The organism is Paenibacillus etheri, assembly GCF_001012825.1.
GTDB classification, from domain to species: Bacteria; Bacillota; Bacilli; order Paenibacillales; family Paenibacillaceae; genus Paenibacillus_AQ; species Paenibacillus_AQ etheri.
The window spans coordinates 1-57,671 of the sequence record NZ_LCZJ02000017.1; the positions used below are offsets into that span (position 1 = coordinate 1).

The 57,671-nt window shown below is 42.2% G+C and carries 46 protein-coding genes, 1 pseudogene and 1 riboswitch (1 of these 48 running past the window's edge); of the genes and pseudogenes, 31 read left to right on the forward strand and 16 right to left on the reverse strand.

Features of this window, described 5'->3' with window-relative positions; genetic code table 11:
- The coding region (locus UQ64_RS04960) for a YheC/YheD family protein (protein WP_209445715.1) at positions 1–468 on the reverse strand (468 nt) is incomplete at its 3' end.
- Between the two features lie 163 nt (positions 469–631).
- On the opposite strand from UQ64_RS04960, the gene sbnA reads away from it, so the two are divergent.
- Both sbnA and UQ64_RS04975 read left to right on the forward strand, forming a co-directional pair.
- A complete protein-coding gene (sbnA, locus tag UQ64_RS32645) occupies positions 632–2,845 on the forward strand; it encodes a 2,3-diaminopropionate biosynthesis protein SbnA (protein ID WP_342447573.1) in 2,214 nt (737 codons plus the stop codon).
- 31 nt (positions 2,846–2,876) lie between these two features.
- Positions 2,877–3,842, forward strand: a complete 966-nt coding sequence (locus tag UQ64_RS04975) for a 2,3-diaminopropionate biosynthesis protein SbnB (protein ID WP_060622401.1) — start codon at positions 2,877–2,879, stop codon at positions 3,840–3,842.
- 78 nt (positions 3,843–3,920) lie between these two features.
- Here the strand turns inward: UQ64_RS04975 and UQ64_RS04980 are convergent, their stop codons facing one another.
- From UQ64_RS04980 to UQ64_RS04990, 3 genes are all read right to left on the reverse strand, one after another.
- Positions 3,921–4,556 (reverse strand): TetR/AcrR family transcriptional regulator, encoded by a 636-nt coding sequence (locus UQ64_RS04980; protein WP_060622402.1) that lies wholly within the window; start codon positions 4,554–4,556, stop codon positions 3,921–3,923.
- 44 nt (positions 4,557–4,600) lie between these two features.
- The gene (locus tag UQ64_RS04985; protein ID WP_167348457.1) at positions 4,601–5,791 is read right to left on the reverse strand and encodes a pectin acetylesterase-family hydrolase; all 1,191 of its coding nucleotides are present in this window, start codon (positions 5,789–5,791) and stop codon (positions 4,601–4,603) included.
- A gap of 171 nt (positions 5,792–5,962) precedes the next feature.
- A complete protein-coding gene (locus tag UQ64_RS04990; protein ID WP_060622403.1) occupies positions 5,963–9,094 on the reverse strand; it encodes an alpha-mannosidase in 3,132 nt (1,043 codons plus the stop codon).
- 247 nt (positions 9,095–9,341) lie between these two features.
- Here UQ64_RS04990 and UQ64_RS04995 point away from each other — a divergent pair, with 247 nt between their 5' ends.
- The 8 genes from UQ64_RS04995 to UQ64_RS05030 all read left to right on the forward strand — a co-directional run bounded on the left by UQ64_RS04995 (position 9,342) and on the right by UQ64_RS05030 (position 23,877).
- Complete coding sequence (locus UQ64_RS04995) at positions 9,342–11,156, forward strand: sensor histidine kinase (protein ID WP_060622404.1); 1,815 nt, start codon at positions 9,342–9,344, stop codon at positions 11,154–11,156.
- Positions 11,156–12,730, forward strand: a complete 1,575-nt coding sequence (locus UQ64_RS05000; protein ID WP_060622405.1) for a response regulator transcription factor — start codon at positions 11,156–11,158, stop codon at positions 12,728–12,730. The genes UQ64_RS04995 and UQ64_RS05000 overlap by 1 nt, the downstream gene beginning before the upstream one ends.
- Before the next feature lie 280 nt (positions 12,731–13,010).
- A complete protein-coding gene (locus tag UQ64_RS05005) occupies positions 13,011–13,940 on the forward strand; it encodes an ABC transporter permease (RefSeq protein ID WP_245237856.1) in 930 nt (309 codons plus the stop codon).
- Between the two features lie 19 nt (positions 13,941–13,959).
- Positions 13,960–14,883 (forward strand): carbohydrate ABC transporter permease, encoded by a 924-nt coding sequence (locus tag UQ64_RS05010; RefSeq protein WP_060622406.1) that lies wholly within the window; start codon positions 13,960–13,962, stop codon positions 14,881–14,883.
- 85 nt (positions 14,884–14,968) lie between these two features.
- The gene (locus tag UQ64_RS05015; RefSeq protein ID WP_060622407.1) at positions 14,969–16,492 is read left to right on the forward strand and encodes an ABC transporter substrate-binding protein; all 1,524 of its coding nucleotides are present in this window, start codon (positions 14,969–14,971) and stop codon (positions 16,490–16,492) included.
- Between the two features lie 120 nt (positions 16,493–16,612).
- Complete coding sequence (locus tag UQ64_RS05020) at positions 16,613–17,932, forward strand: glycoside hydrolase family 125 protein (protein WP_060622408.1); 1,320 nt, start codon at positions 16,613–16,615, stop codon at positions 17,930–17,932.
- Positions 17,929–21,078 carry a beta-galactosidase gene (locus UQ64_RS05025; protein ID WP_060622409.1) on the forward strand — a complete coding sequence of 1,050 codons (3,150 nt, stop codon included), beginning with the start codon at positions 17,929–17,931 and terminating at the stop codon, positions 21,076–21,078. Before UQ64_RS05020 ends, UQ64_RS05025 begins: the two co-directional genes overlap by 4 nt.
- Before the next feature lie 45 nt (positions 21,079–21,123).
- Positions 21,124–23,877 carry an alpha-mannosidase gene (locus UQ64_RS05030; RefSeq protein WP_245237857.1) on the forward strand — a complete coding sequence of 918 codons (2,754 nt, stop codon included), beginning with the start codon at positions 21,124–21,126 and terminating at the stop codon, positions 23,875–23,877.
- 98 nt (positions 23,878–23,975) lie between these two features.
- Here UQ64_RS05030 and UQ64_RS05035 read toward each other — a convergent pair whose 3' ends face one another.
- The 4 genes from UQ64_RS05035 to UQ64_RS05050 form a co-directional block, all read right to left on the reverse strand.
- The gene (locus tag UQ64_RS05035; protein ID WP_060622486.1) at positions 23,976–24,413 is read right to left on the reverse strand and encodes a MarR family transcriptional regulator; all 438 of its coding nucleotides are present in this window, start codon (positions 24,411–24,413) and stop codon (positions 23,976–23,978) included.
- 609 nt (positions 24,414–25,022) lie between these two features.
- A complete protein-coding gene (locus UQ64_RS05040; RefSeq protein ID WP_060622410.1) occupies positions 25,023–25,592 on the reverse strand; it encodes a YdeI/OmpD-associated family protein in 570 nt (189 codons plus the stop codon).
- Positions 25,593–25,648: 56 nt separating this feature from the next.
- Positions 25,649–26,164, reverse strand: coding sequence for a DinB family protein (locus UQ64_RS05045; protein ID WP_060622411.1), 516 nt, complete (start codon positions 26,162–26,164; stop codon positions 25,649–25,651).
- 82 nt (positions 26,165–26,246) lie between these two features.
- Positions 26,247–27,158, reverse strand: a complete 912-nt coding sequence (locus tag UQ64_RS05050) for a helix-turn-helix transcriptional regulator (RefSeq protein WP_060622412.1) — start codon at positions 27,156–27,158, stop codon at positions 26,247–26,249.
- Between the two features lie 210 nt (positions 27,159–27,368).
- Between UQ64_RS05050 and UQ64_RS05055 the strand changes: the two genes are divergently transcribed.
- From UQ64_RS05055 to UQ64_RS05070, 4 genes are read left to right on the forward strand one after another with little or no spacing between them, the layout of a single operon-like run.
- Positions 27,369–27,995 (forward strand): TetR/AcrR family transcriptional regulator, encoded by a 627-nt coding sequence (locus UQ64_RS05055; protein ID WP_060622413.1) that lies wholly within the window; start codon positions 27,369–27,371, stop codon positions 27,993–27,995.
- 1 nt (position 27,996) lies between these two features.
- A complete protein-coding gene (locus tag UQ64_RS05060; protein WP_060622414.1) occupies positions 27,997–28,851 on the forward strand; it encodes an ABC transporter ATP-binding protein in 855 nt (284 codons plus the stop codon).
- Positions 28,848–29,561 carry a fluoroquinolone export ABC transporter permease subunit gene (locus UQ64_RS05065; RefSeq protein ID WP_060622415.1) on the forward strand — a complete coding sequence of 238 codons (714 nt, stop codon included), beginning with the start codon at positions 28,848–28,850 and terminating at the stop codon, positions 29,559–29,561. Before UQ64_RS05060 ends, UQ64_RS05065 begins: the two co-directional genes overlap by 4 nt.
- Positions 29,558–30,283 (forward strand): hypothetical protein, encoded by a 726-nt coding sequence (locus UQ64_RS05070; RefSeq protein WP_060622416.1) that lies wholly within the window; start codon positions 29,558–29,560, stop codon positions 30,281–30,283. Before UQ64_RS05065 ends, UQ64_RS05070 begins: the two co-directional genes overlap by 4 nt.
- Position 30,284: 1 nt before the next feature.
- On the opposite strand, the gene UQ64_RS05075 is transcribed toward UQ64_RS05070, so the two are convergent.
- From UQ64_RS05075 to UQ64_RS05085, 3 genes are all read right to left on the reverse strand, one after another.
- Positions 30,285–31,454 (reverse strand): KamA family radical SAM protein, encoded by a 1,170-nt coding sequence (locus UQ64_RS05075; RefSeq protein WP_060622417.1) that lies wholly within the window; start codon positions 31,452–31,454, stop codon positions 30,285–30,287.
- A 136-nt stretch (positions 31,455–31,590) separates the two neighbouring features.
- A riboswitch (cyclic di-AMP (ydaO/yuaA leader) is annotated at positions 31,591–31,732 on the reverse strand.
- Between the two features lie 49 nt (positions 31,733–31,781).
- The gene (locus UQ64_RS05080; RefSeq protein WP_060622418.1) at positions 31,782–33,443 is read right to left on the reverse strand and encodes an AraC family transcriptional regulator; all 1,662 of its coding nucleotides are present in this window, start codon (positions 33,441–33,443) and stop codon (positions 31,782–31,784) included.
- Between the two features lie 139 nt (positions 33,444–33,582).
- Positions 33,583–34,608 (reverse strand): ABC transporter substrate-binding protein, encoded by a 1,026-nt coding sequence (locus UQ64_RS05085; protein WP_060622419.1) that lies wholly within the window; start codon positions 34,606–34,608, stop codon positions 33,583–33,585.
- Between the two features lie 203 nt (positions 34,609–34,811).
- On the opposite strand from UQ64_RS05085, the gene UQ64_RS31985 reads away from it, so the two are divergent.
- Genes UQ64_RS31985 through UQ64_RS30675 form a run of 4 tightly spaced genes read left to right on the forward strand, consistent with a single transcriptional unit; the run spans position 34,812 to position 35,865 of the window.
- A complete protein-coding gene (locus tag UQ64_RS31985; RefSeq protein WP_245237858.1) occupies positions 34,812–35,024 on the forward strand; it encodes a hypothetical protein in 213 nt (70 codons plus the stop codon).
- A gap of 2 nt (positions 35,025–35,026) precedes the next feature.
- Positions 35,027–35,380: an HAD-IA family hydrolase gene (locus UQ64_RS31990; RefSeq protein WP_245237864.1), complete on the forward strand. Its 354-nt coding sequence runs from the start codon at positions 35,027–35,029 to the stop codon at positions 35,378–35,380.
- Between the two features lie 16 nt (positions 35,381–35,396).
- Complete coding sequence (locus UQ64_RS05095; protein ID WP_342447574.1) at positions 35,397–35,669, forward strand: mannitol dehydrogenase family protein; 273 nt, start codon at positions 35,397–35,399, stop codon at positions 35,667–35,669.
- Positions 35,650–35,865: a mannitol dehydrogenase family protein gene (locus UQ64_RS30675; protein WP_209445716.1), complete on the forward strand. Its 216-nt coding sequence runs from the start codon at positions 35,650–35,652 to the stop codon at positions 35,863–35,865. The genes UQ64_RS05095 and UQ64_RS30675 overlap by 20 nt, the downstream gene beginning before the upstream one ends.
- Before the next feature lie 163 nt (positions 35,866–36,028).
- Here the strand turns inward: UQ64_RS30675 and lacZ are convergent, their stop codons facing one another.
- Positions 36,029–39,142 (reverse strand): beta-galactosidase, LacZ type, encoded by a 3,114-nt coding sequence (gene lacZ / locus UQ64_RS05100; protein ID WP_060622421.1) that lies wholly within the window; start codon positions 39,140–39,142, stop codon positions 36,029–36,031.
- Positions 39,143–39,258: 116 nt separating this feature from the next.
- Here lacZ and UQ64_RS05105 point away from each other — a divergent pair, with 116 nt between their 5' ends.
- Positions 39,259–40,080 carry an AraC family transcriptional regulator gene (locus UQ64_RS05105; protein WP_060622487.1) on the forward strand — a complete coding sequence of 274 codons (822 nt, stop codon included), beginning with the start codon at positions 39,259–39,261 and terminating at the stop codon, positions 40,078–40,080.
- Between the two features lie 205 nt (positions 40,081–40,285).
- A complete protein-coding gene (locus UQ64_RS05110) occupies positions 40,286–41,191 on the forward strand; it encodes a hypothetical protein (RefSeq protein ID WP_060622422.1) in 906 nt (301 codons plus the stop codon).
- Between the two features lie 168 nt (positions 41,192–41,359).
- Here the strand turns inward: UQ64_RS05110 and UQ64_RS05115 are convergent.
- A pseudogene (locus UQ64_RS05115) lies at positions 41,360–42,024 on the reverse strand (alpha-L-arabinofuranosidase C-terminal domain-containing protein); the annotation flags it as partial.
- Between the two features lie 114 nt (positions 42,025–42,138).
- Between UQ64_RS05115 and UQ64_RS05120 the strand changes: the two are divergent.
- The 9 genes from UQ64_RS05120 to UQ64_RS32000 all read left to right on the forward strand — a co-directional run bounded on the left by UQ64_RS05120 (position 42,139) and on the right by UQ64_RS32000 (position 50,674).
- Positions 42,139–43,041: an ArsR/SmtB family transcription factor gene (locus UQ64_RS05120; RefSeq protein ID WP_060622424.1), complete on the forward strand. Its 903-nt coding sequence runs from the start codon at positions 42,139–42,141 to the stop codon at positions 43,039–43,041.
- Positions 43,042–43,152: 111 nt separating this feature from the next.
- Positions 43,153–44,163, forward strand: a complete 1,011-nt coding sequence (locus tag UQ64_RS05125) for a LacI family DNA-binding transcriptional regulator (protein WP_060622425.1) — start codon at positions 43,153–43,155, stop codon at positions 44,161–44,163.
- Positions 44,164–44,440: 277 nt separating this feature from the next.
- Positions 44,441–45,382: an ABC transporter permease gene (locus UQ64_RS05130; RefSeq protein ID WP_060622488.1), complete on the forward strand. Its 942-nt coding sequence runs from the start codon at positions 44,441–44,443 to the stop codon at positions 45,380–45,382.
- A gap of 14 nt (positions 45,383–45,396) precedes the next feature.
- Complete coding sequence (locus tag UQ64_RS05135; protein WP_060622426.1) at positions 45,397–46,284, forward strand: carbohydrate ABC transporter permease; 888 nt, start codon at positions 45,397–45,399, stop codon at positions 46,282–46,284.
- Between the two features lie 118 nt (positions 46,285–46,402).
- The gene (locus tag UQ64_RS05140) at positions 46,403–48,040 is read left to right on the forward strand and encodes a type 2 periplasmic-binding domain-containing protein (RefSeq protein WP_060622427.1); all 1,638 of its coding nucleotides are present in this window, start codon (positions 46,403–46,405) and stop codon (positions 48,038–48,040) included.
- A gap of 93 nt (positions 48,041–48,133) precedes the next feature.
- On the forward strand, positions 48,134–49,477 hold the full coding sequence (locus UQ64_RS05145; protein ID WP_060622428.1) for a glycoside hydrolase family 30 protein: 1,344 nt from the start codon (positions 48,134–48,136) through the stop codon (positions 49,475–49,477).
- 114 nt (positions 49,478–49,591) lie between these two features.
- Positions 49,592–50,020 (forward strand): hypothetical protein, encoded by a 429-nt coding sequence (locus tag UQ64_RS05150; RefSeq protein ID WP_060622429.1) that lies wholly within the window; start codon positions 49,592–49,594, stop codon positions 50,018–50,020.
- A 149-nt stretch (positions 50,021–50,169) separates the two neighbouring features.
- Complete coding sequence (locus UQ64_RS31995) at positions 50,170–50,382, forward strand: Rrf2 family transcriptional regulator (protein WP_245237859.1); 213 nt, start codon at positions 50,170–50,172, stop codon at positions 50,380–50,382.
- A 7-nt stretch (positions 50,383–50,389) separates the two neighbouring features.
- On the forward strand, positions 50,390–50,674 hold the full coding sequence (locus tag UQ64_RS32000) for a hypothetical protein (RefSeq protein WP_245237860.1): 285 nt from the start codon (positions 50,390–50,392) through the stop codon (positions 50,672–50,674).
- A 95-nt stretch (positions 50,675–50,769) separates the two neighbouring features.
- Here the strand turns inward: UQ64_RS32000 and thiD are convergent, their stop codons facing one another.
- Entirely contained in the window at positions 50,770–51,582 is an 813-nt protein-coding gene (thiD, locus tag UQ64_RS05160) for a bifunctional hydroxymethylpyrimidine kinase/phosphomethylpyrimidine kinase (protein ID WP_042126537.1), read from the reverse strand.
- A gap of 167 nt (positions 51,583–51,749) precedes the next feature.
- On the opposite strand from thiD, the gene UQ64_RS05165 reads away from it, so the two are divergent.
- The gene (locus UQ64_RS05165) at positions 51,750–52,844 is read left to right on the forward strand and encodes a glycosyltransferase family 2 protein (RefSeq protein ID WP_060622430.1); all 1,095 of its coding nucleotides are present in this window, start codon (positions 51,750–51,752) and stop codon (positions 52,842–52,844) included.
- Positions 52,845–52,918: 74 nt separating this feature from the next.
- Here the strand turns inward: UQ64_RS05165 and UQ64_RS05170 are convergent, their stop codons facing one another.
- A complete protein-coding gene (locus tag UQ64_RS05170; RefSeq protein WP_060622431.1) occupies positions 52,919–54,529 on the reverse strand; it encodes a response regulator transcription factor in 1,611 nt (536 codons plus the stop codon).
- A 14-nt stretch (positions 54,530–54,543) separates the two neighbouring features.
- A complete protein-coding gene (locus UQ64_RS05175; protein WP_060622432.1) occupies positions 54,544–56,265 on the reverse strand; it encodes a sensor histidine kinase in 1,722 nt (573 codons plus the stop codon).
- 246 nt (positions 56,266–56,511) lie between these two features.
- Between UQ64_RS05175 and UQ64_RS05180 the strand changes: the two genes are divergently transcribed.
- Positions 56,512–57,671, forward strand: partial view of an extracellular solute-binding protein gene (locus tag UQ64_RS05180; protein ID WP_060622433.1) — the 5' portion only. Its footprint extends 445 nt past the window's final position; 1,160 of the gene's 1,605 nt are visible here — the first part of the coding sequence; the start codon lies at positions 56,512–56,514; its stop codon lies off the right edge, out of view.

Here is a 57,671-nt window from a genome sequence, read left to right on the forward strand (position 1 = left end):
CGTTCCTCCTTGACTCCCGTTTGTAACTACTTTGCGAGGATGCGCCACGCGTCCTGCAACCCCTGTGGCTTCCCACCCACCCTTAGAATTTCGCTGCACCATCACCCGGATATCGAAGGGGCGGCCATCGTACACCAACAGCCTGATCCCCTTTTGTACTAAATAGGATTTCCCTTGGGCCTCTCGTAAGATGGCTCGATATGCCATGTCGTAATTAGAAAATTTGTGTACGTGGGTACCAGATTGATAGCTGTATTGTGCACGAGCGAGTTTAACCCGTATCACGCCCTGTCCTAAAGATCCGCAGCAAGGTTTAATGTACACCATCTTATATTTTTGTAGCATCTCATTGAGTATATTCTTATCCATCTTTCTTGTAAGCGGGATATGTTTATTTAACTCTTGATTTCTAACCAGCACCCTTGTCTTCGTCAGCTTATTGGATATACGACTTATCTGCATCATCATTTGTTCCCTCCGTCTCAATAGGTCCATAGGCTATATTACGAAAATGCCTCAGCTTTTGACTGGGCAACCATCGAATCGTAGAACACACTGAAAGAAATCTACATATGATTATGGTAGGTATTTATCATGGGCTGCAGCTTGCGGTCAACAGGAGGCGGCCAGAATGCTGCTCGGCAAAGACAAATTGCAGGATAAGTTGCATGAAGTAATCGAGGTGTTTCCTTGGTATAAGGAGCTGATCGGCGGCGAAAGAACGGATTTTAGCTTAGAGACCCTTCCGCTTATAACGTCGACAACTCTTGAAGCCTATTATTATCATCAACCCATTGATCCTTCTTGGACCGTATACAGGACATCGGGTACAAGCTCAGGCCTTCGAAAAGCCATACTTTACTCTAAGGAAGACGATAAGCACTATATAGATATTAAAACGAAGCTGTTCGGTGAGCTTATTGCGGGAAGCGGATGCGTTAGAGCTTTGGCGGATATGGGTACTGGGCATGCAGCGAACACTGCGTTGTCCATTTTTGAGGAGTTAGGATTGGAACATCGTTCAATTCCCTTCGAATTGCCGATCGAACAACATATTGATCAGCTTCAAACCTTCAAGCCTGACCTACTCTACACAATGCCGTCCATCCTAGATCATATCGTACATGCTACTAGAGATCCGCGGGCTTTTGGAATCCGCAAGATTATTTTGGTTGGGGAAATCGCCTCATTAGGTTGGCAGCGGAATATGGCCCGTCTGTTCGGTCTTGAACCGCGCGACATCATTGATACTTATGGCTCTATTGAAATCGGTACGATTGCTTATTATTCACATGATCTTGGCAGGTATATTTTTGCCGATGGAATATTTGCGGAAGGGATCGGGGCACAGGAGATTGGCGAAGAACTAAGTCCGCTAAGTAATGATGAAAGTGTTCTTGTTCTTACCTCAACGGTTCGCAAAATGCTGCCAGCTATTCGTTTCGTTACCTATGACGTTGTAAGGGACTTTAGATCTGTGATGATAGAAGGTGTTGAGAGGCAGAGCTTTAGTTCCATCGTCAAACGGGTGGGCCGGGAACTGAAGCACGGAGAGAAAATCAGCCTGTACGATATTGAGCAGGTTGTATACCGTCATATAGAAGATGCTATCATCCGGGTTAAAGTAAAGCATAATGCGCTGACCGTTTATCTCAAAAGTAAATCTGCGGATAACACGATTATTCCAAAGATCAGAGAGGAAATTAGGGAATGTATTCCGGAAATCGGCATGATGATTCGCAACCATCTATTGGATGATATTGAGGTCATTATAGTAGGCAAAGATGAGCCAATGGACAGTGGAAAGGTTAAGAACAAAAAGCTATATTACCAGAAAGATAAAGATCGAGTAGACGTAGACTTCAATGACGGCATTTTGTTGACCATCGGAAATACGCCTTTAATCAAGCTGAAGAGCTTGTTCTATAAAAGTGAGTTTGACGTCTATGCAAAAATGGAGCTGATGAACCCGGGGGGGAGCGCCAAAGATCGTCCAGCCCTGCGTATGATCCATGAGGCTTGGAAGGAAGGAACAATAGGCCCGGGGACTACTATCATTGAATCGAGCTCTGGAAATATGGCGATCAGCTTGGCAATGATTTGTAAGTATTTAGGGATGCGTTTTATTAGCGTTATTGATCCTAGAACCACGGAAACGAATCTGCAAATTCTGAAGGCATTGGATGCCAAGATTGACTATGTCGCCCTTCCCGATCCCGAAACAGGTGAGTTTCTCCCTGCCAGGCTGAAACGAGTGCAGCAGTTATTGGCGAAAATACCGGGCAGCTACTGGCCGAATCAGTATGCGAACGCAAATAATTATTTAGCTCATTATCATACGACCATGAAAGAAATCGTGACTGAACTTGAACGGGTGGATTATTTATTTTGCAGCGTTAGTACATGCGGCACGATTCGGGGCCTCGCGGAATACGCAAGAGATCACGGACTTCGGACTAAGATCGTGGCTGTCGATGCTGAGGGAAGCGCGATTTTTGGGGGGAATAAGGGAATACGCCGGTTCCCAGGACTGGGTGCTGGCATCGTGCCACCCTTCTGTAGATCAGATCTAATCGATCGTATCGTACATGTCTCAGATTCCGATATCGTAAAAGGTTGCCGGATGTTGGCACAAAAAGAATCTATCCTAGCCGGCGCATCCTCTGGTGGAATCATTGCCGCCGTTAAGCAGATGGAGCCGGATTTGACTCCGGGAGCTGTCTGCGCAGTCATTCTGCATGATAAGGGAGAGCGCTACCTCGATACCGTATACTCAGACTCATGGGTTCAGGGCCAGTTCGGACGGGAGCTTTGGACTGAAGGTGGCGATGTCCTTGAGCTGTAAGATAGGATATATTTCGCAAGGAGGCGACGGTATGCTGTACTTAAATGATCGAGATATACAATCAGTAGGTGTAGATTGGCCTACTCTTGTGGAGTCGATAGAAACTGCTGTGAATATCATTGATTCAGGCGATTACGTGCAGCCAGTAAAGCCTTACCTAAGGTATAAGAACCCACAAAACCGAATTATTGCAATGCCCGCCTACGTAGGGGGAGAGGTCAACGCAGCGGGGATCAAGTGGATTTCTAGCTTTCCGGATAATATTCAGGCCGGTCTTCCCCGCGCACACAGCATCATTGTATTGAATGACCCAAGTACAGGCCAGCCCTCAGCCGTCTTGAACTCTCCGCTCCCCAGTATCGTAAGAACTGCTTCCCTCAGCGGAGTGATGATCCGTTACTTTATGCAGGCGCGTTCAGTGGAACGGATTCATCTCGGTATTATCGGTTGGGGTCCTATTGGGCAGTATCATACTCAAATGGTTACGGCTCTGTACGGAGATCGAATCGAACGTATCCGAATTTTCGATATCAAGGGCGTAGATTTATCAGGGGTCTCATCTCTTTACAGCGATAGGATGGAAGTGGCAGAGACGTGGGCGGACGTTTACCAGCATTCGAATATCTTCATTACTTGCACCGTCTCAGAACATCGGTATATCGATCTTCCTCCTGAAAAAGGGAGTCTTCTGCTGAATGTTTCATTGCGTGACTATAAACCGAAGGCCTTAGCTTCGGTAAAAGCCATTATCGTCGACGATTGGGATGAGGTGTGCCGAGAGAATACAGATATCGAACAGCTTCATTTGGAGCAGGGGCTAACTCGTACCGACACCCGGATGATTACCGATGTCGTCATGCGCCACAGCCTAGCTGAATTCGGCGAAGATGAACCGATCTTCTTCTGCCCGATGGGGATGGCCGTATTCGATATCGCTATAGCGGTGTATTACGTGAACAAAGCGAGAGACAGCGGGATAGGGACCGAGCTAGAGTAAGCTTGAGAGCAATTCTGTCCTGCATCAGTATAGGTAGTAGTGCAGTAGAAATATCCGTCAGTGCCCCTTAAGTGAAATTTAAGGGGCTTTGTAATCCTGTGAATGCCGTACGCCATGCATGATGAAATCCTTGAATTGTCGGTCCGTTGCCCGATCCTCCTCCGTAACCACACCGCCCCGCTGATGAGTAATAATAACGGCTTTTTGTAAATACATGAAATACAGGTGGGTGGACTTCTGCAGAATGTTCAGCCACTTATTTTTTTCCTCCGGAGCCACTGGTATTGTCTCAAGCAGTATAAGCCGCGAATACCAGCCTTCCATGGCCTTCTTAAAATCAGACAGTTCTGCAGGATTTTTAGAAAGGGTGCTGTAGTAAACTCCAAAAATAGCATCATAGTAAATCAGTGACTCCTGATGATCTCTTAGCGCCAAATATTTATCCAGAATGTTCTCCAGTGACTGTACCGGCTGTTCAAAATCAAAATCAAACAGCAGCTGTCCAAACATCCGCTCCAGGTTAAGGGCATAGATTTGAGCGGCTAATTCTTCTTTGTCCTTATAATGATGATACAAAGTGCGCCGGGAGACACCGGCTTGTTCCGCAATCTGAGCCATATCCGTGCGCTCAATACCTTGAGCACAGAACAAGCTCAGCGCTGTATTCTTAATAATCTCCCTTGTCATTTGCATCTGCTTTTCACGCAAATTCATTGATTTTCTCTCCTGCCTTGTGCGAGTATTTCGCTAATTCTTCTTTATTTCTGAGCTGGCTTCGACGTCATGAGGAACTTGCTGCCCACTGAATAGGGTTTCTGATGGTTGACCGCATCACTGAGCCATTTCAGAAGCTTCACACCATCTTGTTCAGCCTGAAAAAAGGTCTCTCTGGTTGCAAAAGTGTGCGGAGTTGTACCCGTCTTAGCATTTAGCCCATAGTCGGTCAGATAATAATAGTAATTAGGTAAAGTGGCAACCAAAGAAGATACAGAATGCCGCATTTCCTGTGACCATTCATTAATGATACTTTGATCTCTGGGTCCCTTGTAATCGTTGATGTTGTTCTGAAAATGGATCAGTATCTCGTCAAATACCGAGTAGGATTGCAATATTACTGTACGCGCAGGAAGTAGATGACCGTTCGCTTTAAAAGCTGCTCCGATGATATCCGCTTCAGGAGTATATCCGAAGTTCCTCACGAAGTCTGCATTCCATTCCTGATTCACAACATTTGGCCACTTGTCTGATTTCAGGAAGGAACTGTCTGAATATTGGAAGATCTCGGAGTCTTTGTAATGAGAGGCGATCTCGGGAGCCCAGAAAGCGGAACCGAATCCGCCAGCACTTTCGCCTGCAATCAGTAGTTTGCCGGGCTTATCCACGTTGGCATATATCCAATCGAGACTGCTTCGCACATTATTGCTGCCGTTATAACGCATAGTAAAGGTACTGCCGTCATCTTTTATATATTCAACTGTGCGGTTGCCGATATGGAAATCACCGGTCGAATAGGGAAGGTAGACCACATTCCAGCCATGAAAAGGATTGGCAGGGTTATCCGTATCCATCATGCCTCTTAGCAATGTCAGCATATAGAAGGGGATGTTTGGGAAATAGTTGCCTGTATCTCCACCTTTAATGAAGTTCATGAGCTTGATTGGGTGCGCGGCGCTTTGGGCATCCCAACTGGCCCCTCCCCCGGAAAAGAAGATGATCCAGTTATTAGATTCACCCTTTTTATTCCACAGAAAATAATCTGATCCATCACTTGAAATGACATTTCCGTCCAGCTTGACTTTATTCCACTCGTAAGGCTCCACTTCCGTGATTACGGGGGTGGTGGTCGCCGGTCTCTTGATCACAAAAGCGCTAATCGCAAGAATAGCAATTAAAGCAAGGCTCAATAATCCAATGCCTGTGAAAATCGTGATTTTCCCCATTCTTCTCATATACATCTCTCCCTTACTTGGAGTATACGCTACGTTAACTCATTGCGCAATGTGTATACTTAAATGCGAAAGAAACAATTATAATCGAACATAAATCGGGGTGTCCTCGCAGCCTTTATACATGGCTACAGGGACACCCCGATTTTGTATGTTACTTCATTTAATTAGGTTCTACACTTCGATTTCAAATGTTCTAATTTCGTAAGGTTCGAGTACAAAGGTAATGACAGGTTCAGTGTGAACCTCACCTTCAGGACGTTCCATTAGATTACACTCTTGCCATGAAATAATGTTCAAGTCGCTCGTCATATCCATCTGCTGGCGGCTTCCGGAATAGTCGTGAACACGTACGATTAATTTGTGTCCATCCTCAGATTTCTTAAGGGCAGATACCATAACCGTATTCGTAGAAAGACGAATCATGGACTTTGTTTCTACTTCAGCTTGCCCCTTGGTGCTCCGCAGTGGATTGTTGATGGACCAAGCTTGATGGACGGTATCACCTTGTAGCCAATCCCCAGTATGAGGCAGGATAGAATAGGTGAATGTATGCTCGCCTTGATCCGCTTCAGGGTCAGGGTGTGTTGCCGATTTGATTAGAGATAGACGCATCACATTATCCTTGATGTCATAGCCATATTTGCAGTCGTTCAGCAAGCTAACGCCATAACCACGATCTGATAAATCTGCCCACTGATGACCCACGGTCTCAAACCTAGCGTAATCCCAGCTAGTGTTCCAGTGTGTTGGACGCTTAACATTACCGAACTGGATATCATAAGTGGCTTCGGTAGCTCGTATCGCAACAGGGAAGGCTACTTTCATTAGCTGTTTTTTCTCATGCCAGTCTACGTTTGTCACGAAGTCGATACGTCGATGCCCAGCGTGTAAGATCATTTGCTGTTTAATCGTGGAATCCATATAGTTCCATGTGAATTGCACAATACAACGCAATGAACCATTTTCTATGACTTCAATGCTACGGCAGTCGATCACTTCGCGCATTTTTTGCTGATAGTAGATGTCAATGTCCCAAGCTTCATGTGCTAATGGTTTATCCTCAAACACTTGGAACACGTTACCGTGACTTCCGTTAGCTAATACTTGACGCTGTTCGTGTTTATCATAGATAGATGACAATTGACCTTGCTCGTTCCACGCTATTTCGAGGTGAGGCGTTGAAATTCCTGATTCATTCAGCACGAATGGAGTGCTTAGTGGCTCAGAATTCACATCTTCTATGAAGGAGATGGTGGTATATCCGAGAGAAGGAATGTCGGACACTTCAACGATCCAACGGTCACCTTCACGCTGAGCTTGTAATGGTGTACCTTCTGAGTTTATCCACTGTCCTGTTTCCATGCCAGGCTCTATAGTAATTTCTACGAGCTCAGTCAACGTCCAAGAAGCATTGTTCCAGATCGTATATTTACCAGCTTCACTTTCGTTCACCAGTGCTTTCGTAGATTGCTCCCATACAGAATGACCAATAGCTTCCGCTTGTGCATATTCAATGGTACTGTCTTCATACACTTCACGAATCGAAGAGCCCGGAATAATATCATGGAATTGGTTACGCAAAATAATTCTCCAGCCCTCGTCTAGATCGGTCTGACGATAGTTTGACCAATCTTCAGACACTACACTTTGCAGTGCGTTTAGCCATTCCGCTTCACGGTATAGCAGTTCAAGCTTACGGTTCATCCGTTTATTGTAGGCTTGGCTTGTATACGTGCCTCGGTGATATTCTAAGTAAAGCTCGCCATCCCATACATGGACATAACGATCTGTATTTGCAACGGTCTCTTGCAGGTTACGGAAGTAATCTCCCGCTGTTCCTGTTTCAATCTTCGGTAGTCCTGGGAGATCGTTGAGCCTGCGGCGCATCTCTAGCATTTCACGGTTAACCCCGCCGCCGCCATCTCCATATCCGTAAGAAAGTAATAAATTCCGATTCACTTCTTTATCCCGGTACGTATCCCAAATTCCTTTTACAGTCTTAGGAATGATGCGGCCATTATAGGTGTAGAACCAAGAATCTTCTTCAGACCAAGGCTCTGGTGTTGTAATGAAGTGTGTTAATACTTCAGTGCCATCAATACCACGCCATTGGAAGGTATCATGTGGCATGCGGTTGTATTGATTCCAGCTAATCTTCGTGGTCATGAATGTATTAATTCCTGATTTTTTTAGAATTTGTGGCAAGGACCAGCTGTAGCCAAATACGTCTGGCAGCCATAAATAGTCACATTCGACACCAAATTCGTTACGTAAGAAGCGAGTTCCATAGAGTAATTGACGGACAAGTGACTCTCCTGAGGTCAAATTGCAATCTGCCTCGAGCCACATGCCGCCGCCAGCTTCCCAGCGTCCTTCAGCTACACGTTCACGAATCTTCTCATAGATTTCTGGATAATCGTTTTTGATGTATTCATAGAGCTGAGGTTGAGTCTGTAAAAAAGTATAGTCAGGAAACATTTCCATCAGACGGAGTACGGTCGAGAAGGAACGCGCACATTTCTCACGGGTATGTTTCAATTGCCATAACCAAGCGACATCAATATGGGTATGACCAATACAGGTAACTGTAACTGGCGAAGACTTCTCCATTTTATTAATTTCATCACGCAAATAATTACGAGCTTCCTCGATGGAAGCGTAGAAGACCTCTGAACCTGGACGAGACCAGTCGATCAGAAGAAACGAGCGGTCTACTGTACTCAGTAACTGTGTATACTCCGGAGTTTTAGAATCAAGTACATTCAACGTCTCAACTACAGCAAGCGCGGTAAAGTAGAAATCATCCGTTGCTTCGTCCAGCCAACAAATTTCAGCCATACGAATGCCATGGGTTTGATCTTTTTTAGGACCGCCACCTTCTAATCCCGACCATAAACGGAATGTAAGTGGAAGCTGCGTACCTACCGTTTCATCCGGCAAGAACACTTCTGTATGATTGGAATCTACACCTTGATAGGGCTTGCCGTTGTAAAAGAATAAAGATTCAAAGCCGGAGTTGTTTCCGGCACCCGTCTCGCCAAAATCAAATCGACCCAGTACTCTTCGTCCTGCCCAAGAGGCGGGTACGTCTATCTGTGTCGTTAGCCATAAATACAAATCGCGGCCTTTCCAGGTATCGCCAACTTGTAACTTAGACCATTCTCCATCCACCGGTGGTTCAGCTGCAATTTTACCTTGTTCGTCAATCATAGAATTGAAAAAAGGAATGTGTATACGATCCCGGTAACGATATTCGGAAATCTCGTTTAGTTGGGAGTTGAGTTTACGTTTGGTTAGAAACATGAGTAATAGCCCTCCATTATCTTAATGGGGGACGAGGAATATAAGACTTATAGGGTGATTACAGGTTTGTTTGGGGGTAGAAACCAACTATAGACGATTTTAAGCAAGATGTAAACTCATGATAAAGAAAAAATATGTGAGGAGGAAAGATTTACATCTAGAAATGTATGCGCTCCCATTGCACAAAAAGAAAGGTGGTGTTAAGCTTCTAATCCTAAAGGCTTGATTTTGAAGGAAGGTGAGTTTGTTGAATATAAAGAAATTTTATCAAAATCATTTACAAAAAAAACTGTTCAATAAAATTTTAGCTATATATTCTTCCATCATCATAATTACGCTTATTGCCTCTTCCATTACCGTATATAAATATTATGAACAGACGATCACGCGTCAACATGTAGATGCCAATCGAGAGGTATTGGATTACGTCAGTTTATACATGAATCAGCAGTACGAAGGAATCCAATTGGCCATCCAGCAAATTTATAGTGATGCTTCTGTAAGTGAGGATTTGTCCTACTTTTTGCAACATGATTATGGCGATTATCTTAAATATCGGTTAGATCAGTTTGCTGAAATTGGGAGCTTTGTACCCCATACATTCGATACTTATTTCAAAACATATTTAAATCAGAAAAGTGGTATCTCTGACGTTATCTTATACAGCTCAGAGAAAGAATTTTATTATTTATATAAAAATAATACACGACAGCTCTACAAAAGAGATATAGATATTTCGGAGCAAAAATCACCCATACCCAAGAATGGCTGGGTCTCGCATGAGAAAAAATTATTACTTAAGGAAATAAGGGAAGACAATAACAATTTGTATACGATAACTAGGGAGCTAAAAGATCCGATTTCATTGAAAACGATCGGTATGCTCATTATAGATTTTGATGCTGAACTTATTTCAAAATGGCTGGGTTCGAAAGGTACAGAGAATAATGGTCAAGTGTTGGTTCTAACACCAAGCGGTGACGTCATATATGATTCCTTAGGAAGGTATATGGGACAACAGTATCCGCATATCGCCGGTCTTTATTCAGACAGCTGGACTGCACTGGATGGATTATCCAAAATTAACTTAAATACAACGAATAGCTCAGGTCTTATTGTGGCAGGAATCATTCAGAAGTCGCAGGTCAATAAAGAAATGGTGGTTGTACGAAATTGGATTATTGGGATTACGGCAGCACTTATTGTTGCGGCAATGTCCATAACATACGGAATAATTTTACGTTTCTCTAAAAAAGTGAAGATCATTGTCAAATCTATGAAGCGCTTACAGGAAGGCGACTTAAGCACGCGTATTCACCTTAATCGTGAGGATGAATTGCAGCTCATTGCCAACAATTTTAACTATATGTGTGAAAGACTAGAGCTTTATATTAATAAAGTTTACATCTCAGAAATTACGCAAAAAAATGCAGAACTTGTGGCTCTTCAATCACAGATTAATCCGCATTTTTTATATAATACGCTTGAAGCTATAAGGATGCGGGCCATCTCGCAAGGTGCGAAGGATGTAGGTCAGATGATTTACATTTTATCAACCTTATTCCGAACGATGATTAAGAAAAGTATGGTTGTTACCATCGCTGATGAGATTGAATATTGCAATCTATATCTTGAGCTGTTTCAGATTAGGCATAAAGAAAAGCTTCAAATTGAGTCGCGAATAAGTCCAGTGGCTATGAGTTGTTCTATCGTTAAATTACTGATTCAGCCGGTCATTGAAAATTATATTGTTCATGGATTTAGGCCCGAACGCTTCGATAATTTAATACGTATTGAAGTAACTGAATCAGACGGGAGTATTCAAATTGCTATAAGAGATAACGGAAATGGAATTATTCCCAGCAAACTAATGGAATTACAAAAAATGCTTCAAGTCAGTATGCGAATGGATGCACCTCCTACCTCGCTTGGACTATGTAATGTGAATGAGCGAATTAAACTTTATTATGGGACTGAATATGGATTAACGATTGCTAGTGAGATAGGTGAAGGAACAACAGTCATCATGAATATACCAGTGGTAAGGGAGAGTACTAAATAATGCACAACATACTTATTGTAGATGATGAACCTCTTATTCTTGAAGGATTACGATCTGTGATCGAATGGGAAGATTATGGACTAAGAATCGCAGGGCAGGCGGGTAATGGTGAAGAAGCTTTAGAATTTCTGCATAGCCATAACGAAGCCATTGACATATTAATTACAGATATTACAATGCCAAAGCTTACAGGACTTGAACTCATTCAACAAATTAAGTCTTTTGATTCAGAAATGAGATTTATTATTTTAAGCGGATATGAGCAATTTGAGTATTTAAAGGCTGGAATGAGTCTAGGCATTGAGAATTATATTCTTAAACCCATTAATATAAAAGAATTGGAATCGACCATAGAGCAAATTGTTGAGGTCCTCAATCAAGAGGATGTGGAACAATTTCATGCTAAGGAGGATCAGCAAGTTTTACGGAACAATATTCTCAACCGCTGGGTCACTGGAAACATAGATCGGCAGGAGCTATTGCATCGTTCAAAAGTATTAAATATTTCGCTGGACTGTTCATGTTTTACGGTGGCTGCGATTCGGCTTATTACGGAACATGAAGAGGATGAGAGTCAACATAAACTGCACCCTAATCAACTTATGGAAGAATGTTATCGTATTGCTGTGCAGTCCGTAGCAGATCGCGGAACGGTTATTGTATTTATAGATATGGAAGGTGATCTTGTTCTTATTGTTGCGGAGTCGGCTGAAGATGAGAACAAAGAAGCGATGTATTGTATGCTGGAACAAGTGCAATGTGAGATTATGCATGAATTAGGAAAGTCTGTCTGGATTACGATAGGAAGTAAGGAATATACTTTTCAAGAAGTGCCACAAAGTTATAAAAAAGCGAAAAGTTTATATGTGGATCATCTGATGCTGCCGGGCTACCCGATTATAGATGTGGACCAACTATCCAAGATGGTGTTACATGAGGAAAAGCTCGAAATTGATTATGAAGCATTTACTAAATTGTTATTATCTGGAGAGCGTGAGGCGGCAAATCAATTTATCGCAGAAACGTTCCAAAAGTTGTTCGGATGTGGTGTAATTACCCGCATTGATAATTACAACGTGGCGATTGAATTAATGTTGATCGCTAAGAATATGGAGAAGAACTGTAATTTCAGCGCTGTGTTTAATCCTTTGCTACGCATCCATACCATTGAGCAGCTGCTTCATCATGTGCAGGAAAGTGTGAATGAAACGCTGGACCAATTATCACTAGTGAGTGATGAACTCAGTCCGAATATGAGATATATGGTGGATCAAGTAAGCAAGCATTATAGAGAAGAGCTATCTCTGAAGACGATCAGTCAGCGAATGAATATGCATCCAACTTATTTGGGACAGCTATTTCAGAAGGAGATGGGGCGAAGCTTCTCTGATTATGTAAACCAATTCCGAATTGAAAAAGCAAGACAACTGCTGCTTCAAACTACGTTATTAACCAATGAAATTGCAGCTGAAGTAGGGTATCTAGATCCAGCGTATTTTTATCGCCAGTTCAAAAAAACAGTAGGCATATCTCCAACAGAACTTCGAAATATGTATAAAAAAGAAAAGGCGTAGGATAAAGGAAATGTTCCCGGGTATCACGTTCAAGTGGAGGGTTCACGAACGTTGGTCCCGAGAATATTTCTTTTTTTTGTTCAAATTATATGGAATTTCAAGCCTCGCGGAGGTCTTTTTTTCTGGCGATCTTTAATTTTTACATATCATTCTGGAGTTTTTCAACTTTATGAAACCGCTTTTATAGCGCAGAATTAAAGATAGTTAAAGGGGCAAGGAAATAAGAATCGAAAGGGTATTACGGGGATTGTTTGGGGATAGAGAAGGGGGATGTGGAATAGTGTCTGCATTTTTCAAAAGCTTAAATAAGGATAAAGTACTATGGTTTATGGTATTACCAGGGACATTATGGTTCCTGATCTTTTGTTACTTACCGATGTTCGGAACCATTATTGCATTTAAGGATTTCAAGATTCATCGGGACGGATTCTTTGCAAGCGTTTTTAATAGTAAGTGGGTTGGACTTGAAAATTTCAAATTTCTGTTTTCGACGGAAGACGCCTATATTATTACAAGAAATACGATTCTTTATAACTTGGCCTTGATCTCTCTCGGTTTAATTCTTGCGGTGGGCATTGCGATCACCTTGAATGAACTTGTGAACAAACGGATGGCCAAAGCGTATCAAACGGCGATGTTTATGCCTTACTTCCTTTCTTGGGTTATTATTAGTTTCTTTACGTTCAGTTTCCTAAGTGTAGATAAAGGGATCTTGAACCAAGTGATTGTGTACTTCGGAGGCGATCCTGTTTCCTGGTATGGGGATACTCGCTTCTGGCCATATATCCTAATTTTCATGGGGATTTGGAAATCAATCGGGTATTCGAGTGTTGTTTACTTAGCGGCCATTGCAGGTATCGACAAGTCCTACTATGAAGCGGCTATGATTGATGGGGCCAGCAAATGGCAGCAAATTAAGTTTATTACGCTTCCTTTGCTTAAACCCTTAATGGTAACGCTAACTATTCTAGCGATTGGTGGTATCTTTAGATCTGACTTCGGTTTATTCTATCAAATCCCTCGGGATTCCGGTGTTCTATACTCCGTAACGAATGTTATCGATACTTATATTTACCGAAGCATGAGTACGACAGGTAATATAGGGATGAGTACAGCAGCTGGTTTATATCAATCGATCGTTGGCTTTATCATGGTGCTTGTAACGAACTCCATTGTGAAAAAGATCAGCAAAGAAAACGCGATATTCTAGAGAGGAGTCAATTGACGTTATGGAAGTATTCAAACGTAAGCCGAAAGAAGTCGACAACAACGCCATTACTCCTTTTTGGAATGTGGTACTCAATATTATAGTTGGAATTTTCGCTTTTACTTGTGTGTTTCCGTTCTTGTTTGTCATAGCCATTTCTTTTACAGATGAGAAAGTACTCGCTTTAAATGGATTCAGCTTAATCCCGGAAAAATTTAGTTTGGCAGCGTATCAGTTTGTTTTTAACACAGGTGATCAGTTGTTTCGGTCCTTTGGAGTTACATTACTGGTTACTGTATTAGGAACGCTCATTAGCTTGTTTCTAATTACAACTTACGCGTATGTTCTCTCTCGGAGATCCTTTCGCTATCGTAATTTTTTCAGCTTCTTCGCCTTCTTCACGATGTTATTCTCAGGAGGAATGGTTCCAAACTATATTGTGGCCACGCAGTTTTTACATTTGTACAACACAATATGGGCTTTAATATTGCCAATAGCGATGAATGCCTTTTTCATTCTAGTTATGCGGACCTTCTTCCAGACTTCAGTACCTGATGCACTCATTGAGGCTGCCAAAATTGATGGGTCTGGGGAGTTTCGGACATTCCTGCAAATTGTACTTCCGATCTCATTACCGGGGATTGCAACGATTGGATTGTTCTGTACGCTGGGCTATTGGAATGATTGGTTTAATGCGCTGCTGTATATTGATGATGCGAGTCTTGTACCGCTTCAAGCGATGCTGATGCGAATTCAGAATAATATGGAGTTTGTCATTCAGAACAGTATGCAGATGGGATCAAGCTTTGAGATTGCTGCGACCTTGCCGACAGAAACTGTTCGTATGGCGATGGTTGTACTGGCAACCTTACCTATAGCATTAGCTTATCCATTCTTCCAAAAGTATTTTGTAAAAGGCTTAACTGTTGGCTCTTTAAAAGAGTAACGCTTCTAAGATGTATTTATTCGAATCGCTAGTATAGGAAACGATATAAATAAAAAGTTAATTAATCTAAAGGGGGAAAATAGAAATGAAAACGAAAAAAAGTTTAACGCTCGCTCTTGTTGGAACAATGCTTTTGTCTGGCCTTCTTGCTGGATGTGGTTCGAATATTAATACAAATGCAAATGCTCCTAAAGAAACAAACAATTCAGCGGCAGCGGGGAATTCAGCAGGGAATACATCGGAATTAAAGCCATATGAGCTGAAGATGTATTTAATTGGTGGACCTCAAAAGGATTTGGATCTTGTATTAAAAGAAGTTAATAAATATACCCAAGAAAAAATTAATGCGACGCTGAACGTTACGATGTTCGATTGGGGTGATTACGATAAGAAGATGCAAGTCATTACCGCTTCTGGTGAGCCTTATGACATTGCCTTTACCTCTTCTTGGACAAATGATTTCCGCCGTAACGCAGCTAACGGTACCTTCTTGGGACTGAACGATCTGCTAGATAAGTATGGAAAGGAAACGAAAGAAGTTTTGGACCCACGTTTCTTAGAAGGAACTAAGATTAAAGGTGAGATCTATGGTGTTCCTGTAAATAAGGAGCTTGGACAACAATGGGTATGGCGTTTCAATAAGAAATATGTTGATAAATACAAGATGGACATTTCCAATATTCGTACATTGGATGATTTAGAGCCGCTTCTTAAAACGATTAAAGAGAATGAGCCTTCGGATATTACACCGCTAGCTGTTCCTAAAGGCTTTAAACCATTCATGCCATTTGACTATGTACTAGGTGATGAGTTACCTATCGGGGTCTATATGGATTCTAAAGATGGCAAGGTTGTTAATATTCTGGAGACACCTGAACTTGCAACATCGTTAGATACGATGCATAGACTTTACACAGCAGGTTACTTACGCCCAGACGTTGCAACACTTGAAGGTATTGATAACATTAAGACAGGTAAATGGTTTGCCGATCGCGAAATTACACAGCCTTATGCAGAAAAAGGATGGTCTCGTTCAGCAGGTTATGAAATTGTAACTTCGCCTATGCATGAGCCTTATGTGTATACACAGTCCGCCGCAGGTTCGATGCACGCTATTTCCGTAACCTCAGGTGATCCTGAACGGGCTATGATGTTCTTGAATCTTTTGAACACAGATAAGTACTTACGCAATTTGCTCAACTATGGCATCGAAGGCACTCATTACAAGAAAATTTCCGACAATGTCATTGAAGATCTGCCAGCTATGCAAGATAGCTATGCAATGCCAGGCTTCACGCTTGGAAATATGTTGCTGACTTATCTGCATGCTGATGACCCTGCTGATAAATGGGATGCTTTCAAGAAGTTTAATGATTCGTCAAAAGAAGCCCCTACCTTCGGCTTTGCATTTGATCCTACACCTGTAAAAACAGAAGTAGCGGCCATCAACAACGTAACTAAAGAATTTATGCCAGCTCTATACACAGGTTCTGTTGATCCTAAAACATATCTGCCAAAAGCAACTAAGAAATTTAAAGAAGCTGGACTGGATAAAGTCATTGCAGAAGTTCAAAAGCAACTTGATGAGTGGAACCAGACAAAGAAATAAGCTTTGAACGTAACACGCCTACGATTAATCTAAAGGTAACACAAATAGGATTAGTGGAGACGGGCAGCTATGCTGCCCGTCTCTCTATCTATACTCATTTTTATCAAGAGGAGTGGAAATATGGAACAATTCAGACTGCCAACCATCTCAATGCCGAAGCTTCCGCTTCCACAAGCGATTCAAGAAGTATTGAACGAAGCAGAGGAGAAATTAGCTCATCGGCCTAAACTATTGCAGCTCTTCAAGAACTGCTTCCCGAATACACTTGAGACAACGACTAAGCTCATGGATGATGGGACAACATTTATCATTACTGGAGATATCCCTGCTTCTTGGTTGCGAGACTCTGTGGAGCAGGTTATGCACTACGTGCCATTTGCTAAGAATGATCCGGATCTGCAACGTATCATTAGCGGTCTAATTAAGCGTCATATGGAGTATATACATATTGATCCGTATGCCAATGCGTTTAATGAAACAGCGAATGACTGGCACTGGAGCACTAGCGATATTACGGAAATGTCCCCATGGGTGTGGGAACGAAAATTTGAAATCGATTCTCTCTGTTTTTCCGTGCGTCTGGCTTATGCCTATTGGAAAGAAACAGGGAAGGCTGATATATTCGACGCCGGATTTAAGGCAGCCATGGTCAAAATATACAACTTATTTAGAACAGAGCAGCATCATGCTGAATTATCTCCTTACCGCTTTACGCGCAATAATGGAATTCCTGAAGATACGCTACGCAACAATGGCCTTGGTATGCCTGTAAATTACACGGGTATGGTATGGTCTGGGTTCCGGTCGAGCGATGATGCTTGCGACTTCCATTACAATATTCCGGGGAATATGTTCGCTGTTGTTGCATTACGTCATATGCAGGAATTCGCAGAATGGGTATTCCGTGATCTTGAATTCCTAAAAGAGCTTAAAGCATTAGAAGCGGACATTGATCATGGAATCAAGCTGTATGGTATTTATCGTCATCCGAAATTTGGACCAATCTATGCCTATGAGACCGACGGTTATGGCAACTACTGCTTGATGGATGATGCGGGAACACCAGGGCTCATGTCGATACCTTATCTCGGCTATGTTACAGCAGATGATGAGATTTACCAGAATACGAGACGATTTGCCCTGAGCAAGGAGAATCCTTTTTACTTTGAAGGAACAGCAGCGAAAGGGATTGGCAGTCCGCATACTCCGAAAGATTATATCTGGCATATGGCATTGTCCATGCAAGGGTTGACGGCATCCACGAAGGAAGAGAAGCTGGAGATGCTTGCGATGCTAGAGGCAACGGATGCAGATACTGGCTTTATGCATGAAGGATTTCATGTCGATGACCCGAATATATTCACTAGGAAATGGTTTGCCTGGTCTAATAGTCTGTTCTCTCAACTAGTGTATAAAACGATGAAAGATGGACTTCTATGAGCAGGCCCGTAATCATATTCTATGATTCTGATTTTCCAATTTCTAGTCCGATCCCTAGCGATGCGATTATATCTATGCGTGAGTTCGGTACGATCGTGAATGCGAATCAGCTTGCAGCAACGCTTAAGGAGACTGAAGGCGGATGTTTCATTAATCTGCATGCCCCCTATTTTCCGAAGTCGGCATGGATAGACATTCTTGGGTATTTGCAAAGAGGTGGCGGGTTGATCAGTATCGGAGGTGTCCCATTCAAACAACCCGTTCGCTGGCAAAATGAACAATGGCATATGGAAGCGGAGCAGACTTCTTATCATCAAGAGCTGTATATACATGAGGCACTAAGTGTTGAATGTTCTCGCAACCAATCCTTGCTCGCATCGGATGTTATTCCTCTGCTTAAGGGTCAAGAATCACTTTTTTTAGCGAGTGCAGAGACATGGAATCTTGTGCCACATACGACGAAGACAAGTGATCTACCACATCAAATGGGATCGGCAGGTCCAATGAGCACACGGATTTACCCGCTTTTGAAAGGAATTACGCAGGAAGGTCGGGAAACCGCTGCTCCAGTAGTTCTTTGGGAGAATACGATTGGTTTATTTGCAGGTTCACGCTGGCTGTTCGTAAATACGGCTGCAACGGCTTCTTTATGGAAGGAAAAAGGACTGTCTGCGATATCTAAGTGGGCTAGTTTCTGCGGCAAAGGTGTAACGGAAATGTGGGTTAAGCCGAATTACGCGTCATATGAGTCTGGAGAACGTGCTTCCCTGACACTTCAGATCCAGCAGCTTGAACGGGCAAAGCCTTACATGAGAATTGAAGATACATGGAAATTCACAATTTATGTAGAGCATGAATCAGATCCGACCTTGCACTGGTCTCAGCAATTGGAGATGAAGGCTAATGTTGAACTTAGCATCGTTCGTGTGCCTATTCCTCTAGAAATTAGGAGTGGTCTGTTTCAAGTGGTCTGCGAAGCGGAAGCCAGTGATGGTGAATTCCGTATTCTACGTCAAGGGTTCTGGGGGCATGCCCCTGAACTGCTGGCAGCAGGTGAACCGGTAACGGGTGGAAGAGATTATTTCATAAAAGATGGGCGTCCGCTACCTGTTGTAGGAATGACTTATATGACGAGTGATGTGGCACGGAAATTTCTGTTTCTGCCGAACGTTGGGGTATGGGATCACGATATGGGTCAAATGCGGAAGGCAGGGATTAACTGGATCCGAACAGGAATCTGGACTGCTTATCGTAATGTGATGCAAGACGATGGTCATGTTTCAGAAGAGGTACTGCGAGCGATTGATGCCTTTATCATGACGGCGAAGAAGCATGATCTTCAGGTGACTTTCACGTTCTTCTCCTTTACACCGGAAACGTGGGGAGGGGTAAATCCTTATCTGGACCCACAAAGTGTAGAGGCTCAGAAGCGGTTCATTCGTTCTATTGTATCTCGTCATAAAGCGTCTTCAAATGTAGACTGGGATCTTATTAATGAACCATCGATGTTTGATCCGGCACGGATTTTCTCGGATGGTCCGAGTTCATGTCATGATCGCTTCGAGCAACAAGCTTTCATAGAATGGCTTCGACATAGACATGAGGAAATCGAAGTGCTACAGGAACGTTGGAATATGACACCCGCACAGCTTCCGGATTTTGCATCAGCAGGCCTGCCAGAAGCGAAAGAGATGAACTTCGATGTACAGGATATGCACAGTGCTAAAAGAGGGACGCGTTGGCTTGATTATTGCTTGTTCTCCATGGATATGCATAACCGGTGGGTGAAGCAGTTATATGACACCATTAAGGAGCAATGTCCAGATCAGATGGTTACGGTTGGGCAGGATGAAGGGCTAGGGGCGCAGCGACCTTCACCGTTCTTCTATGAGGAGGCGGTGGATTACACCACTGTACATTCCTGGTGGTATAATGATTATCTGGTGTGGGATGGCATTTTTGCCAAGACGCCTAATAAGCCAAACCTAATTCAGGAGACTGGCGTCATGTATGTAGAAACTCCTGATGGACGAGCCAAACGTTCAGAGCTAGAACTGCGGAATCTGCTCGAACGCAAGTATGCCTATGCGTTTGGAACTGCTGGTGCGGGGGCCATACACTGGATCTGGAATACGAACTTCTATATGGATAATGCGAATGAGTCCCATATTGGAGCATTGAGAGCAGATGGAACCGAAAAGCCAGAGGCGGATGTCTCTTATGACTTCGGGAAATTTATAGAAGGCATTCGTGACGTATTTGGAGATCGGAAACTGGAAGAGATTGCTGTGGTGTTTCCATATTCGAATGATTTCTCTAACCGGAGGCTGGCTTTCGCAGCTACAACAGAGCTTACCCGTATTCTTTCGTATGATCTAAAGATGCCTTTCAGAGGTGCTTCTGAATACCATCTGGATGATTTGGAGAACCATCCTGTGAAGCTTATTATGCTGCCAAGCGCGCATAACTTCGATGATGCAGCGATGGAAAGGTTGTTACACATCGTTAAAGAAACAGGTGCGGTATTGCTTGCTACCGGCCCGCTCGACATTGATGCTTACTGGCGCTCTTCAGAGCGCTTGAGTGATGTTCTTGGCAAGCGTGAATTGCGTAATGTGCGCCGTGAAGAAGTTCTTAGCCTTCAAGACCAAGAACTACCCGTCTCCTTCGGTCACCGACGGATTGCTGAGGTATCGAAGGAAACGATGATACACGAATCAGTCGGTAGCGGAAGCTCTACTATAGACTCAGTCATAAACATCCCGCTTGGCAAGGGTCGACTCCTATGGAGTCCACTGCCAGTTGAATTGAGCGACCGAAGTGATACTACATCTGCACTGTATCGCTACGCGCTGAATGCTGCTCATGTGGAGTGTGACTTTGAGTGGGTTAGCGGAGGGGATTTAGCTGGTATCTACGGACGGAAATTGAGCTTTGCTACGGGAGCTCTCTTCACCTTCGTGTCGGAATATGCTCAGGATGCGAAGATCGAGGTGAAGGATTCAGCCACTGGCCGAACCTATGCGTTCTTGTTGGAACAGGAACGTTCAGTCCTCTTTGCTACGGACAATAAAGGTGATCTTCTTGGCGTATATCGCCAGCAGGAAGTCGAAATCCATGTAACTTATCCACATCTACTACATTAAGCAACTTAGTAGAGAATACGCATTGCATATAAGGAGGTCTTCACATTGGATAGTTCAAATAAATCTATTAAACCTCAGACTGCCCATATCATTTCTCATACCCACTGGGACCGGGAATGGTATCTTCCATATGAAAAGCATCATGTACGCCTTATTAAACTGGTTGATGAATTGCTGGATCGATTGGATGAGGATGGCGAATTTAAGAGTTTTTATCTTGACGGACAGACGATCATTCTGGAAGATTATCTTCAAGTTCGTCCCGAGAATCAGGAGCGTCTACAAAAACATATTACAGATGGTCGTCTTCTGATCGGACCTTGGTATATTCTGCAAGATGCTTTCCTTACCAGCGGAGAGGCAAATGTACGTAACATGCAGATTGGTCATCAGGATTCAAAGCGTTACGGTGAACCTTCTAAGATCGGTTATTTTCCGGACACCTTTGGTCTAGTTGGTCAGACTCCACAATTAATGAAGCAATCAGGCATTAATAATGCCTTTTTTGGAAGAGGTGTAAAACCGACTGGATTCAATAATACTGTATCGGACGGTGGATATGAATCTTCGTTCTCCGAGCTGATATGGGAAGGTCCGGATGGATCGAAAGTGCTTGGAATTCTATTTGCTAATTGGTATTCAAACGGAAACGAAGTGCCAGTAAATGAAGCAGAGGCAAAAGAGTTCTGGGAGAAGAAGTTAGCAGATGCTCGGAAATTTGCCTCTACAGGTGAGCTGCTATTCATGAACGGTTGCGATCATCAACCGGCTCAACTGGATTTGCCGGAGGCTATTGAAACTGCGAAGCGGCTATATCCAGATATGGAGTTTATCCATTCCAACTTCCCTGATTACCTTAAGGCTGTAGAGGATGTAATGGATCACAACAATTTGTCGACTGTAAAGGGCGAATTGCGGAGCCAGCACACTGACGGATGGGGGACGTTAGTGAATACCGCATCTGCTCGTGTCTATTTGAAACAGATGAATCAGGAAGGGCAAGTCTTGCTTGAAAAGGTGGCCGAGCCACTCGCTTCATTCGCACATGTATTGGGCAAAGATTACCCTCATCATCTGTTCACCTATGCCTGGAAGACGTTAATGCAGAATCATCCTCACGACAGCATTTGTGGCTGCAGCGTGGATGAGGTACATCGCGAAATGGTTACCCGTTTTGATAAAAGCCGTCATGTAGCAGAGACCATTGTTGATGATAGTAAGCGCATGATCGCTGAAGCTGTGGATACGTCCGGTTTTGCAGCCTATGGTGAAGAAGTGCTTCCGTTAGTAGTCATGAATATGTCAGGATGGAGTCGCACAGGTACAGTGAGCGTAGAAATTGATGCGGCACGTCTATATTTGCGAGAGGGTTTCACTCTAGAAGAAACGGCCAGCCGTATGAAAGATATTGACTTAAACGGTCGTGAATTAGTAGACGATCAAGGGAATACCATTACATGCCAGATGGAGGATTTGGGTCTTCAGTTTGGTTATGATTTGCCAGACGATAAATTCCGCCAGCCCTATATGTGTCGCCGAGTAAGACTTACCTTTGAAGCTGTGCAAGTTCCGGCGCTGGGTCTTCGTGCATATGCGTGTGTTCGCCGTGCAAACACAGGGTTGCCTATAGCTCCTGAATCTTTGCTTCAAGGGGATCGGGTGTTGGAGAATGAGGCTATCAAAGTAGTGATCCATGATAATGGTTCATTTACGATGAGTGACAAAGCCAGTGGCATAACCTACCGGGATCTTGGTGTGTATGAGAACACAGGTGATATCGGGAATGAATACATGTATAAACAGCCGGAGGCTGTGCAAGCTTTAACGACCGAGGAACTACAGGCGAACATTTCTGTTCTGGAAAATACGCCTTATCGAGCATCTGTGGAAATTAAGCATGACTGGGAGATTCCAGCCTCAGCAGATGATAAGCTAGACGAGGAGCAACGTGCTCTTGTGTACTACCCAGAGCGGAAAGCGCAGCGCAGTAATGACACAGTCATTCTTAAACTTCGTACTGTAATTAGCCTGGAGCGAGGCGGGAAGGGGCTGCATCTCGAAACGACGATAGATAATAAGGCTAAAGATCACCGGATTCGTGCGCTGTTCCCGACAGATTTGAACACCGCGACACATCATGTAGATTCGATGTTCGAGGTTGCGGAGCGGAATATTGAGCCAGCTTCAGAATGGATGAATCCGAGTAACACGCAGCATCAACAGGCCTTTGTTGATATCAGTAATGATAAAGCGGGTCTAACCGTCGCTAACTTTGGATTAAATGAATATGAAGTGCTAAGAGATGGTCGTAACACCATTGCGATTACACTACTCCGTAGCGTGGGTGAACTGGGAGACTGGGGTCTGTTCCCAACACCAGAAGCGCAGTGTCTCGGTGAGCACGTTGTTCGTATGGAGCTCATCCCACACACTGGCGATGGTATTACTGCTGGTGCTTACGCTGAAGCTTACCAATTCCAGATTCCTTGGGTCGTATGTCAGACTGATGTACATGGAGGAGTGATCGCTCCGTTGTATACTCCATTTGACTGGGAGAGTCAGGAACTCGCATTTTCCTCTCTAAAAATGAACGAGCAGACTGGAGACTTACTGCTTCGCTGGTACAACATGAGTCAGCAGAGTACCGACCTGACCATCCGTTCAACGATACCGCAGCAGTATTTCTATAAGACGTCGATTCTGGAAGAGGAGAGCCACCCACTCTCTAGCGAAGAGAAAGGTAGTTCGGTCTTACAGATCGGTCCATGCGAAATTGTAACGATTGGTATTCGGAGATAGAATTAACTTATTTTTTTCTTATAATTTAACAAAAGGACGATAACCAAAAGTCATACGACTCTTTGGTTATCGTCCTTTTAAGTTTATAACTATGAGCTTTAAGAAGAAGACTTACTACGCGTTGTGGAACTGAGATGATCAATCTGCTCGTCTAGAACGGTGCTGGCTTTGCCTAAAAATTGTGAAATGAGGGCGAGTTCTTCATCCGTATAGGAGGCAGCCAATGTAACCATTGCGGTATGAAGCGGTAGGTAGGTGTCAATAACATCTTCTTTATTTTCATACAAAGGTACAATAATTACTTTACGGCGATCATTAGGGTCATTTTGTCTGCGAACGTATCTATTTTTTTCGAGACGATCTATTAATGCTGTAACGCTGCCTGTCGCAAGTCCCGTCAATTTGGACAGTTCCCCAGCGGTAATGGGGCCTTTTTCACGCAGGATATCCACAGATAAAAAATCATTATTATATAACCCAAGAGAGGCGGCTACATTTTGCTGGTATACCACCGTTCGGGTTCCCAGACCACGCATGAGTAAGGTGAACTGTTCTTGCTCTGGTGTAGGTTGAGCTTGTTCATGGCTTGACAAAGGATAACGCCCCTTTTAAAATGTTTATATCTCTTCTATCGAGATATTTGATTATGAAGTTATTAGAAAATGTGTTATTTTACAACTACATTTTATCGAAATCATCATACTTTTGCAAAAAAAATGAAAGACAGCCTTTGGTCGAGACCTCATATAGTAGACATTGTTAAAAATCTAGGACGCAAGATAGCTCCTGTACTCAACAGGAGTCGATTTAGGTTCAGATATCCGATTGAAAAAAAGGAAGTGCCTAGGGCTTATTTACTAAGTGTGCAGCAAGCATCAGAAGAACCTCCAAGAAATATGAATTGAATTTATTGCTGTCGTCATTGTAACATTAGGAGCTCTAGTAAATAACACCATTACTGCACTTCGGATAGTTCCTTGGTTTTAGATAACACTTATTATAAAGACCCCTCGTTATGCTATTTTCTATATCTAAATACAAAAAGAGAAACCCATGGTCATGAATATGACTGGGTTTCTCGACACTCTGGTGAGAACATTCTATGTTCTCATCTTTTTTATTGAGGTAGCGTATGATTTAGCAGCTTAATAATCTAGTAGACGTCCATTATCATGCCATTGCCCGTACATTTTATTTTCTTTAGTGTTTGCTATAAACTTGTCTAATTTACTCTTAAATAAATCTGGCTGATGTTTATTGCTTTGGATCGTGTCCATCCGAACTCTTTTATAAAGGGCTGGAAAGGCCAAAAAATTCTCATATACTTGCATGTTCTCTTTTAGCCTTTGCTCTATAATCTTATCTACTATAAAAGAATCAGGGTTCATATCTGGAAGTACCTTTCTTCCTTCAGCGGTCATTAACCCCAACTTTTCGAGGCGGCGGACACGTTCTTTATTCAATTCCGTCCAAGAGCTTTTTTTGCTTCGGGGAGAGAGTCTTTGCGCCAGTTCTGTTTCAGAACTTTTCTTTTTCACTCCATCGATCCATCCAAAGCACAAACATTCCTCAACCACGTCCAAATATAGCAATGTTTCTGGGTTTGGCGTAATACTAACGAGTACCCAACAAGATTTCTCTGTCTTACAATTTTCCTGGAGCCAGACTCTTAAATCTTCTCTCGATTTTACTGTAATTAGATTTTCAATCTCCATAATTAAAATACAATTTCCTTTCTAGGTATGGAGTGGAGCAAATTGCCCATTAGAGATTAAATAGCTTCCGCAGGTACCTGATACCAAAAAAGGGAATAGTCATTCATGGTGGAAGCGTAGCCTAACTGACGTAACATAGTAGATATATTGCCTCTATGATAAGTCCCGTGATTAGCGACTTGCAACATGATTTCAGATAGGCGTGTTAGGTGGATTCCGGCGAATGGATTGTCAAGCAGAATGGTTTGCTCCAAATCGGATTGGTTGTGTAACCATTCATTGTATTGTTCCGATAGCTGGGCAAAGATATTAGCATATTCATCCACAGAATCTAGAATGCTCATATTTAGCGGGATACTTTGTTGAAAAGCCTCAGGCATAGCGGTACCTGTTAAAACAAGATACCACATCATATCAACCGCATAGATATGGCTAAGGGCATGAGCGATGGTGGGAAATGAGCTGTTCACTTCTTGACTTAGCACAGAGGATGGGAGTTCCTTGATTCGCCCCAGGATAGTCTGGTTGGCCCATGTTTGGTATTTAAACATTTCTACTGGATAATTTGTCATTCGTATAGTCTCCTTTTGAATGGTCATGGATTTGTTTTTGTTACTGTTGTTAATATAAAAGAAGAAGTATGACATCAGACTGTCATACTTCTTCATAAAGTTTGAGTGTGTTTTGAAGCTGCTCTTTTAAAATACCTCGCAATGCAGGTGGTTCGAGGACTTCGGCGCCGCTGCCGAAACCCAGCAGAATTGACCAAAGCCAACGTGCTTCCAATGGCTTATACACAGGAATTCGCATCGTCATACTTTTATCGGAATGAAATTCCTTATCGACTTGATGAAACTGATCTAACGCTTCTGCTAAAGCCTCAGGTCCCACCCGGATCACTATTTCCTCCACCTGATCGGCCCTGTTTGAACAGCCAGCCTCTTTTGGTACCTCATGTTGTAATTGAAAGGTATCCTGTGTCAGGAACAAATTCAGCATCCGGGAAAGTCGGAACTCTCGATAGTCCTGCCGTGCCCGGCAATAACCATAAATGTACCAGTTACTATATTTAAAATGAAGCTTTACGGGTTCCATTTCACGGGTTGTGCGTTCATTTTTTACATTGATGTAATCAAAACGGACGACATTTCGTTCCGTTATAGCCGCACGTAAAAGAGGGAGTGCATCAGGGTCCGTACGCCGGGTTTCAAGATCCACCGCAAGACTAGAAGTCTGTGGCTCCGTTCCAATCGTTTGCAGCCGTTCAATGGTTCCTTGCGTATGCTCATCTTCAAACACGGAAGAGAGACTGTTAAGTACAGTAATCAGAGAAGTGATATCATACGAACGGAGCAGGCTTTTATCCATTTTATATCCGTCCATTATGCCATATCCACCTTTAGTTCCCTGATACGATACGACCGGGATGCCAGCGGCACAAATCACATCGATATCCCTATAGATCGTTCGCTGGGAAACCTGAAACTCTTCAGCCAGCTTGGAGGCAGATAAAACTTCGTGGTTCAACAGCTTGTAGATCATAGAGATCAATCGTTCCAATTTCATGTGTGTATTCCCACCCATTAGTCCATTTCGTGTTACTGCATGATTATAGCATAGACTTATATGACTAATTTGGGGAAGTTATTGTGTTGCACAGGAACACAATAATTGAAGCTTACAGAGAAATGTATTGACAGAATATGGATCATAGGGTTAACTTGTGAATATAAAATAAAATTATTCATAAAACCACAATAAAGCGAGTTGACTTATATGCCTAAGAAATTCACGGAACAAGAAAAAGAGTGGATACAACATAAATTATTATCAGAAGGGCGCCGCTGTTTTGAATTACATGGCATTAAAAAAACTAGTGTTGAAGAATTAACAAAAGCAGCCGGGATTGCGCAAGGTTCGTTCTACATGTTCTTTGGATCGAAAGAGGAATTGTTCTATCACATTCTGCTTGAAGAGGAGCAACGAATTCGTAGTACAATGTTCGATTCATTTAGCGTTGGCGTACCTGTAAGCAAGGGAGAGATTAGATTATTTTTACTGAAATCTTTCCACATGATGGAAGAAAGTCCAATCGTACGCCAAATGTTCGTAAGAAGCGAAATGGAGCAGTTATTAAGAAAGTTACCTAATGAGTTGTTGGAACAAAATTTTACAGAGGATAAAGACTTTTTTATTCCTTTTATTAAATCATGGCAAGCCGAAGGAATCATGGTTGGGGTTGACCCGGGATTAATCGTGAGCATGATTCGCTCTATAGTCCTTCTGACTTTGCATAAGGAAGAGATCGGTGATGAACGATATCAGGCAACCATAGAGCTTTTGATTGAGGTTTTGGCTGAGGGGATGACTTCTATGAAAGATAATAAGACTGGGGGTGAATGAAATGATCGAAGTGGAGGAGCTTCATTTTACCTATCCAAAAATAAAAGAGCAGACTCTCAGTGGGCTGAGCTTTTCCATACCTCAAGGAGAAGTGTTTGGTTTTCTCGGTCCTTCTGGAGCGGGTAAAAGCACAACTCAAAAAATACTAATTGGCGTCTTAAAAAATTATCTCGGCAGCGTTAAAGTAATGGGCAAAGAAATAAGAAATACCGGATCAGAGTATTTTGAACGAATAGGGGTAGCTTTTGAGTTTCCAAATTTCTATTCGAAGTTTACAGCGCTGGAAAATTTGCAGCTATTCCGTTCTCTATATACAGGGAGTACAGCGGAACCGAGGGTTCTCCTGGAGCAAGTAAATCTAACTGAAGCTGCAAATTTGAAGGTCTCTCAACTATCGAAGGGGATGAAGATGAGGCTGAATTTCTGCCGAGCACTCTTAAATAACCCACAAATTTTATTCCTGGATGAACCCACTTCCGGGCTCGACCCCGTCAATGCCAAAAGACTGAAGGATTTAATTCTAGAAAAGAAGGCAAACGGGACAACAGTAATCATAACAACACACAATATGCAAGCCGCTGAGGAGCTCTGTGATAGGGTCGCTTTTATTGTAGACGGTCAGATTAAGTTGATTGATTCTCCTCGTGAGCTTAAGCTTCTAAATGGAAAAAAACGTGTGCGACTAGAATACCGTTATCAAAATGAAGTTAGAAATGAGGAATTCTCACTTGATGATATAGGGGAGAACAAATATTTCTTAAAGCTTATTCGTGAGCATCCAATAGAAACCATTCATTCGCTCGAGGCATCTTTGGAACAAATATTTATTGACGTAACTGGGAGGCAGTTAACATGAGATTCAGAACTGCGTTCGCCTTTGACATACGGTTTCAATGGCGGCATGGGTTTTACTGGATTTACATCATTATCTGTGCGTTTTATTTGGTATTGCTGCATCTTATTCCTGATCATTATCGAGATCAAACGATGTTATTATTGACCTTTAGCGATCCGAGTGCTCTGGGGCTTATTCTTGCAGGGGGCATTGTACTACTGGAAAGAGATCAAGGTATTCATGATCCTTTATTCGTTACTCCGTTTCGTGTTAGGGAATATTTGCTTTCAAAAGCAAGCTCATTATCTGTACTGTCTCTGTTAGCCGCCTGGGTTATTCATGTAGTTGCTAGCGGAATTCCGCAATCACCAATTGGCTTTTCTGCTGGAATCATTCTAACGTCAAGCTTTATGACGGTATTGTCGATTGGAGTTGTGGCTCGTTGCCAGACGATTAATGGTTTTATTCTACTCTCGCAAGTCTTTGCGTTGCCCTTTATACTTCCGTTGCTTGGTTATTTTAAGGTGTGGAACTCCAAGGTTTTTCTATTACTTCCTACGGAAGGAACACTCCGATTATTGACTTCAGGAACCTTATCTATGTCACTTGGCAATTTCATGTATTCCATAATGATATTACTGTTTTGGAATGTTGTGATATTCGCATGGGCAAAAATGTCCTTCGAACAACATGTAATGAAGCGTATAGGTAAGGGAGGGGGAGGGAAATGAAGAAATATCATATGCTTTTTATAAGCGATATCCGGCATACTGGTTTGGACCCAGTGCTTATGGTCGGCATCTTTGCTCCTTTAGCACTTTTAGTAGTTTCAAGATTTGGATTTCCAATGATAGCAGATTGGCTTTCAAACGGTTATGCCTTCGATTTATATGAATATAGTAGCTTTGCTGCGATTTTCTTGGTCATGACCTTTCCCATGCTAACCGGTATGATGACAGGTCTTTTAATGCTTGACGAAAGAGATGAGAATGTCATCTCTTATTACGCGGTAACACCATTAATGCGCAGAGGGTACATGGTGTATCGTCTAGTTCTTCCATCTGTACTCTGTACACTTCTATCAACGCTATATTTTATAGTTTCCGGCTTATCTAGCTTCCAATTTGAGCATATATACATCCTATTGTTATTGGCATTTGAAGCGCCTTGTTTTGCTCTATTCCTCGCTTCATTCGCTGCTAATAAGGTAGAAGGATTAGCCTTATCAAAGATAGGTGGTTTGTTTATAGCAGGGCCAATCGTAGCTTATTTTGTTCCATCACCATGGCAATTTATCGGTGCGTGGATTCCTACGTATTGGCCTGCTAAGTTATTTTTTGTTATAGAAACGGCTAGTGGTTTTAGTGTGCTAGCATACTTTATGGTGGGACTTATATTTCATTTGAGTCTTCTGAGCATCATGGTCAGAATTTTTATTAAAAGAGCCGATTAATTTATTTACAGATCAGATCCGCAGGCTCGCCTGATAATTCATTAACAGAAATAATAGCATCATTCTTTTTCACAGGAGGGGTCCAATATTCCTCATTCCCAGGCAGGTCATCGAACCATTCTGCATCCTTTGGACAATCTAGAATCATAAACTTCCCATATTCTTGATCTCTGGATTGATGGTATTTGAGATAAGCTTTTCCTTTATCAATCGCGAGAATTTCTATCTTTCCGGAGGTGTGGGACATGGATAAGCGTACTCTTTTGCCGAGTCCTGAGGTTCTGGCTTTGGCTTCTTCTACAATTTGATAGACTTGCTCAAGCGGTAATACAAAATCTCGGTTTCCGGCAACTGGACGATTCACGAAGAAGTAGTAAGGTGTAACGCCAGCCCATGAGAGTCTGTCTAGTAATTCTCCCAATATCACGGGATCATCGTTGATGCCTTTAAGGACAGGGGTCTGATTTACGACAATTGCCCCAGCGTTGTGGAGGGCTCGAAATGCTTTTTTTGCTTCAGGTGTGATTTCACGAGGATGATTGATATGCGCCATAACATAGATTCGTTTGTCTTCGGTAGAGTAAGTACGAATCAGCTCCAGCAACTCTTCGTCTTCAGAGATCCGCATCGGATTAAACACGGGTATCTTGGAACCTAATCTTATTATCTTGACATGCTCAATATTTCTTAGATTCTCAATAATGGATCTTAGTTTAGGTGTGGAGAGAATTAAACTGTCACCACCCGTAAGAAGTACGTTGTTAATCTCAGGATTGTTTGCGATATACTCCAAGCCTGGAGAGACATCAGACATCGCTTCTTTCACGTCATTTCGAAATAGACGCTTACGGAAACAGTAGCGGCAATAAGCCCCGCATACTTCTGAAACAATGAGGAGAGCTGTTGTTCTATACTTGTGCTGACATCCTGGTACAACATAGTTCGTGTCTTCATCCGATGCATCCCAGCGTCCATATTCCAGCAGTTCACCTTCGTTAGGGATAACCAGCTTACGAATGGGATCATTTGGATCGTTCCAGTTGATCAAAGACAGGTAATAGTCATTCACTCGAAAAACAAATTTGTCGGTAATCTCTTTAAGATTCTCTTTTTCCAGCTCAGACAACATAGCAATTTTGTTAATATCCGTGAAGTATTTTACCTTTTGCACTTACATCTCTCCTTTGTCCCAGTGTGTGAGAAAAGAGGGAACCTCAGTGTCAAAGACCAATCTACGGCCAGCAGGGTCCAAAAAACACAAAAAGAGACCCTTAGCAAGGGTCTCTGGTTATGTAAATAACATGAAAAGCAGACCCATCCACTGCTGACGAGGTTAGCTGACGGACTCGGGTAAGATGGTACCCTACATTCAAATACTCAATGATTCGCCCCAATTAACTGGTTCCCCCGCTTTTCAACTAAAAGTTGGAAATTAAGCGTGAATAAAGTATACCCTAAAAAGTTTTGAAAAGTCAAAGGAGAATCCTAGGGTTCAGTTTCAAATGCTAGTGGAATTTCCCCCGAGCAGTTTTGGTAGCAATGTAAGTAGCTTCTCTCGAGTTAACGCATCACTAGAGTTCCATTTGCTTCCGTCGAGCAGATATACATGATCAAGACGTACTGCCGGCAGATTTCTCCAAAGTGAGCTGTCTAGAAGTTGCTCCATAGCTGCTCGCGAGTCTTGACGTTCCGGTATGAGCATGAAGATATGATCTCCGGCATAGGCAGGCAGCCGAGCAGGATCAACCTCGGCGAACCCTAATCCTTCATCCAGTATGGCTTTGATCTCCTCGGTTGGTTGTAGACCACCTGGAGCATATAGTGCAGTGGAGAATCCGGACATTCCCATAGCATACAGATGATTTCCATGGTCATAGACCAAAGCAGAGGCGGTCTCTCGGAGACTAGCCCCGTAAAGCTGCTGCCACATGGCAGCGTTTTTGATTGTGAAGGACTCCAGCCACGCTTCGGCTTCGCGCTGTTTACCCAGCCAACCGCCTAGTGTCCGCATTCGGCTGTCGAGTGGTGCAAACGAATTAAAGGTGAGTGTCGGTGCGATACCGGAAACGGTTCTATAGGCTCTTTCATCACTATTGGCCAAAATGATCAAATCTGGATTCAGTGAAGTGGTCAACTGGGGGTCCAGTGGAAAACCAACGTTGGCGAGTTTCTTAAGCCGATGTTTATAAACGCTGTTCCGCGCGAATGCTTCATCTCCTCCGATAGGCTTTACGCCTAACGCCAGAAGGTCGCCAAGTGTTTCTCCATGATAGACAATACGTTTCGCTCGCTCTGGAATATCTACCTCATGGCCCGTCCAATCTTTGACGGCAAGCTTACGTCCTTGCTGATGTGCATATTGTCCAGGTGTAACTCCGGTTTTTTGCCGAAAGCGGCGGCTGAAATAATACTCATCGGAGAAGCCGACTAGTCTGGCGATTTCCCGTAGCGGTTCCGTCGATTCTAGCAGGAAGCGCTTAGAATGGTTAATGCGCAGATCGGTTAAGTATTCGAGGGGCTTTTTGCCGGTAAGCTGTTGAAAGATCGGTGTATACTGCCAGATCGATATCGCCGCCATTTCAGCCAACTGCTTCACTGTGATACTCTCCATATAACGATTTTCTATAAATTGTATCGTCTTTTCTACGGATTCCGTAGGACTTGGCAAATGCTTGGAAGGGTAATTATGCTCGAAAAATAGCAACATCAATTCCTGGAATTTCAATTGTCGTTTAAATTGCTGGACATTATCGTTGTTATTCTTGTTCATGAGTAGATCTTCTACAAGACGGATAACCTTGGTGAAGGGGTGGACAATTAATTCCCGCCTGCCTGAAAGCAGTTCTCCAGTATACCGTTTAGGATGCTCTGTTGTATAAATTACTGAAAAGGTGATGTGGTAATAATACAGCGTCATCTCTTGAATGTTGGTACTATAGGTGATTCCGGGAGATAGTAGATAACATTTATCCGTACTCAGCGTCACACATTGATCATCCAAGTTCAATTGTCCGTTCCCTCCAGTAAATACGAGAAGGGTATAGTCATGTGTTGTACAGGATATAGAGCTTGAATCGGCAGCTTGAATCATCAGTTCGGCATCCTTCAGCTGAAAAAGCAGTGAGCGGAGCGGCGGACAGGACGATGATGTTTGCGGCATGGGTTCAGCCTCCGTTCGTTTGGTGAGAATGATTATCAATTAATTCATTGTATATAAAAAAAAGAAGCATATCAACAGCTGTTGATATGCTTCTTGTAGTTTTTTATCAGCCTTGTGCTAAACCCTCTTACATGGAAGGTTATTTCATATTCATTAGCTGAGGAATTTCGCCGAGCAGCCATTCTCTTGTTGTTGCATCACTGGAGGTCTTCATGATGTCTTGTGTATAGACATATCCGTTCTTAACGGCAGGAAGACTCTTCCAGATAGGGCTCTTTAATAAATTATCTGTGGATTGCTTTGCTTCCTCGGCAACTGGAGTCAAGACGAATATCCGGTCTCCGGCATATTCTTTCAGAACCTCCATAGATACTTCTTGGAAGCCTGTACCTTCATCGAGTAGCTTCTGAATAGCTGGAGTTGCCTTGAAGCCATTCTCCCCATAGAGTACTTGTGAAAGTCCGGTTGCCGCCATTATAAACAGTCTGTCTCCAGGATAATAAGTGAAGACTGCGGCCGTTTCGCCCTCTTTCATGCCTACAGATTTCAATTGCTTCCACATGGACTCTTCAGCGGTTTTATACTGAGCCAACCAGGCTTTTGCTTCAGTCGTTTTACCAAGAATTCCACCAATGTCCAACATACGTTCCTGTAGTGGAGCAAAGGTATCAAATATGATGGTTGGTGCAATTTTGGAGAGCTGCTCGAAATCAGCTTCATCTGTGCCCGCATAGATGATCAAGTCAGGCTGAAGCTCCAATGTTTTTTCCAGATTGATAGGGAAGCCTACATCCTCCACGCCTTGTAACTTATCTTCAAAAACCTGGCCTTCACCCATAGAAAGAGGATAACCTACAGCCTGCACACCGAGTGCGAGCAGATCCCCATATGTTTCTCCAGAGTAGATTATTCGCTGCGGATTCACAGGAATCTCTACAGTATGTCCTATGTAATCTGTATAGGAGCGGGTAGTCGATGCTACTTCATCTGTACTGCTATTGGAGGGTTCTGTTGAAGGAACCGCGGTTGCAGCTGAAGAGTTTCCAGTTGTGTTGGCCGTACTATTGGCAGATGATTGTTCCTTTGAGTTTCCGCACGCCAGTAGCAATGTACTCATCAAAAATAGTACACATACCACAGCGAAGGACTGTCTTACCTTGTTCATATCTTATTGCCTCCCTATTATATGTAACGACCACCAATAATGATAATCATTCTCGCTTAAAATATATCATAAATTAAAGCCTCTTTTTACTCAATGGACAAAACATAACCTTATCATTTGATTTGTACAATCATGTAAAAAGGTGATGTTTCACTGCTTGGTACACCGCATTTAACGAGGCATATGCCGATTATGGAGTAGATTTGACGCTTGAACAGTACTCCACCTGCATTGGCACGAGCTTGAACAGCTTCAATCCTTATGAGTATTTGATGACTGATCTTAAGCTCACGATTGATAAAGAGGAGTTCAGTAAGGCTGTTAAACAGAGACATAGCAAACTTATGGAGCTGGAAACAATACGACCAGTATTCAGCATTATCTTGATTCCGCCAAAGCAGCTGGACTGCGCATAGGGCTGGCATCAAGTTCTTCACTGGAATGGGTGGAGAAATATCTGAATCCATTGGGTATTTGCGAGTATTTCGAATGTATTCGGACTGCTGACCATGTGGCAAAAGTGAAACCGGATCCGGAGCTATATAACCAAACGTTAGCTTGTCTTGGAATCACAGCTGATGAGGCGGTTGCTATCGAGGATTCACCGAATGGATCTAAGGCAGCGGCAGCAGCTGGTACTCGCTGTATTGTGACTCCTAACGAAATTACTAATTTCCTTGAATTTGATAAGCAGCACCACAAAATAGATAATCTAAGTCTTCTTGAATTTGATCATGTAGTTACTCAACGTTTGTTTTGTCGGAAGAAATAAGAGCAAAATTGCCCAACTGCAAAAACGAGGACAATATCCCGTCACCTTGGCTAACAAGAATCGGGATAGCTTTATCGTTGATAATGTTACTTCAATCAATCTGAATGATACTGAAGACGTTACTAAAGCTATAGCAGAGGCTGAAATTGTGACCACCGCAGTTGGGATATCTGCTTTAAACGATATTGCAGAGACCATCGCACAGGAAATTGAACGAAGGCTTATAAATAATAAGGATCTCAACCCTCTTCATATCATCGCCTGTGAGAATGGGATTGGAAGCAGATAAAATCACACGTGTCGCCCGATCCCCTCTTCGCAAGCTTTCACCTAATGATCGTCTCATAAAACCGACAATGCTCGCCTATGAGCTTGGCTTTGAGACTTCACATCTTGTCTCAGCTATAGCTTCAGCACTTTATTTTGATTATGAAAAAGATCCAGAAGCTATACAGCTCAGGCGGATATCCGAACCATGTGTATGAAATATCCCCATTTGTCTGGCAAAACAATAAACTGCAAAACACCATACTTTTAATAAGTGAGCCCTTCGGAATTCAGGCAAGGCAGTAGTACTGAAATAGATAAAAAAAGGCCGTTCTGTTTGGTAGAAACCAACCAGAGACGGCCTTGTTTTAGTACATGAAACTAGAGTGGAGAAATGGTAAAACGGAAGGAATAGGGACGATTAGCTAACAGAGTGAACTCTTCATGTGTCCGTGCACCCCAACTGTCGTCACCGCCAACACCCATTTGCTTGTAGTTGACTCTCAGTACGCTCTTGTTCGAGACTGGCAATTTATACACATGATCACTTGCTTCCAGCTCGTCAGGCTTCCAAGGCAGGGCATTAATCTCCATAGGGATTGCACTATCAAAATAGAGCCCTGATCCATTGTTGCCGTCCGTAATCGATGCAAATCTGACATCTGTCTTATTGCCGCACTCTTGCGGTCTTAGATAAGGGATGAACTGGTCACTGACTTTGCCCGTATAGCGGCCAAGTGGTGCTCCGGTCTGTCTGTCCCAATAATTCTCATGGGGTCCGCGACCGTACCATGAAAGGGTATCGAGTCTTCCAGCAAGCACGAACATCATTCCGAACTCAGGAATTTCTGGCAGATCGCTACTACCCGGATTCAGTTCTTGCAGGATCTCAAAAGACCCGTCAGGGCGAATCTCATACTGAACCAGAAGAGAGGAATACGGATTCGTTGGCAGTAGGTAAGTGGTGGAAACGAAACAGAGATTTCCTTCGGTTCTATATACCATGCTCAACAGATTCCGCTCATTAGAAGCCTGCTTCCACACTGCACAACGCTTTGGCAATCCATTGCCAAGATCATTATCCGTGACTGCTCTCCAGAAGTTCGGTCTTACGGGCTCAAGTAGATGTTCTTTACCGTAAGCGTAGTATGAGCATAGCTCACCAGTCGTCGAATTAAAGGTCAGAGTGAAATTCCCACCCTGTACGGTCAATGTACCTTTATGTTCCTGCACATGCAACGTTCCATCCGTTGACTTTGGAGCCGTTGTCACGATACGCGGGGACAGAATGAATTGTTCCCAAGCGATTTCGTGGTTAGCTTCAGCCCAAGAAGTTGCAGAACGCTGAATAAAGGAGAGATTCAGAATAGCTTCCTGATCGCCTCTATGTGAAATCAGTTCATAAGGTATAGTACATTCAACGACTTCTCCTGGTGCAGCAGAGATTTGCAGCAAACCTTCTTGTACGATTACTCCGTCTAAAGTAACCTCCCATTTAAGTTCGTACTTTTCAATGTCGGTAAATAAAAAGTTATTACGAATCTGAAAGAGACCCTCACGGATATTTAAAGCAGTTACTTTAATATTTTGATAGCATTTTTTGACCTCAAATAGCTTTGGAGTAACCGAACGATCGGCAAAAAGTAATCCGTTACCGCTAAAGTTTCCATCATGAGGAGACTCACCGAAGTCACCACCATATGCTAGATACTCAGTACCCTCGGATGTTTTGGTCCGGATGGCCTGATCTACCCAATCCCAAATAAATGCACCTTGAAAGATATCGTACTTATCAAACATGTCGGTGTATAAGTGTAGTCCACCGCAGGAATTGCCCATAGCATGACTGTATTCGCAGATGATGTAAGGCTTCTGTGGATGGCTCAGCGCATATTTTTCAACCTCATGCGGTTTAGCATACATAGTCGACTCTATATCACTAGCTGCTTCCGACTCTCTGCAATGGAAGATCCCTTCATAATGAACAGGTCGTGTTGGGTCAGCTGCTCTGAGATAGTCATGCATGGCGATGAAATTATCACCACCGTAGGACTCATTCCCCAGTGACCAGATGATAACCGAAGGATGGTTCTTGTCTCTTTGCATCATAGAATTGCAACGGTCAATCACATTGGCCCGCCATTCCGGTTTGCTAGCAGGTATATTTCCCTCATGTATTCCTTGTTGCCCATACTGCCATGTGCCGTGTGTTTCCAGATTGGTCTCATCGATTACGTAAAGGCCGTATTCACCGCAAAGCTCGTACCAAACTGACTGATTCGGGTAGTGTGAGGTCCGAACGGCATTGATATTATGTGTTTTCATCAGTTTGATATCTCTGATCATGTCGGCTTTGGACAGCGCACGTCCTGTGTCACAAGAGAACTCGTGCCGGTTAACGCCTTTAAGTACGATTCTTTTGCCGTTGATCTTCATAAGTCCATCTTTGATCTCAAAGGTGCGAAATCCGACCTTACAGCTGATGGTTTCAGTAGTGTTCCCTTTATCGTCAATAATGGAGAGAACCAATGTATAAAGATACGGTGTCTCAGCACTCCATTTATAAGGTTCTTCTACATGCTCAGAAAGCTTGAAATGCGAAACACCCTCTTGATCAAAAGAAGTAACTGTAGATATTGGTGCCTCCCATATAGGCTGATCCTCTTTATTGTATAGCTGCACTTGGAGTGAATAAGGGTTTAGTTTTTGATTAAAATAATTTTCCACTTTGATGTCTACGTTTAAATCGGCATGTACGAAATCTTCATCTAGCTCGGTTTGAACGAAAAAGTCAGCAACATGAACGGAAGGAGCAGTGTACAGATAGACCTCCCGAAAAATACCGCTTAGACGCCAAAAATCTTGATCCTCCAGCCAACTGGCATCACACCAACGATAGACCTCGACAGCTAGCTTATTGTCACCAGCAACTAAATAAGGGGTAATATCGAACTCTGAAGGTGTAAAGGTATCTTCACAGTAACCGACTCGTTCTCCGTTTACCCATACATAGAAAGCGGATTCAACCCCCTGAAAGCTAAGGTATACAGGCTGTCCGTTCCAAGACTCAGGTACAGTAAAGGTTCGGATGTACGAGCCTACTGGATTATATTTTGTTGGAGCAAAAGGTGGTTTGAGATCAGGTTCGGATTCCGCCCAAGGATATCGTACATTAGTATATTGCGGATAATCATAGCCATGGAATTGCCAGTGAGAAGGTACAGGAATCGTAGCCCAAGTGCTGCAATCGAAATCAGCTTTATAGAAATCTACGACCCGTAGATCAGGTGTTTCGGAAAAGGAGAACTTCCAAATACCATTAAGCGTTTTGTAGTATGGCGAGGCTTCTTTATCTCCCACGAGAGCTTGCGTTAGATTGCTATAAGGGATCATGGAAGCATGTGCATCCAATCGATTGAGTTCGAATATTTCCGGATTGTTATTCCATTCTGGATAACCGTTTGCAGGAGGCTGGTAAACAAATTTTGCTCGCATGAGTAAATCTCCTTTATAATAGTGATGTTATTATATTCATATTATAAATTGGAGTAATGTTAAGAGATATAAAAGATTTTTCATCCAATATAACAAAATATGAAACGAGTGATCAGATGGAGAGCAAAATATTTTTTTGCCAAACGGAAGATACGAACATACTGCCGCTGTATGCTACCACCATTGGATTTTGGGAGCATCAAGCAGAAACCATACGTCCTACCGGATTTCCGGATTATCAAATGCATCAGATTCACGAAGGTAAAGGCGAACTTGTCATCCATGAGAAACGATATATTGTTGGCTCAGGGGATGTCTTCTTTTTGTTTCCGAATATTACGCATTCGTATGCGCCAATCAGCAATAATTGGAAGCTGTCATGGATTTCTTTTAATGGAAGAGAGGCTGGTCAAATGTTGTTGTACGCAGGAATCCGCGAATCAGGACCTGCAAGATTGAAGGAGGATAAGTGGTTAAATCCTTTAAAGGAAATGCTCAACTTGTCAGATAGCAATGAACTGGAAACGAATCTGGAACGATCCAAACAACTTTATGCGCTGCTGTTAGATTTAAAAAGCAACCTAGTCTCTCCTCTGAATGAGGCTCTTGAATTGGAGCGAATTAAACCAGTGTTACATCATATTGAAAGCAATTTACATAGGGCGCTCCCATTAAAGGAGCTTGCGGAGGTGATCGCAGTGTCGCCACAGTATTTATGCAGGCTTTTTCAAAAAACAATTCATGATCGACCTGTAACCTATATCAACAAGCAACGTATCAATTTGAGTAAACAACTAATGTTTAATGAACGAGATAAAAAAATGTATGAAATTGCTCAGTTAGTCGGATTCGAAAATGCCAGCTACTTTTGTCTAGTGTTTAAGCGGTTGACCGGGATGAGTCCTGAGCAATTTAAACAGCTGCATGGTTTGGACTAGAAAGATAGAGTACCTCTAAGCCCTATGATAAACGCTTACTTGTTAGCGTCTAGTACTCCATGATATAGTTTAATTGAGTTCATAGGTTGTATTTTTAACGTATCCGCTCATTTTTTTGCATCATTAGTATGTACTATTTAATTCAATACATAGAACCAAATCCACGATCAGATATCTAGTTAAGCATCAGGAAGGAGTCATCAATTTGAATGAGAAGTTAAAAGAGGCCTACGAACGTTTGGACTTGCCTGTAGACATTACCCGGGAGGAACTGAATAAAAAGTTTGATTTGCACTTGAAACGCCGTAAATCAAATTCCTCAGAAACTGAGGCTGCAGCCTATGAAGAAGAATTTCTGGCTTTCAAAACGATCCTAGACGGCTTGGATCAGCAGGAAATTCAGGAGGCGGAGGACAAGCGGCTAGAGAAATGGGGGGCATTTTCCGGTATAGCGCGTAAATCGGAGAACTTTTTTAGGTTATACAAAGTCCATACTTTTGTATCTATCATCGTGCTGTTGGTGCTAATCTTTGGAGGTAATGCACTCTATAATCAATATCAAGCCAAAAAATATGAAGCTTCACTCCCGCCAGTGGATGTACATATCATGTTCTTAGGCAATTATGAATCTCAAGATTCATCAGGTAAGGATGAAGAACTTAAACAAGAGATTGTCAATCGCTATCCGGCTTGGAAGCGGGTAAAGACGGATGTCGTGTACCTTCCCTCAACAGGTGGAACGGGTGGAGGAACTTTAGACATGACTTATATTCAACGCGCAATGGCGATGCTGGCGGCGGAACGGCCTAATATCCTTATTTTAGATGATGCTACTTTTGATTGGATCGGACAGCAGCAGGGACTTAAGAACTTGGAGCCGTTTATTAAATCAGCAGGACTTCCTTTAGATGATAATCGTTTGAAACGTATAAAAAATACGGAGAACGGTGAAGAATGGATCACTGGCGTAGATATTACAGATACGAAGTTTGCTACAGATCTCCCGATTCATTCACGTAAGATGATCATCGGGGTGTTTGGAGAAGGTGAAGATAAGAACAAATCAACTGATTTTGTTGAGTTCTTAGTGGGGCAAATGACTGCCAAATAAATGAGTATGAACTAATGACTATAAAGGCCGATGTTGTATGGATTCTCATATGATATCGGCCTTCATAGATTCAATGGGGCGTTACTGTGCGGTTGTCTAGCCGTTCATCCATAGACGGATCACATTCCAGGATGCTTTCGCGAGAAGGCCCATCTTCAACTCATCCTCGACTTCATTCTGCTCCTCGTTGTATACACTAATGGCTTCCAAGTAAGGTACATCACTGAAATCTTTGGAATCGTATTTAGGGCTGGAGATCAGCGGGTGAAGTAAGGTTCCTCGGCCATACAGCGATGTATGTAGATATGGATAATAAGTGGTTTGTAGCCAAAGGGGGCCGCCGTTTTCGGTCATGATAGGCGCAATAAATATTAATAAGCTGGGCGATGCAGCCATCTTTACACGGTCCGCATGTTTTAGTAATGTAATGAGACAGCAGCCCGCAACCAGTGCATCTTCTAGTGTGTATACATCTTCGAACTCTGACGGAACGATCTGCCAACGTTTTTCGGCACGACTACTACCTTGCGATTTCCATACATACCATTCATCCAGCGAAAGATTAATTTTCTTCTTGCTCTTTTTCTTAGCTTGAATATACTCACAGGTAGCAGCTACACTGTTGATGAAGTGGTCCATATCCAGTGATATGTAGTCTACATTCTCATAAGAAAGATCTAGGACGGTAGGCACCAGGTCTTGAAGGCATGAGGCTCTTTATATCCATGAGAGATAAGGGAATGCTTACGTTCGTGCTTAGACCCAACACCGTCTTCCCAACTGTAACCGGATACAAAATTTCCGCCGGGATAACGAATGATAGGAACATTCAGTGCTTAACTGGGAAATCGATTTATGATTGCGTAGTACTTAGAATAAGATGTGATAATCAATTATATAATTTAGGTTTCGTTAAAATACTAATTCAGAGCATAGGAGACAATGGAATGCACTTAACTACAGATACTGAATCGCTTCGGGTATACGAAGCACTGGCAAGTGAAGTCAGGCTAAGGATTATCGAACTACTGGACCGAAAAGAGATGCATATTAAAGAACTGGCTGCCGAGCTTTATCTAAGTAGTGCGATAGTTAGCACTCATGTTGCTAAGCTGCAAAAAGCAGGCTTGATTAGCTCTAAAATGAGACGTGTGGATGGTGGGACATATAAGTACTGTTCACTATCTGCGAACTACCTGCAGATTAAATTATCAGGTTCTCGGGGAATCGCTAGAAAGGTTGTTGAGGTTTCGGTTCCTGTAGGACAGTATACCGATGTTCAAGCGTCACCTACTTGCGGAATTGCAACTACGGACAAGTTAATCGGATATTATGATGATCCACGTTATTTCTTGGACCCAGAGCGAGTGAATGCCGGTATTTTATGGTTTGCCAAAGGGTACATAGAGTATAAGGTCCCTAATTATCTGTTTAAAGATCAGGTAGTTCAGGAGATAGAAATTTCCATGGAGATTGGTTCTGAAGCCCCGCATGTAAATGAGAAATGGCCGTCGGATATTGCTTTCGCCATGAATGGACAGGATCTAGGAAAATGGACAAGTCCTGGAGATTTCGGCCTGACTAGAGGACGATTAACTCCCTCTTGGTGGAATTCAGATGTTAACCAATACGGTTTACTGAAGGTTCTGCGGATTAATACAGGTGGAACATTTATGGATGGGCAGCAAATATCAGAGGTGACACTGGATGATGTACTTGTAGAGCAGGACCAGTGGACTTTCCGTTTAAGCGCAGCGGATAGCGGACATAGAAGAGGCGGGTTAACAGTATTCGGGCGTGGATTTGGGAACTATGAGCAAGACATGGTGTTCAGAGTCTATTATGAATGATGCAAAATAGTGAAATAATAAAAATAAAAAAAACATATTGTAATGAAAACGTTTTTATGTTAATTTAAATTTATAAAAACGTTTTTATTCGTAAAGGAAGATTGAATCATTATGGAAAAGGTAACCATCAAAGACGTTGCTAGAGAGGCTGGAGTATCCATTTCTACAGTTTCCAACGCACTAAATGACGTTGATGTATTAAATCCGGAGACGAAATCACATGTGCTTAAGATCGCGAAGCAATTAAATTATGTTCCAAACCTAAACGGCAAGCTCCTAAGGAACGGAAAAACTAAAATGCTAGGTTTTTTCACGACAAGTGTAGCAGGCCCTTACTTCTACAAGCTGGTGGAGTCCATGTCTCGTGAATGTGATCGGTTAGGTTATGGGTTAAATGTATTTGTTACAAAGGATAAACAAGTAATTATGAGCAATATTCTAGGCCGACGTGTGGATGGTGTCATTATCTACGAAGAGCTGAGAATAGATGAAGAAGAAATTGCTGCAATGGTGAAAGACAAGATCAAGGCTGTGTTTCTCGATCGACCGCTTAAGAATGAAACGATGGGAAGCGTGATCTTTAATTCGTTTGAATCTGCTTATGAAGCAACTAAATATTTAATAAGTCTGGGACACAAGAAAATCGCCTACATATCTGGTGTAGATGAGATGTATGACAGTGTTCAGCGGAAAGAAGGATACTTGGCCGCCTTGCGTCAATATCAGCTTCCGACGAACGAAGAGTATATTATACAAGGATATTTTGAGGAAGAGAGCACCTATAATGCTATAAAGTCTCTAGTTCATTTAAGTCCTGAAAAAATGCCTGATGCTTTTTTAGCGGGAAATGATTTGAGCGCCATTGGTTGTATTCAAGCTTTGAAATCGAATGGATATGAAGTCCCGTTGGATATAAGCGTTATGGGGTTTGACGATATTGATATCGCGCAGTACTTCTCACCGCCATTAACGACGGTAAGAAATCAAATTGCCAGACAAGGTATTCTATCCATAAATCATCTGGTTCGCATGATTCAGAAGAAGGAACAGGGCGAAATGATGAAATTGCCAGGTGAACTAATTGTACGTGGTTCTACTCAAGTGAAGATTGATCGGTACTAACGCTTTCGAGAAGGGCAACAAGATAGTATCCGATCATTTTTTAAATATAAGAAAGTATAAGTTTGCACCTATACTTTATATCTTATATTTCTCGCTTAAACGCATATCGTCCTGATAAGGACACTGAAGGCGTTTATGCTTGATAATTTTATTGCTTTTAGGAGGTTTTTTTTAAAAAGAAATAAAAACGTTTTTATTGTTTTGGGGATCATGATTTGGAGGGGAGAAGAAAAACGTGGATAAATTAGCCGTAGTGCCAGTGAACGGGAAGAATCCAATGAACAGTAAGAAACCTATGGGACAGAGGATCAAAGAATTTGTGATTGATTATAAGAGACAATGGGAGATTCAGTCCATGGTCATCCCGGGAATCATTTTTATGATTATCTTTTGTTTCATTCCGATTTACGGATTGACGATTGCTTTTAAGAGCTACACCGTAATTGACACGCTTGATACTGCGCCATGGGTTGGGCTTGATAATTTCAGAATTATTTTATCTGACAAATATTTTTGGGATGCTGTAGTCAATACCTTGGGGATCAGCTTTCTGAAATTAGCTATAGGTTTTGTTATTCCTATTATTCTATCCGTTATGATTTACGAATTAAGCGGTGGACGCTTTAAGAAAATAGTACAAACAATCTCTTATTTACCACACTTTTTGTCCTGGATCGTACTGGGCGGGATGTTGATTGCTTGGTTCTCTTCATCCGGTATGTTTAATGAGATTCTTCTGAATTTGGGGATTATTTCGAAACCGGTAAATATCTTGCTTGATGCGAACAAGTATTGGTGGATTGCAACATTATCTGATATTTGGAAAGAGGCAGGTTGGGGAACAATTTTATACTTAGCCATCATGTCCAAAATTGATCCTACTTATTATGAAGCAGCAAAAATAGATGGGGCAAGTCGTATGAGACAAATTTGGAATATTACCCTCCCTAACATGAAGCCTATTATCAGTTTAAATCTGATTCTGACTGTAAGCGGTTTATTAGGATCGAATCTGGATCAAACCTTGGTCTTGATGAATTCTCAGAACCGTGCGAAGGCAGAAGTAATTAATTCTTATGTGTATCGTATGGGGATGACGCAAGGTGACTTCTCTTATGCTACTGCTGTTGGTTTAGGTGTCTCCATCGTTTCGGTGATCCTGCTGATTAGTGCCAACAAAGTATCCAGTAAATTAAATGATAATCAATCCGTTCTGTAGAAGGAGGCATTTCTGTGAATCGTACGGTAGCTAAAGAAGATCTCGACAGTCGAATCTTTAATACCATAAATATTATCTTACTCTGTATTTGTACAGTAATTATCGTTGTTCCTTTATGGAATGTGGTCATATCCTCCTTAAGTTCAGGCAAGGCGCTCGCAGAAGGAGGATTTATATTCTGGTCTACCGATTTTTCCTTGGAGAATTATCGTGCAGTATTTAATGACGAGACGATTGGACTAGCCTTTCTAGTATCCATTGCCAAAACGTTCATCGGTGTAATTACCCACGTATTCTTTTGTGCGATGATCGGTTATGGCTTGAGTAAAAAATACATACGTGGCCGCAAGCTATACGTTGCCATGGGTGTAATCACCATGTTCTTCTCAGGTGGTATGATTCCAACGTATTTATTGATTAAATCACTCGGTCTATTGAATAGCTTTTGGGTTTATATTATCCCAGCCCTGTTCAGTTATTATGACGTAGTTATTCTAATGAACTTCTTCAGAAACGTGCCGGATTCACTTGAAGAGTCAGCCAAAATCGATGGTGCGGGTGACTGGCGTATATTCCTGAAGATTTTTATCCCTCTTTCCATGCCGGCTATGGCTACGATCGCGTTGTTTAACGGGGTTGGGCAATGGAATGACTTTATGACCACTAAATTATACATTACCGATCAAGCACTCTATCCGCTGCAGATGAAGCTCTATGAAATTATCGTTCAGTCGCAAACGCAAGCCATGCAAAATGTCGGTGGATCTGCGATTATCGAAACTACAACAAAAGGGGTTCAACTAGCAACAATTGTCATTACAACTCTGCCGATTGTTGTGATGTATCCAATATTACAGAGGTACTTTATTTCAGGAATGATGATGGGGGCGGTTAAAGAATAGGAAAATAGGTGGTTTCTTATAGAAAATACTAGTATACGTAACTGTTATTCGGAAGTGTAGCTACCCAATCAGATCTACACTTCCAGTACTTACAAAACTTTTTAGGGGGAAATAAAAGATGAATAAAGCATTTGGGAAAAAAGGACTCAAACTTTGTACTGCACTTATGGCTGTTGTATTAGTATTTACGGGTTGTGGATCAAAAGGGAATTCTGATAACTCCAGCAAAGAATTAAGCTCCATTGAAGGTCGTTATACGATTGACCCGGAAACACCAGCTTGGAAGCTCGATAAAAAAGAAGAAACTACGGATCTCACTTGGTATGTGAATGCCGATTGGTGGAACACCGATTTTGGTAAGGACCTCGTTACTAAAAAGATTAAAGAGGATCTGAACATCAATATTAAATTCATTACTGGGGACGATACGAAGTTAAATACTATTTTTGCTGGTGGCGAAATGCCCGACATGTTGACTATTTTTGATTCGAACTCACCAGTGGTACAAAAAGCCGCAACTTGGGCCCTGCCTTTGAATGATCTGGCGGATAAATATGATCCTTATTTCAATAAAGTAGCTGCAAAAGATACGATGAACTGGTTCCAACTAGTAGACGGTAAGACTTATGGCTATCCTAACTATTCTAATACTCAGAACGATTTTGACAGCGGTAACATTCCTGCTAAAACGGCATTTGTCATCCGTAAGGATGTGTACGAGGCGATTGGAAAACCAGCCATTGGAACTCCGGAAGAATTTAAAAGCGCTATGCAACAAATCAAAAAGCAGTTCCCGGACATGATTCCTTTTGGTTTTAACTCCATTGGCACAGGCACTGGCTCTTTGGGAGATGCACTACAGGACTTCATTGGTGTACCGATGGAAACAGAAAATGGTGAATTCTACAACCGTAACTTGGATGAGGATTACCTAACTTGGTTGAAAACATTAAATGAAGTCTACAGAAATGGCGACATTAGTGATGATAGTTTTGCAGATGACGGGACGGCCTTTGAAGAAAAGCTGAAATCCGGTAAATATGCAACAATGATGCTCGATGGAACACCTCAACAAAGTGGTAACCTGCAAATCTTCATGACTGAAAATCCAGGTAAAGAATATATCGCTATTGATGGACCGCAAAGCACGGCTGGACATGAGCCAACATTGAATCAGTCAGGAATTACTGGTTGGATGATCACCTATGTTACTAAAAAGGTTAAGGACCCTGCTAAAGCGATTCAAATCTACACTTATCTATTAAGTGAAGAAGGACAAAAGCTTATGAACTATGGTATTGAAGGGGAAACCTATAAAGTTAACGAAGCAGGTAAAATTGAATTCTTACCTGAAATCAAAGATCTTCAATTGAATAATGCTGATAAATTTAAAAAGGATTACCGAATGGGCGAATTCATGTTCTTTGGACATGACCGTGATAAAGCTTTGAGTAATGATGCATTCGCAGATTCTATTAAACAAATGCAAGAGTGGGGTAAAGGAAAGCTGAAACCACACTTCATTCTTGAAAACATCAACCCGGCTCAAGGTACACCAGAAGCTCGTAGTCTTTCTGCAATCGATACGAATTGGAATACTACGCTCGTGAGTATGATTCGTTCCAAGGATGATGCTACATTTGAAAGTACACTGGCTGCTTACAAAGCATTCTTGAAGGATAACAACTGGGATAAGATCGTAGAAATTCGCACTGAAAAAATGAAGAACAACAAAGAAAAACTAGGTCTTAAATAAGTAGAAGGATGGACGTGGGCCCCTTTTCCGGGGCCTTATCGTTACAGGAGTGATAAACACAGCAAAATATATAGAAAAGTGGAGGGAAACAACATGACAAAACTTAAAATTTATCAATCTACAAGGGAGAACGAATTGTTCGTAGAGCAAACGCTAGAACAATTGACTCCAATGGCTTCAGATGAGCCGGTCACTACTGTAAACCTTGATGAGAATCAAACCTTTCAGGAAATGGATGGCTTCGGGGCATCCTTTACGGATTCATCCGCATATTTGATTAACCAAGTCCTTGACAATGAACAGAAAAAAGAAGTCATGAGCAAGCTTTTTGATTCCCAAGATGGAATTGGCTTGTCCGTATTAAGAAATCCAATGGGAGCATCGGATTATGCTAGAGATATTTATAGCTATAACGATATGCCTGCTCAGGAAACCGATACAGAATTAACTCATTTCTCCATCGCACATGATGAAGCTGATATTATCCCTTTGTTACAACAAGCGCTGGAACTTAATCCTGAGATCAAGCTGATGGCTTCACCTTGGAGTGCACCAGGCTGGATGAAGACTAGCGGATCTATGATCGCCGGTGAACTTAAACATGAACATTACCAGGCTTATGCCGATTATTTTGTACGATACATTCAAGCATTTGAAGAGCACGGTCTGCCAACTTATGCGGTAACACCGCAGAACGAGCCTCTTTTTGAACCAAAGCACTATCCAAGTATGTTAATGCTGCCTGAGGCGCAAAGAGATTTCATTAAAAATTATTTGAAGCCTAGCTTCGTGAAAAACAACATCCATACAAAAATTCTCTGCTATGATCACAACTGGGATCGTCCGGATTATCCACTCACGGTGCTCGATTATGCGAAAGATGAAGTGGACGGTGTTGCCTGGCACTGGTATGGCGGGAATGCGTCAGCACAATCAGAGGTGCTGAAAGCTTTCGCGGATAAAGAAGTGCATTTCACAGAAGGTTCTGGTGGCGAATGGATTCCTCCGTTTGAACAAGCCTTCTCGAATGTCATGAGAACAGGGATTGATATTCTCAGAAATCATAGTAAATCCTTTGTCTTGTGGAATATGGCCTTAGATGAGAAGAATGGTCCAACTGTCCCGGGATTTGGTAAAAGTACTTGTCGCGGTATTGTGACGGTCAACCAAGAGACTAAGGAACTCACGTATACACTGGACTACTATGCACTGGCACACTTCAGCAAATTTATTCGTCCTAAGGCTGTACGTATTGATGCTTCCACTAATCAAGAAGTGATTCGTTCCGTAGCTTTTAAGAATACAGATCACTCTATTGCGGTTGTTCTATTCAACGATAGTGAAAAGGCTGAGAATGTAACAGTGAACTTGCAAGGTAAAGATGATTTATCGTTCCGTTTAGCCTCTAAAAGTGCCTTATCTATTTTGATTAAGTAATATGTGTATGGAGTGCTCGAATTTAGATTCGAGTACTTTTTTTTGCTGAAAAACGCATAAAAAATCAGTGTTCGTGAATCTTAAACGCATACCTATAGCGAGGAGATATGAGCATTGAATAGAAAGTTTGTGCTGACGTTGCTAGTTGTGTGTTTGATGATTACTGGTAGCTCTAGTATTTATGCGGTTAAAAGCGTGCTGCCTGTAAAGAATGAAACACCCAAATGGGCGGTGGAGCTCCATAAAAGTAAACTGCCTTCGCCACAACCGGAAAAATTTAAGAGCTACGAGCTATTAGTCAAAAACTTAAGTGAAGATACCATAGATGTAACGTTTGAGTTGTATCGACCAGTGCAAGAACCCCTTCAAGAACAAATCATCTTAACAGATCCATTTAGCTATGATATGAGACCAAATGAGACCGTTAGCTTTAGTCAATTTTTTATAAAAAATGGGGCAAAAGAATTGGAAGTCGTACTCACGTGGAATGATCAGAATAGACGTAAGCATAAGCAAAGTATTAAGTTTACGAATTTTGAATAATCGATCATAGAAACGCTAAATATTACAGGGCATATTCCAATGGGATATGCCCTTGTAGGTTTGCTGCATCCCTTGTTTTACTCTATAATGTGCTCTATATATTTTGCAGTTGAAAGGGGAGATGGGGCATAAGTACAGCTAATCGTGGAGTGAACATCGGACCTCCCCGTTTTAAAATAGCGGTACATTCGATCGTTTGGCTGGCAAAAAGCGGGAGCATCTTATCTAGTGCAATGATTGCAAGCCAAGTCAATTCACACGCTACCTTTATGCGAAGAGTGATGCAGTCTTTGGCAACTGTGGGAATCGTGGAGTCCAAGGGTGGAAGAGAAGGTGGGTACGTTCTTCTGATCTGCCGATGAGATTACATTGGGAGAGATTTATGAGGCTGTAAGAACTACGGCGGAGGAACCAGATGTGGATGGAGACTGTGGAGAAGCCGGCGAACTGCTGGACGTAGAATTAGAGAGAATTCTCTATGAAACTGAACAAAGGACGATTGAATATTTGCGACAATCTATCGGCGGAATTCTGGTTCATATTCGCGAAAAAGATTCGTTCAAAGAGACGTTTCCGATTATCCTGCTCGGCGTGTTAGCAATTATCGTATTTTTTCATCCGTCTTTCCGATCTGGCTTACTTTCCAGGGTTTAAGTAATTATCCTTGCACAATAAAAATGGCAGTTCAGTGCTGAATTTCAGCATCTGGACTGCCATTTTATGTTTCTGGTGCTTAAAGCTCAGAGGTTCTAGCGCTCTAAACGGTAGCCGCCATGAAATACAGGACCTACATATTCATTGAATGCAAATCCATTACGGATGGCTGCGGAGACAAAATCCTTAGCTTTTGCTACAGCTTCATGAACGGATAGACCGTTAGCTAAACCGCCTGTAATGGCAGCGGCAAAGGTACATCCAGCTCCATGATTGTGAGCAGGTTCGATTTTGGCTGTTTGAAATACGGTGTACTCAGAACCATCAAAGAAGACATCAATCGCTTGATCGCCCCCGAGTGCTTTGCCGCCTTTAACCACGACATTACGTGCACCTAGCTTATGAATCAGACGAGCAGCTTCTTTCATATCCTCTAGGGTAGAAAGTTTGCCAAGACCTGAAAGCACGCCAGCTTCAAACAGATTTGGTGTAACCACAGTGGCTAGTGGCAGCAGTAAATCGCGAATAGCCTCCGCGCTGTCTGGGTTCAAAACTTCATCTTCGCCTTTGCAGACCATGACCGGATCGATGACTACATTGGTCTGTAGATTTTCTTTGATCGCTTGCTCAGCAACACGCACAATTTCAACACTTCCCAGCATACCCGTCTTCATGGCATTTACTGGACCACCTGCGAAAATAGTTTTTAGCTGCTCAGCAACAATGGAGGCGTCAATTGGATAAACATTATGGTGCCAGCCGTTGTCCGGGTCCATTGTAACGATAGTTGTCAAGGCACTAAAGCCGTAGGTACCATACTCTTCAAATGTTTTTAGATCCGCTTGGATGCCTGCGCCACCACTGGAGTCGCTGCCTGCAATAGTTAGAGTTTTAATAATTTGAGTCATGGTAACGTCCCCTTTATATATGTCTGAATTTATTAACAACGCATTGCATTGATTATAACAAAAAATAGCACCTAAGTCTTTCTAAATAGCAAGTGTAGGATTCCATTTCACTAACTCTGCATATCAATAAAGAAGAAATCTTAAACATGACGCTTAGGAGGGCGAGTATGGTTACGATTAGTTTATGTATGATTGTACGCAATGAAGAAAAAAGCCTGCATAGATGTTTATCAAGCGTTGCAAGTTTAGTAGATGAAGTTATTATCGTGGATACAGGCTCGACGGATAAGACAAAAGAGATCGCATTGTCCTTCGGAGCTGTGATTTACGATTTTGAATGGATCGATAACTTTAGTGCCGCACGTAATTTTGCTTTCAGTAAAGCTACACAGGAGTACATTTTGTGGCTGGATGCGGATGATTATATAAAGGAAGCGGATCAGATTCTGTTTAAAAAGCTAAAAGAGATTCTTCCAAACCATTTCCACAGCGTAAATATGCAGTATAATCTGGCTTTTGATGAGGCGGGGAATGTTACAGCTAGCTTGCGTCGAAACCGGCTTGTTCGGCGGAGCTGTAATTTTCAATGGATTGGTCCAGTACATGAGTATCTAGAGGTAAGTGGTCCTTCTTTTAGTAGTGATGTCTGTATCACCCATGAGAAGGATAAGGAATATACCGACCGTAATTTGCGGATTTACCAAAAAAGAGTGGCTGAGGGTGAAACCTTCTCTCCAAGAGATCAGTATTATTATGCGAATGAATTACGCGATCATGCCTTGAATGAAGAGGCTTGCAAATACTACGAGATGTTTTTGGCGGGTGGGCAGGGCTGGATAGAAGATAATTTTCAAGCTTGCTTAAGGCTTGCCGAATGCCGGGAACGGCTGGGGGATAAAGACGGTGCATTTGAAGCATTATGCAGAACGTTACAGTACGATAAACCACGTTCAGAGTTCTGCTGCCGGATTGGAGCCCTTCTTCTGGAAAAGGGGCAGTTGCAACCCGCGGCATATTGGTATGAGCTTGCCATAAATCTGCCGAGGGATAACGATTCAATGGGGATGAAAAATGGGATTTTTTATACCTGGCTGCCGCATCTCCAATTGGCACTCTGTTATGATCGCCTTGGCCAACACGAGTTAGCGAATCAGCATAATGAAACGGCGCTCAGCTTTTATCCGTCCCATCCTAGCATGTTATATAATCGCAATTATTTTATTAATCTGCTTGGCGACAAATATGTAGCTTTTCAAACTTAACAAAGGTACCCCCAGTAGTCATGATTATGAAGGGTAACCCAGCGACTATGAAATGGTCGCTGGGTTACCCTCTTTTAATATACTGGATTGTATTGCTGTTCTTTTTTGTATTCGTTGGGAGGGAGCCCGACTTCTTGTTTAAACAGCTTGGAGAAATAGGAGTAGTTGTTGTATCCAACTTTATTCGCAACGGTATACACAGACATGTTCGTTGTTTCCAATAGATGCTTCGCAGCTGCGATTCGGACTTGGATGATATAGCTACCTAACGAAACACCAGTCTCTCGTTTAAATATTCTTGCCAAATAATCAGGATTGAGATAGACGATTTCGGCCAAATCATTTCGTGTCAGGTCATCACCGTAATTGGCATGAATATATTGTTTGATTTCTTCTGCGACGGATTTTGGCTGTGCAGCAAAGTCACGGTATTTCATGGCTGTAGTGACTAGATATTCTAGATATTCCTCCATATCCTCGATCGAATCCAAAGAGTGCATGAATAATCTATCATTTGTTTTGCCTGAGTATAATTTGTGTGAACGTATCCCCTTCAGGTTGAGAAATGAATAAACCAGCTGAACTACTTCCAAGCGGAACAAGCTAAGGACAGAAGTCTCAAGGGTCCTGTTGTTAAGCATAACCTTTAAATATTTCGTAACTTCCTCAAGAAAAATAATGAATTGATTCTGGTTCAGCAGCTCTTCCAAAGAGGAAAGATCCGGTGGCGTGTAGCCTGTTTTATTTTGATAGAGATAAGCTTCCACTAAAAAGGTCTGGTTTCTGCATCTCGTAATTTCCTCATCCATGCGCAGGGATTGTTTCAGTACATTCCCCACATTATTCAGTTTATCGTATAAACCAATATTGCAGCAGACATCACACTTTAAATAAGGATTCGCCTTTTGAATAAAGGAAGAGCATAATTCTTCAAGTAACGGTGGGTCCGGTGTCTGGTTCCATTTTAATATGGCGATCCAGTTATAATCTTTGTATTCCAGAATGCTCTCAATAGTAAAGCAAGAATTCTGAAACAATTCGTATAATACATTCAGCAGCGCAAAATCAAAAAGATCCTTCTCTTCTTTTCCCATGCTGCCGTTGTATGGAAATAAGTTGAAGATCAAAGGCTGCAGAGTATCGCTCATTTGATAGGAGAGGTTCTGTTCTTTAATGGCATATGTGATGTCAGTTAATTTAATTGGAAATGATGTGCTCCCACTAACCAGTTTACGCCAAAAATGCTCGAGAATTTTCGCCTGATTTTTTTGCCAAAAGTAACCGCTCTGAATGGCCTTTTCGTTTCGTTGCTGCTCTTTTGCCTGTGTGACAGCCTTTAGGATAATCAGCATCAGCTTATCAAATTCGATGGGCTTCAGAAAATATTCAAAGCTTTGCAATTCAATCGCTTTCTGTGCATAGTTGAAATCCGCATAATTGGTAAGAAGAATCGTCTGGATACTATAATTCCCCTCGCGAATCCATGCCAGTAGTTCAAGTCCGCTACCCTGAGGCATTTCAATATCCGAAATCAGAATTTGAATAGAATGCTTTTCTATTATTTCACGCGCCTGAGCGACATTATTTGCTGTATAGACAGTATCAATGTGTAACGATTCCCAAACTATTCTCTTTTGCAATGCGGCAATAACATAAAAGTCATCATCAACAAGCAGTACATTCATAGTTAGCTCTCCATTCATTTAGATTTTTTAGGAAGCTCCGGAAGAGATAAGATTACACTAGCGCCGCCGCTCTCCAAATTGGAGAAGGTGATGGTTGCTCTTTTTAAATAGAGGTATTCCAGTCTTTTAAGCGTATTCATAATGCCGATATGCATACCTTCGCTTTGATCCAAGGGCTCTCCAAGATTAAGCTTCTCTAACACTTGCGGTGGAAAACCGGGTCCGGTGTCTGTGAGCTGAATAACGAGCATGTCTTCCTCTTCAATCCGTAATCGTTGGACTGTAAGTCTGATCTCTACTTCATGTTCTCGTGAAATCGCATATTTAATTGAATTTTCAATGAAGGTTTGCAGCACTAACGGTGGGATTTCTACATGGCTTGCCTGATCCTCTTGCTCAATATAGTAAATAAATGCATCCTGATAACGTTGCTTTTGAATCTCCAGATAGGTTCGGACATGCTCGATTTCATCCTCCAGCCGGACAAAATTTTCGCCATTTTGAAAAATATAACGGAAGTATTTGGATGTAGACAACGTCATATTCTCAATTTCTTTATACATTTCAATTTGGGCCATGCTATAGATGCTAGTCAGACAATTCAAGAAGAAGTGGGGCTTGATCTGTAGCTTCATATAATCCAGCTGTATCCGCTGCTTCTCCAGTTCCTGTTCGTACATAGTGATTTTGAAGGTTTTAATTTGTTCAACTAAACCTTTAAACTGTGTGTTTGCCTGTTCCAGCTCTATAATCTCACTGCTTTTGAAATCTGCAGGCTGCCCTGCCTCATTAATGAAAGCAAGGTTCTCAGAGAAGCTTTGAATCGGCCCCAGCACTCTTTTTTTGAAAAAAAGCAGAACGATGCATAAAGTGGAGGTCACAATGAAGAACAGTAGCATTATAAGCAGCTGAGCAATCATGATTTTTTCGAATATGCCATATTTAATGACCATTTTGGTGCTGAAATTTGTGTCTGAGAAGGCGCTGTTGATTGTTGTACGCGATTGTAAAAGATTTGAGAATCCCCCATCTTCTGTTATCAGCTTTCCGCTGTTCGATATGGGACTAGTTAAAGGCTGTTCATTCTCATCCACTAGAGAAACATAACCATTGGCACCTAGATTAATTTGGCGTAGAGGACGGATCAGATTATCAGCGGAGATTAGTCCGATTAAATAACGATTGTAATAGGGAACGATGTTAATCACATAGTAGTGGTTGTTTACAAGAATTGGCGTCCATTTGGAGTAAAACTTCTCATACATCTCCTTATCATCAATATAAGAAATAATCTTCGTTTTGAGCACCCTGTAATCCGTATAGGTTACGCTGATCGGTGCACAGTTTAAAAAAAAGTTCTCATTTTTCAAATAGTAGAAAAAGTTGTATTCATGTCCGTAGTTTTTTTGCAGCTCGGTAAAGCGTTTATTAAGATTACCATTTGCCTTTAAGAACTCGATACTGTTGACCCCGTAGGTATTCATCGCAAGCAAGCTCTCATCGTTTCCAAGCGTCCAGCCCATGTAGTGATTAATGTAGGCAAAATCATGATTAATACGATTGATGTAGAGTGCCGCGGTATCCTGCAAATTTCGAGTGGACTGCTGCTTCACAATGGAAATGGAAGCGATGCTGATCGCTAAATCCAGAATAAGGACTGTGAACGAAACCAACATCATGACTTTAATATAATGACGAATGGGGTACGTTTTGTGTTCCGCTGTTTTTTTGGTCATAAAATCATTATAAAACCTCTGCGTGAAAAAAACATAAGAACTCGATAGTGTTTTACCTCAAAGTCCGGAAAGCACATGTAGAAGTCGGAATACTGTTATGAAATCTCTCAAAGTAAAGTTTTGATTTTTGTAAGCGAATTTAAAGGTCTGGATAACCATCTTAAAGCGTCCGGAATACAAAAAAATAAGAAGTTAATATAAAGCTATTCAGATGCACTTTAATAAATTGAAATGGGGGATTAAGAGATGAGTCAACACAGGAATAAAAAGACTGCAAAGAAATGGACGGTGGGTCTGCTAGCGGCGGCGATGGTATTTGGAATTGCTGGCTGCGGCGGAAAAGACGGGAATAATGCAGCGACTAGTGAGACGAGCAGTTACAACAAAGAAGGTCTGCCGATTGTTAATGAGCCTGTGACACTTAAGGTGTTAACGGTTCGTTGGGGAAGCATGGGAGACACGTTTACGCAGAACCAATGGATGAAGGATCTGGAAAAAAATACGAATGTAAAAATTGAATGGCAGGTTATGTCCTCCAATGACTGGGCCGAACAGAAGTCCATAATGCTGGCTAGCGGTACTCTTCCAGATATTATCCTAGGAAATCAAACCTTCGGAGATTCTGATATCGTTAATAATCTAAGCTATTTCCGCCCGTTAGATGATTATATTGAGAAAAATATGCCAAATCTTAAAGCTGCCATGGAAGAAACACCTGAAATGAAAAAAATCAGCACCTTTCCTGACGGCAAAATTTACTCTCTGCCAACAAGGCTTCCATCGCGTCCAAAAAGCTCTCGCCAGCCTGTGATTAACAAAACCTGGTTGGATAAGTTGGGTTTGAAGGTACCCGAGACGATTGATGAGCTTTACAACGTGCTAAAAGCTTTCAAAGAACAGGACCCGAATGGCAACGGAAAGAAAGATGAAATTCCTTTTATTGAAATCGGTAATGACCTAATCAGTCCCTTCGGAATTGCGGACTTGAACAACAACAACATGTTAATCAAGGACGGAAAAGCGATATATTTCCCTGTTTCGGAGGAGTTCAAAGAAGGTCTTAAATGGGAAAACAAATTGTATGCGGAAGGTTTGCTGGATAAAGAGGTATTCACACAGGATGACACAATGAGATCAGCGAAGTTCCAAAATCCGGATGCTCCTATTGTGGGCTTTACTTACCAGTGGACCCCGGATGCTGTATTTGGTAAATGGAGCGATCAATATGTGACGATTCCGCCGATTACCGGACCGGATGGTAAACGTTATACGATCGGGAATCCAATTGGGATGAGTCTTAATCGCAATGAACTGCTGATTACTACTTCGAGTAAGTATCCAGAGGTTGCTGCGCGTTGGGCAGATCAGTTCTACACGAACGAAGCGAGCATTCAGAATTTCTGGGG

Coding starts and splice junctions, on each gene's coding strand:
- sbnA (WP_342447573.1), top strand. CDS start 632: ATGCTGCTCGGCAAAGACAAATTGCAGGATAAGTTGCATGAAGTAATC.
- UQ64_RS04975 (WP_060622401.1), top strand. CDS start 2,877: ATGCTGTACTTAAATGATCGAGATATACAATCAGTAGGTGTAGATTGG.
- UQ64_RS04980 (WP_060622402.1), bottom strand. CDS start 4,556: ATGAATTTGCGTGAAAAGCAGATGCAAATGACAAGGGAGATTATTAAG.
- UQ64_RS04985 (WP_167348457.1), bottom strand. CDS start 5,791: ATGAGAAGAATGGGGAAAATCACGATTTTCACAGGCATTGGATTATTG.
- UQ64_RS04990 (WP_060622403.1), bottom strand. CDS start 9,094: ATGTTTCTAACCAAACGTAAACTCAACTCCCAACTAAACGAGATTTCC.
- UQ64_RS05000 (WP_060622405.1), top strand. CDS start 11,156: ATGCACAACATACTTATTGTAGATGATGAACCTCTTATTCTTGAAGGA.
- UQ64_RS05010 (WP_060622406.1), top strand. CDS start 13,960: ATGGAAGTATTCAAACGTAAGCCGAAAGAAGTCGACAACAACGCCATT.
- UQ64_RS05015 (WP_060622407.1), top strand. CDS start 14,969: ATGAAAACGAAAAAAAGTTTAACGCTCGCTCTTGTTGGAACAATGCTT.
- UQ64_RS05020 (WP_060622408.1), top strand. CDS start 16,613: ATGGAACAATTCAGACTGCCAACCATCTCAATGCCGAAGCTTCCGCTT.
- UQ64_RS05025 (WP_060622409.1), top strand. CDS start 17,929: ATGAGCAGGCCCGTAATCATATTCTATGATTCTGATTTTCCAATTTCT.
- UQ64_RS05035 (WP_060622486.1), bottom strand. CDS start 24,413: ATGCGTGGTCTGGGAACCCGAACGGTGGTATACCAGCAAAATGTAGCC.
- UQ64_RS05040 (WP_060622410.1), bottom strand. CDS start 25,592: ATGGAGATTGAAAATCTAATTACAGTAAAATCGAGAGAAGATTTAAGA.
- UQ64_RS05045 (WP_060622411.1), bottom strand. CDS start 26,164: ATGACAAATTATCCAGTAGAAATGTTTAAATACCAAACATGGGCCAAC.
- UQ64_RS05050 (WP_060622412.1), bottom strand. CDS start 27,158: ATGAAATTGGAACGATTGATCTCTATGATCTACAAGCTGTTGAACCAC.
- UQ64_RS05055 (WP_060622413.1), top strand. CDS start 27,369: ATGCCTAAGAAATTCACGGAACAAGAAAAAGAGTGGATACAACATAAA.
- UQ64_RS05060 (WP_060622414.1), top strand. CDS start 27,997: ATGATCGAAGTGGAGGAGCTTCATTTTACCTATCCAAAAATAAAAGAG.
- UQ64_RS05065 (WP_060622415.1), top strand. CDS start 28,848: ATGAGATTCAGAACTGCGTTCGCCTTTGACATACGGTTTCAATGGCGG.
- UQ64_RS05070 (WP_060622416.1), top strand. CDS start 29,558: ATGAAGAAATATCATATGCTTTTTATAAGCGATATCCGGCATACTGGT.
- UQ64_RS05080 (WP_060622418.1), bottom strand. CDS start 33,443: ATGCCGCAAACATCATCGTCCTGTCCGCCGCTCCGCTCACTGCTTTTT.
- UQ64_RS05085 (WP_060622419.1), bottom strand. CDS start 34,608: ATGAACAAGGTAAGACAGTCCTTCGCTGTGGTATGTGTACTATTTTTG.
- UQ64_RS30675 (WP_209445716.1), top strand. CDS start 35,650: ATGGGATTGGAAGCAGATAAAATCACACGTGTCGCCCGATCCCCTCTT.
- lacZ (WP_060622421.1), bottom strand. CDS start 39,142: ATGCGAGCAAAATTTGTTTACCAGCCTCCTGCAAACGGTTATCCAGAA.
- UQ64_RS05105 (WP_060622487.1), top strand. CDS start 39,259: ATGGAGAGCAAAATATTTTTTTGCCAAACGGAAGATACGAACATACTG.
- UQ64_RS05120 (WP_060622424.1), top strand. CDS start 42,139: ATGCACTTAACTACAGATACTGAATCGCTTCGGGTATACGAAGCACTG.
- UQ64_RS05125 (WP_060622425.1), top strand. CDS start 43,153: ATGGAAAAGGTAACCATCAAAGACGTTGCTAGAGAGGCTGGAGTATCC.
- UQ64_RS05130 (WP_060622488.1), top strand. CDS start 44,441: ATGAACAGTAAGAAACCTATGGGACAGAGGATCAAAGAATTTGTGATT.
- UQ64_RS05140 (WP_060622427.1), top strand. CDS start 46,403: ATGAATAAAGCATTTGGGAAAAAAGGACTCAAACTTTGTACTGCACTT.
- UQ64_RS05145 (WP_060622428.1), top strand. CDS start 48,134: ATGACAAAACTTAAAATTTATCAATCTACAAGGGAGAACGAATTGTTC.
- thiD (WP_042126537.1), bottom strand. CDS start 51,582: ATGACTCAAATTATTAAAACTCTAACTATTGCAGGCAGCGACTCCAGT.
- UQ64_RS05165 (WP_060622430.1), top strand. CDS start 51,750: ATGGTTACGATTAGTTTATGTATGATTGTACGCAATGAAGAAAAAAGC.
- UQ64_RS05170 (WP_060622431.1), bottom strand. CDS start 54,529: ATGAATGTACTGCTTGTTGATGATGACTTTTATGTTATTGCCGCATTG.
- UQ64_RS05175 (WP_060622432.1), bottom strand. CDS start 56,265: ATGACCAAAAAAACAGCGGAACACAAAACGTACCCCATTCGTCATTAT.